Genomic DNA, 55,737 nt, shown 5'->3' with positions numbered 1-55,737 from the left:
GTAAGCCGGGTTCTGTCCACCGGCAAAGCCGGATGGGCGACCATTCTTCTAGGACGATGCTTGCACATCGCCTCAAGCAACCAACCCGGACGGCGGGTGGGAACACACCCCGACACCCGAAGGCGCCATGCCGTCCCTATTCGGTCTTGCTCCCGGTGGGGTTTGCCATGCCGTTTCCGTTACCGGACCCGCGGTGCGCTTTTACCGCACCCTTTCACCCTGACCTGGCCGAAGCCGTGGCCGTCTGCTCTCTGTGGCACTGTCCCTGGGGTCACCCCCGCCGGGCGTTACCCGGCACCGTCGTTCCGTGGAGCCCGGACTTTCCTCGCCCCCGGTTTCCCGAGGCCGCGGCCGCCCGGCCCTCTGACTGGGGGTGCGTGTAGCGGGAATGGGCGGGAGGGCAAGGGGTTTGTGGGTGGCGGCGGGGCGTGGCCTTCGACTTCGCTCAGGCTGAACGTCCCTTTGGATTGATGCCTAACTCCGTTCAGGCTGAGCGAAGTCGAAGCCCAAGGGACTCAATCATCCCCCTGCGGCCTGGGGAGTAGCAGCGCGAGCAGGATCATCCGGCACTCCGCATCGATCTCGCCGTCGATCAACTCGGGGCGGAAGCGCCGCTGGAAGGCCATGATCGCCGCCATCCGGTCGGTCACGTCATAGCCGAACCGCTCCAGCGCCAGGCAGAAGCCCGCCTCGGTCCACATCGGGTCCATCAGGTTCTTGGTCGGGCGCGGCAGCGCCAGCCGCCGCCGGGCCAGCGCGCCCCAGGGGAACAGCTCGCCGGGATCGCGCTTGCGGGCGGGCGCGATATCCGAATGACCGACGATGTTGCCGCGCGTGATGCCGTGGCGGCGCTGGATGTCGGCGACCAGTTCCATCACCGCCGCGATCTGTTCGTCGGGAAAGGGCCGATAGCCCCAGTCATGGCCGGGATTGACGATCTCGATCCCGATGCTCGCCGAATTGACGTCCTCGATCGCGCGCCAGTGCGAACGCCCTGCATGCCAGGCGCGCTTGTCCTCGTCGACCATGCGCATCACCGTGCCGTCCTCGGCCACCAGATAATGGCACGACACCTTGGCCTCCGGATCGCGCAGCCGGGCGATCGCCGATTCCGCGTCCTGCATCCCGGTATAGTGCAACACGATCATCGTTACGGGCAGTTGACGCACGTCGAAATTGGGTGACGGCGTATCGACGATCGTCATGCAACCTCCTGGAACAACCCCGCTGGGCCGCCCCTGTTAGCGGCATCGGAGCATCAAGGATATGACTTCATAGGCTCCTTATGGGATCGTCGGGATCGCATTTCTCGTAAACGCCGCGCCCGGCCGGATTGAGCTGGAACAGGTCGGTCTGGCCGATCACCGTCTCGCCCGCGCCCAGGATCAGTCCGCCCGAGGGCCGCATCGCGGCGGCCAGCGTCTGGAAGGCCCGCCGCTTGGGGTCGGGCGAGAAATACAGCATGACGTTGCGGCACAACACCAGATCGAAGGCGCCGCCCGGCGGCGGGTCGAGCACCAGGTTCATGTGGCGAAAGGCGATGTGGCGCAGCAGGTCGGGCCGCGCGGCGAACTCATTGTTGGGGCGCCCTTCGAACCAGCGGACGAGATGCCGGATCGGCAGCCCGCGCTGCACCTCGAACTGGGTGTAGCAGCCGCTGCGCGCCCGGGCGAGCGCCGCCTCGCAGACATCGGTGGCGACGATCTCGGGCATCGCCGTCCCGCTCACCTGCTGACGCTCGGCAAAGATCATCGCCAGCGACAGGGGCTCCTGCCCGGTTGAACATCCCGCGCTCCAGATCCGCGCGCGGCGGCCGCTGCGCTCCACCTCGGCGACGATCTCGACGATCTGGTCGAAGACATGCTGGTCGCGGAAGAAGGACGTCTCGCAATTGATCAGCGCATCGACCACCCGGCCCGCCAGATGCGGGTCGCGCCCGTCGAGCAGCGCAAGGACCAGCTGGTCCAGCGTCTCCAGCCGCCGTTCGCGCATCAGCGGCAGCAACACGGTGTCCACGCGGGTCGAACGGTGGCTGACGATCTGCTGCCCGGTGCGCGCCTCGAGCAGCGCGGCCAGGACGGTCAGCGCCTGGCGGGAGGCGGGCTCGGCAGCGGGGTTGGAGCGGATCGGCATCGCGCGGGGGCTATGGGGCACGGACGCCATCATGGCTGCGCGGCCTTGGCCGCGCCCGCGGCCAGCATCGCGCCGATCGCCTCGGGCGGCAGGACCTGATCGGCCAGGTGGCGGCGGACGACCGCGCCGGGCATGCCCCAGACGACCGAACTGGCCTGATCCTGTGCGATGATCCTTCCCCCCGCCGCCTTCAACATCCGCGCGCCCTCCATCCCGTCACGCCCCATGCCCGTCAGCACGATGCCCCAGGCCCGGTTGCCCCACAGCTCCGCCATCGAGGCGAACATCGGGTCGACCGAGGGCAGGCAGCCGCTGCTCGCCCGGTCATGCTTGAGCCGGATCGACGCGCCGCCGTCGGGCAGCCCGACAAAGGTGACATGCGCATCGCCCGGCGCGATCAGGATCCGGCCCGGCCGCAACCGCATCCGATCCTCGGCAATGTCGCAGGGCCGCCGCGCCACCGCCGCCAGCTGCGCGGCGAAATAGGACATGAAGGACGCGGGCAGGTGCTGGGTGACGACGATCGGCACCGACATGCTGGCGGGCACCCGTTCTAAGAGCTTGGCCAGCGCGTGAATGCCCCCGGTCGACGCCCCGATCCCGATCATCTCGGGCAGCGCCGCACCCCGTGCCGATGCCGGGGCGATCGGCGCGGCGGCGGCGGGCGGCGACGATGCGTCGCCCTCCCCCACCCCGGCTCCGCCCCCGGTCCCGGCCAGCGCATCGAGCTTGTGCCGCAGGATCTCGCCGAACTCGGCCAGCCTCTGGGGCAGTGGCTTGACCAGCGTGTCGGCCGCGCCGTGCGCCAGCGCCTGCACCGTCGCCGCGCCGCCCTTGGGCGTGGAGGCCGAGACGATAATGATCCGCGCGCCGCGCCCCGCCGCCAGCATGCGCGGCAGGGCGGAGATGCCGTCCTGTCCGGGCATCTCGACATCCAGCAGGATGATGTCGACACGGTTCTGGGCCAGAAAGCCGAGCGCGCCTTCGACATGTGTCGACTGCCCCGCGAGCACGAAGCGGTCATGCCCGGCGATCTGCCCGGCGATCAGCGCGCGCGCGACCGCCGAATCGTCGACGATCAGGATGCGGCTGGCCGGTCGCGGCGCGATATCGGGTTGGAGGAAAGACGCCATGGCGCTGCGCATGGGCGGCCGGTCGGCGGGGCTCAGATGACGCCGACCAGCTGGAGCTTGCTCTCCAGCGTGTCGCGGTCGAACGGCTTCATGATATATTCGTCCGCCCCGGCATCGATCGCCGCGCGGATATGCGCCATGCCGTTTTCGGTGGTGCAGAACACGATGCGCGGCCGCCGGTCCAGATTGGCCTCGCGCAGCGCGCGCAGGAAATCCATCCCGCTCATCACCGGCATGTTCCAGTCGAGCAGGACCACATCGGGCACCGATTCCAGACAGGCGTCCAGCGCCTCGCGCCCGTCGCCCGCCTCGCGCACCTGAAGGTCCAGCGTCTCCAATATATGTCGGGCGACCTTGCGGATCACCTTGGAGTCATCGACGACGAGACAGGTTTTCATGGGGCACGCCTTGTTACAGCAAAGACCCCAGCGGGATCCCGAAGGCCATCTAACCCTGCGAAAGTAAGAGCCGGGTTAATGGCTCAGGCGGCCGCCGCCGCGGGCGGCGGGACCAGCCGGGCCAGGTCGAGCACCAGCAGCGGCTCGCCATCGCGCACCACCATGCCGCCCGCCGCGCGCGACCAGCGCCCCTCGCGCGGCGGCGCATGCGGCATCGGGCGGGTCTCGAACGTCTCGATATCGTCCAGCGCATCGACCAGCATGGCGTAATAGTGGCCGTCCTGCCGGGTGATGACGGCGCGGCGGATATGGTCGGCGGTCGGCTCCAGCCCCAGCGCCAGTCGGGTGTCGACCACGGTGATGACGCGGCTGCGCAGCGCGGTCAGCCCGCGCACCGACGGCTCGGCACGCGGCACCGCCACGACCTCGCCGATATCGACCACCGAATCGACCTGGTCGGCGTCGAACACCACGCCTTGGTCGGCGATGCGGGCGATCAGGAACAGCGGCATCAGCGGCCTCCCCGGCGCGCATGGCTGGCCAGCGCCGCGATCAGCGCGGGGCGGTCATAGCGATAGACGCTGTGGGCATCGGACGCCGCATCGCGCTCGCGGCGCAGTCGCACCACCGGCGCGCCCGAGGCATCCTCGGGCAAGGGCTCGTCCTCCATCATCAGGCGGACCGCGGGAACCTCGTCGTCCGCCGCCTGCACCGCGCAGCGATAGCCATTGGCCTCCAGCACCGGGCGCAGGAAACGGTCCATCCAGGCCGCCCCCGCGCCGTCGAGCAGGCAAAGCAGCGGGCCATGGTCGCCCATCCCGCTCGCCGTGCCGCCGAACAGCGCCAGCGGGTCGAGGATCTCGATCGGCTCGCCCTGCCACACCGCGACGCCCAGCACCGTGCCGTCCCCGGGCGACGGGGCGATATCGGCGGGCAGCTGGATGATCTCCAGCGCGGCGGCGATCGCATAGGCGCATTCGGCCTCGCCATCGGTCAGGCGCAGCACCTCGATCTCGCCCCCGACGGTCGCGCGGTCGAGCGCCCGGGCATCGACATGGTGCAGCGGCATCGTCGTCTCGCCCACCACCAGCCGGAAGCGACCGCCCGAATGGTGGACCGCCGCCGCCTCGGCCTTTTCGACCCGATCGATCGCGCCCAGCGGCATCGCGCGGCGGCAGCCATCCAGATCGTCGAACAACAGCGCCGGGATCGCCGCTGCGTCGGCATCGTCCTCGCTCGCCGCGATGACCTCGCGGTGGAAACGGAGCCCGGCCGCCTGCGCCAGCCCGCCGCCGTCGAGCAGCAGCATCGGCAGGCCGCTGTCGGGCAGCGTCTGTCCGGCGTAAAGGCCGCTGCCCATCACCGCCGGGGCGGCGGGCTTGACCACCACCTCCTCGGTATCCAGCACATCGTCCACCCCCAGCGCATAGTCGCCGTCGCGGGTCGATATGATGACCAGCGTCATGGGCTCGGCGGGGCCGACGCCCAGGAAACGGCCCAGCGGCAGCATCGGCAGGCGCCGTCCGCGCACCGTCGCGACCTCGACCGCGCCGACCGGATCGATGCGGACCTGATCGCCGCGAATCTTGACGATCTCCTCGATCGACTGGCGCGCGATGGCGAAACGCTGGTCGCCGACTGCGACGACGATGGTCGACATGATCGACAGGGTCAGCGGCACCTGGATGGTGATCGCCAGCCCCCGGCCCGGCCGGTTGTCCAGCGCGACGCGGCCGCCGACATGTTCGATATTGGCGCGGACCACGTCCATGCCGACCCCGCGCCCCGACATGGTCGACACCGTGTCGCGGCTGGACAGGCCCGGCTCGAAGACCAGCTTCTGCTTGTCGGCGGCGGTCATCGCGGCCACCTCGCCCGCGCTTCGGACGCCGCTCGCCACCGCCTTGGCGGCGATACGGGCGACGTCGATCCCGGCGCCGTCATCCTCGATCTCGATCAGGATCTGGTTGCCCGACTGGCGCGCGGCGACGCAAATCTGCCCGGTCTCCGGCTTGCCCAGCCGGCGACGCTCGGCCGGGGTTTCGATGCCATGGTCGATCGCGTTGCGGATGATGTGGACCAGCGGGTCGCGCATCATCTCGATCATCTCGCGGTCGAGGTCGACATCCGACCCCTCGATGCGTAGCGACACCGCCTTGCCCAGTTCGGCGGCGGTGTCGCGGACCATGCGGGGCAGGGCGGAGAACAGCCCGTCGACCTTCTGCATCCGCGTCCGCGTCACCGTGTCGCGCATGTCGGCGACGGTCAGCGACAGCCGGTCGAGCGCCGCCTCGACCCGCGGGTCGAGCACGGAGTCGCGAAGCCGCCGCGCGAGTTCGTTGCGCGCCAGCACCATGTCGGACATGCCGCTCATCATCCGGTCGAGCAGGTCGACGTTCAGGCGGATGCTGCGCGGTGCGGCGCGGCTCGGCACCGCCACCTTGGCGACGGGGGCGACGGACGCGGTTTCCGTCCGGGTCAGCGCGGCGATCAGCGTGTCGTCGTCCGAATCGTCCAGCCCGGTCCCCGTCGCGATCGCCTCGACCACCGCGCCGATCCGGTCGACGATCCCCAGCACCGCATCGACCAGCGCGGTATCGGGCGTCCGGCTGCCGTCGCGCGCCGCCGCCAGCACGTCCTCGGCGGCATGGCTCAGCCGTGCGAGGCGCGGCAGGTCCAGAAAGCCGCAGCTTCCCTTGACGGTATGGACGAAGCGGAAGATCGCATCGAGCCGCGCCCGGTCGGCGGGCGCCGCTTCCCAGGCCACGATCTCGCCGGACAGCGCCTCCAGCGTCTCGCGCGTCTCGGCGATGAATTCCTGCAGCAGATCGTCCATAAATCCCCGAGGGCGCGTCCTTTCCGCTCCCTCTTGCCGCCACAAGATTAAAAGGGCGTTTACCCCGCGCGGATGGCCGCCCCCAGGATCATCGTGCTGGGCGCGGGCTCATGGACCAGCGTCATGCCACCATGTTCGTGGGTCAGCGTATGGACCAGGAACGCGGGCGCGGTGCGCGAGCCCAGCGGCTCGGTCCCCTGCCCCTCCATCAGCGTGCGGCCGATTTCGGGGTCGAGCAGGATGCGCGGCCCCTCGATCCGGATCGCGATCTCGATCGCCTCGCGCCCCGCCTCGGCCCCGATGTCGATCGTGCCGCCGCGCGCCAGCGCCTCGGCCGCGATCAGCGTCAGGTTCATCAGGATGCGCACCGCAGGCTTGGGCAGGCTGGGCTGTTCCACCAGCCAGCCGAGCGTCGTGCGGCGATTGTCGACCAGCAGCCCTTCGATCGCCGCCTTCGCCTCGCCCATGTCGACCCGCTCGGCAAAGCCGCCGCCCGCGCCGAAGGCCAGGCGGAAGAATTTCAGCTTGTTGGCCGAGGCGCGCGCGCTGTCGGCCAGCAATTCCATGCAGCGTTCGCGCATGGCGGGGTCGGTCTCGTCGGCCAGCAGCTCCAGCCCGTTATTGAGCGCCCCCACCGGGGACAGGAGATCGTGGCACAGTCGCGAACACAACAGGCTCGCGAAATCCACCGGGCTGACGGTCATGAAAAATCCCTCGACAAACTGGCCCTTTGTGACGTGGGCATTCGCTATGCGCAAGCAAGTGCAAGCGGATCGAAGCGGCCATGGCGTTCACCCGCCGCGACCGCGCGCCAGGCGGTGACCTGTCCGCCTCCCGCGATCAGCCAGATGCTGCCGTCGGGCGCGGCATCGGCGGCGTCGCGCGGCGACGGTTCGGCCAGCCCGGTCGGGTGCGAGTGATAATGGCCGATCACCGCCGCCCCGCCGCCCCGCGCCGCGCGGTGCGCCGCGATCAGCGCGGCCGGATCGATCTCGAACCGGTGCCAGGGCTCGGCCGCGACATTGGCGCAAGGCACGACCCCGTCGATGCGATCCCCCTGTCCCAGCAGCAGCCCGCAAACCTCCCGATCGGGCGAAGCGGCGGCGGTTTTCAACAGGAAGTCCAGCGTATCGCTTGAAATCGTTACGGTCATGCCCAATTTACTAAGCCATGGACCGGGGGGTTTCCATCATCGATGCGCGGATCGCGCCCACAGCGGATGGCTGGCGGTTGGACCGTGCGCTGGCCGATGCGGTGCCGACTTTGTCGCGCGAACGGCTGAAGGTGCTGATCGCCAGCGGCGCGGTGACACGCGACGGCGTGATGGCACGCGACCCCGCCAAGCGGGCGGCGGCGGGCGATCAGTTCCGGGTCGCGGTCCCCGCCCCCACCCCGGCGCATAACGAGGCGCAGGATATCCCACTCGTCATCGCATACGAGGACGAGCATCTGATCGTCATCGACAAGCCCGCCGGGCTGGTCGTGCATCCGGCGGCGGGCAATCTGGACGGGACACTGGTCAACGCGCTGCTCCATCATTGCGGCGGGTCGCTGTCGGGGATTGGGGGCGTGGCGCGGCCCGGCATCGTCCACCGGATCGACAAGGACACGTCGGGCCTGATGGTTGCCGCCAAGACCGACCGCACGCATGAGGGGCTGGCCAAGCAGTTCGCGGCGCATTCGATCGACCGCCGCTACCGCGCGATCACCGGGGGCATTCCGCGACCCGCCGACGGCAGCGTGGACGCGCCCCTCGCGCGCAGCCCGCAGAACCGCAAGAAGGTGGCGATCGTGCCGGGCGGCAAGCGCGCCGTGACTCATTACCGCACCATCGAAAAGCTCAACAACGCCGCGCTGGTCGAATGCCGCCTGGAGACGGGGCGGACGCATCAGGTCCGCGTGCATATGCAGTCGCTCGGCCACGCCTTGCTGGGCGACCCGGTTTATGGTAGAACAAAGGGTGCTCAAAAAGCCCTGCTCGATGAACTCGATTTCCGGCGCCAAGCCCTGCACGCGGCGCATCTGGGTTTCATTCATCCCATAAGCGGCCACGCTTTGGCGTTTGAGAGCCCGATGCCGCCGGACATGCAGGAACTGTTCAGTCGGCTTCACGTATAGCAGAAGACCGCCTCGCGCCCGACGACGGGGCGAAACGGAATGACGCTCCAGAAAGGGAGATAAGGATCATGGCAAAAGGCAGCAACGTCCCGGCGACGATTCCTGCGCTCGGCGGGGAGCAGTCGCTCAACCGCTATCTGGCCGAGATCAAGAAATTCCCGATCCTTGCCCCGGAGCAGGAATATATGCTCGCCAAGCGCTTTCAGGAGCATGGCGACCCCGAGGCGGCGGCGCAGCTCGTCACCTCGCACCTGCGTCTCGTGGCCAAGATCGCAATGGGCTATCGCGGCTATGGCCTGCCGACCTCCGAGCTGATCTCGGAGGGCAATATCGGTCTGATGCAGGGCGTGAAGAAATTCGAGCCCGATCGCGGCTTCCGCCTCGCCACCTATGCGATGTGGTGGATCCGCGCCTCGATCCAGGAATATATCCTGCGTTCGTGGAGCCTCGTGAAGATGGGCACCACCGCGGCACAGAAGAAGCTGTTCTTCAACCTGCGCCGGATGAAGTCGAAGCTCGACGCGTTCGAGGATGGCGACCTGCGGCCCGAAGACGTGACCAAGATCGCCACCGATCTGGGCGTCAACGAGGACGAGGTCATCAGCATGAACCGCCGCATGGCGATGGGGGGCGACACCTCGCTCAACGTCTCGATGCGCGAGGATGGCGAGGGCCAGTGGCAGGACTGGCTGGCCGACGACGCGCCGCTCCAGGACTCGGTCGTCGCCGAGCAGCAGGAGGCGGATGTCCGCCACGACATGCTGGTCAGCGCGATGGACGACCTGAACGACCGCGAGAAGCACATCCTGACCGAGCGTCGCCTGACCGACGATCCCAAGACGCTCGAGGAACTGAGCCAGGTTTACGGCGTCAGTCGCGAGCGCGTCCGCCAGATCGAGGTGCGCGCCTTCGAGAAGCTGCAAAAGGCGATGATGCGCATCGCCGGTGAGAAGCGGCTGCTGGCGGCGGCCTGACCATGACCGGCCGCACCGTCGTCATCGGCGGCGGCGCGGCCGGGATCGCGGCGGCCAGGACGCTGCACGATGCGGGGCGCGAGGTTCTGCTGATCGAGGCGGCGGACCGGCTGGGCGGGCGGGCGCAGAGCGTGCGACTGCCGACCGGCCATGTGGTCGATCATGGCTGTGGCTGGCTCCATTCCGCCAGGCGCAATCCCTGGACCGCCATCGCCGAGCAGGCGGGCTTCACCATCGATCGCCGCTCGCCCAACTGGCAGGTCCAGTGGAACGAGCTGGGCTTTCCCGCTGACCAGAAGCGCGCCTCGAACGAGGCCTATGTCCGGTTCGAGGATGCGGCGATGGCCGCGCTCGACGGGCCGGATCGTCCGCTGTCCGACTTCGTGAGCGATGACGATCCCTGGCGACCGATGATCGACGCGATCTCGGGCTATGCCAATGGCGCCACGCTGGCCGAGGTGTCGCTGCACGACTGGGCGGCCTATGAGAATGCCGCGACCGACGACAATTGGGCGGTGGTCGAGGGCTATGGCACGGTCGTCGTGCACCATGCGGGGAATGTGCCGGTGCGGACCGGCGTGACGGCCACGCGCATCGACCATCGCGGCAAGACCATCCGCATCGAGACCTCCGCCGGTACGATCGAGGCGGATCATGTTATCGTCGCCGTCCCCACCACGGTGCTGGCGGAAGGCAAGTTGACCTTCGACCCGCCCCTCCCCGCCAAGCAGGAGGCCGCCGCCGCGCTGCCGCTCGGGATCGCCGACAAGGTCTTCCTGTCGGTCGAAGGCCCCCTGCCCTGGCCCGCCCATGCGCATCTGACCGGCAATCCGTATAGCGCCTGCACCGCCAGCCACCGGCTATCCCCCTTTGGCTGGCCGATCGTCGAGAGCTTCTTCGGTGGCCCCTGCGCCGAGGCGCTGGAGGACGACGGCGCGGCGGCGGCCTTCGCGATCGACGAACTGGTGGCCCTGTTGGGCAGCGACTGGCGGCGGCGCTTCACGCCGTTGGACGCGACACGCTGGCGACGCGTGCCGCTGATCGGCGGCAGCTACAGCCATGCCAGGGTCGGTCATGCCGATGCGCGGGGCAGACTGGCCGAGCCGGTCGATGGTCGCCTCTTTTTCGCGGGCGAAGCCTGTTCGCGTGAGGATTTCTCGACCGCGCATGGGGCCTATGAAACGGGCGTGGCAGCCGCACAGGGCGTCCTTTCGGTCGGGCCCTAGGCATTTTCGTCCGCTTCCCCCATCATACCAACCGGGCATTGGCGAGACGGGGGCAGGATGCGGACGATAGGGTTGATCGGCGGCATGAGCTGGGAAAGCTCGGCCGAATATTATCGCATCATCAATCAAGGGGTTCGCGATCGGCTCGGCCCGACCGCCTCGGCCTCCTGCCTGCTCTGGTCGTTCAATTTCGCCGAGATCGAGGCGCTTCAGCACAAGGGCGATTGGGACGGCCTTACCGCCCGGATGACCGAGGCCGCGCGGACGCTGGAGGCAGGCGGCGCCGAACTGCTGCTGATCTGCACCAACACCATGCACCGCACGGCACCGGCCATCGAGGCGGCGGTGACGATCCCGCTCGTGCATATCGCCGACCCCACGGCGGAGCGGATCAAGGCCGCAGGGCTGCGGACCGTCGGGTTGCTCGGCACCGCCTTCACGATGGAGCAGGATTTCTACAAGGGGCGGCTGGCGGAGCGTCACGGGCTCGACGTCGTCATTCCCGAGGCCGCCGACCGCGCCGAGGTTCACCGCATCATCTATGAGGAGCTGGTCGCGGGTCGCATCCTCGATACGTCCCGCGACCGCTATCGCGCGGTCATCCGCCGTCTGGTCGAGGCCGGAGCCGAGGCCGTCATCCTGGGCTGTACCGAGATCATGCTCCTGATAGGCGCGCAGGACAGCCCCGTGCCGGTGTTCGACACGACCGCGCTGCATGCACAAGCCGCCGTCGAACGGACGCTGGCCGACTGAGCCCCGGCCATGAAAAAGGCCCCGGCTTTCGCCGAGGCCCTTTTCGGTCAGCGATCCGACGCAATCACCGGATCGGCGAGTTCGGATCCAGCCGCATGTCGAGATAGCGATCCACCGACCCCATCAGCTCGGGCATTTCATGCTCGAAGAAATGGTTCGCCTTGGGGATGGTGTCGTGATGGATGGTGATGTGCTTCTGCGTGCGCAGCTTGTCGACCAGCTTCTGGGTCGCCGCCGGGGTCGCGACCTCGTCGGCCTCGCCCTGGATGATGATGCCCGAGGAGGGGCACGGCGCCAGGAAGGTGAAGTCGTACATGTTGGCGGGCGGCGCGACCGAGATGAAGCCGCGAATCTCCGGGCGGCGCATCAGCAGCTGCATCCCAATCCACGCGCCGAAGCTGACACCCGCAATCCAGGTGGTCGAGGCTTCGGGGTGGAAGCTCTGCACCCAGTCGAGCGCCGAGGCCGCGTCGGACAGCTCGCCGATGCCGTTGTCGAACGTGCCCTGACTCTTGCCCACGCCGCGGAAGTTGAAGCGCAGGGTTGCGAAGCCGCGCCGCTGGAAGGTCTTGTACAGTTCCTGCACGATCCGGTTGTTCATCGTGCCGCCCGCATTGGGATGCGGGTGCAGGATCATGGCGACGGGCGCGCGCGGACGCGGAGCGGGAGCGAAACGGCCTTCGAGGCGGCCTTCTGGGCCGGGGAAAATGACTTCGGGCATCAAAACTCGCCGATCTGGATCGCGCTGGTGGAGCGCCGGGAACGTTGCGCTATATAGGCGGAAAGGCCCTTTTCGCAATTGTTCGATCATTCCAGCTAGGGAACGAACCCTGTCCCGTCTTTACCTCGATCATGCCGCCACCACCCCGATGACCGATGCCGCGCGGGCGGCGCTGGCACAGGGATGCGCGGCCTGGGCCAACCCCTCCTCCCCCCATGCGGAGGGGCGCGCGGCAAAAAGGCTGCTGGAGGATGCCCGCTCGGCCATCGCGCGGGCGCTGGGCTGGTCGCATGAGATCCTGTTCACCAGCGGGGCCAGCGAGTCGCTGTCGATCGCGCTGACCCGGTCGATGGCGGAGCGGCGCTTCGTCGGCGCGATCGACCATGACGCGGTGCTGCGCGCCGCCCCGGATGCCGTGGTGATGCCGGTCGGGCCGGACGGCGTGCTGCGCCTGCCTGACCTCAGCGGTCCGCGCGCGGTCGTGACGGTGCAATGGGCCAATAGCGAGACCGGCGTGAGACAGCCGATCGCCGAACTGGCCGAGGCGATCCACGCCGCCGGGCACATCCTGCTGGTCGACGCCGCGCAGATGCCGGCGGGCGCGGACCGCGCGGTGATCGACCATGCCGACCTCGTCGCGCTGTCGGCGCACAAGCGCGGCGGGCCGCCCGGCATCGGCGCGCTGCTGGTTCGCAACCTGGCGGTGCTGGCCCCGACCGGCGGGCAGGAGCGCGGCTATCGCCCCGGCACCGAGAATATGCCCGGCGTGCTGGGCTATGCGGCGGCGCTCGCGGAGCCGGAGCCCGATCATACCGCACTTCGCGCCTATTGCGACGATGCGATCCGGCGCTCGGGCGGGATCGTGGTCGCCGATGCCAGCCACCGCCACCCGGCCATCGCCAGCTATCACATGCCGGGCAAGCCGTCGGCCGCGCAGCTGATCCAGTTCGACCTCGCGCATATTTCGGTTTCGGCGGGGAGCGCCTGCGCCAGCGGCAGCCTGAAGCCCAGCCACGTCCTGTCCGCGCTCGGCTGGAGCGAGGAGGCGGGGCGCGAGGTGGTGCGGGTCAGCTTCGGCCGCTCCACGACGCGCGAGCATGTCGACCGCTTCGTCACCGCCTGGCGCGCCATCGCGCGGGGGACGCGCGTCGCATGATCTATCTCGACTATCAGGCGACGACCCCGCTCGCGCCCGAGGCGCTGAAGGCGATGCTCCCCTGGCTGGAGCAGGGCCATGCCAATCCCCATTCCCCCCACCGCGCCGGGCGACAGGCGCGCGCCGCCGTCGAGGTCGCACGCGATCAGGTGGCGGCGCTGCTGCCCCCGGGCGGGCGGGTGGTGTTCACCAGCGGCGCGACCGAGGCGCTGAACTGGGCGATCAAGGGCGCGAGCGGCGGCATCGTCACGACGGCGATCGAACATGCCGCCGTGCTCGACACCGCCCACGCGACGGGGCGCGACCTGACCATCCTGCCGGTCGATGACGAGGGGCTGGTCACGCCCGCGTCCGTCGCATCGGGCGTCGCATCGGGCGTCGCGCCGGGCACCGGACTGGTCGCCGCGATGCTGGTCAACAACGAGATCGGCACCGTCCAGCCCATCGCCGCGCTGGCCGAGGAGGCGCGTCGCGTCGGTGCCTGGATGCTGTGCGATGCGGTGCAGGGCTATGGCCGGATCGCCATTCCCGACGGCGTCGATCTGGTCGCGCTGTCGGCGCACAAGATCCATGGGCCCAAGGGTATCGGCGCGCTGTGGATCAGGGACGGCATCACCCTGCCCCCACTGCTCCATGGCGGCGATCAGGAGGGCGGCCGCTCGGGCACGCTCAGCCCCGCTTTGTGCGCCGGGTTCGGCGTGGCGGCGAAGCTGATGGCGGCGCGTGCCGAAGAGGACATGGCGCATGTCGAGCGGCTCTGGGCGGTGGCGATCGCGCAGTTGGGGCCGGACTGGACGATCAACGGGTCGACCGAGCGGCGCTATCGCGGCAATCTGAACGTCCGGCGCGAAGGGCTGGATGTCGCGCGATTGATGTCCGACTGCCGCGACATCGCCTTTTCGGCGGGAAGCGCCTGCGCCAGCGGATCGGGGCGGACCAGCCATGTGCTCCGCGCGCTGGGCCTGGGCGATGCGCAGGCCAGATCCTCGATCCGGCTGGGTTTCGGACGCTATACCACCGAGGCGGACCTGACGGCCGCCATCGCCCGGCTCGACGCCGCCTCCAGGGCGCAGCGGCCATGATCGGCCTGACCTTTATCGACCGCCGGGGGGATGCGGTTTCGATCCAGGCCATGCCCGGCGAGACGCTGCTGCGGGCCGGGCAACGCGCGGGCCAGCCGATGGAGGGCACCTGCGGCGGACAGATGGCGTGCGCGACCTGCCATGTCCTGATCGATACGGCCTATCTCGACCGGATCGCGCCCCCCTTGGCGGAGGAAGAGGATATGCTCGACCTGGTGCCCGATGCGACCCGGTCCAGCCGCCTGGCCTGTCAGATCCTGCTGACCCCAGAACTCGACGGACTGACCGCGCGGCTTCCCTGAACGCGCGATAACCAACTGGTTCAGCACGCAATCATCGCCGATTCGGCAATATCCTCCCATGCTCGCCGAAGGGCGGGCCTACCGGGAGTAAAGCGTTATGAAACTTCTTGCTGTCTTGGGCGCCGGCCTGATCGCCGTTTCGGGTATCGCCGCCGCCGCGCCTGCCGCCGCCGCACCGCATGGGCCGCACGACCGCTGGGGTCCGGGACCGGGGCGTGGACCGGGCTGGGACCGTGGGCCGGGCTGGCATGATCGCGGCCCCGGCTGGAACCGGGGTCCGGGCTGGGACCGTGGACCCGGCTGGCATCGCGGCAACAGCTGGGATCGGGGTCCGGGCTGGCGCGGTTACGGACGCCCGCGCGTCGTGTGCCGCTGGGTCCGCACCTGGGATGGGCCGCAGCGTCAGTGCTTTCGCCGCTGACCCTCTGACATGACGAACGGGGCCGGTGGGATAAGGGCTTGATCCCCCGGCTTCGTTTCGCCATATGCGCGGCGGGAGTCGGGCGGACGTAGTCATCGCCAACCCGGTCAGGTCCTGACGGAAGCAGCCGCAACGATTTCGCTGCGGGTCGTCCCGGCTCCCACCTTTCCAGCATTTCGGAAACGCGCGACACAGCGTCGCCCCAGCGCAGGCTGGGGCCTTTTCGCGTTGGCGCGATGCACTCGCCAGAGGCCCCAGCCTGCGCTGGGGCGACGGTTGCGTATGTGTCTTAACACACGATTTGACCTGACGCGGCGCGCCCGAGCGCCTATGTTGGTCGGCGATGCTTTCCCCTATCCCGACCACCCAGACCCGGCATGGCTGATTCGTTCGACCTGGGCGAACCGCCCCAGCCCGCCAAAGCGGAGGCGTATCGCGTCCTCGCGCGCAAATACCGGCCGCAGACCTTCGACGCGCTGATCGGGCAGGACGCGATGGTCCAGACGCTGGGCAATGCGATCAAGCGCGACCGGCTGGCCCATGCGTTCCTGATGACCGGCGTGCGCGGGGTGGGCAAGACGTCCACCGCGCGGCTGATCGCCAAGGCGCTGAACTGCGTCGGTCCCGACGGCAGTGGCGGCCCGACGATTTCCCCGTGCGGCGTGTGCGAACCGTGCCGCGCCATCGCGGAAGGCCGCCATATCGACGTGATCGAGATGGACGCCGCCAGCCATACCGGCGTGGACGACGTGCGCGAGATCATCGAGGCGTCGCGCTATGCCGCCGTCTCGGCGCGCTTCAAGATCTACATCGTCGACGAAGTCCACATGCTCTCCAAGAACGCCTTCAACGCGCTGTTGAAGACGCTGGAAGAGCCGCCCGCGCATGTGAAGTTCCTGTTCGCCACCACCGAGGTGAACAAGGTTCCGATCACCGTCCTGTCGCGCTGCCAGCGATTCGACCTGCGGCGGATCACGGCGGACAAGCTGGCGGCGCATTTCGCCGACATCTGCGTAAAGGAGGGCGTCACCGCCGAGGAGGAGGCGCTGATGCTCGTCGCGCGCGCGGCAGAAGGCTCGGCGCGCGACGGCCTGTCGATCCTCGACCAGGCGATCGCCCATGCCGATCTGGAGGGCGGCGGCGTCACCGCGGCGGCGGTCCGCGAGATGCTGGGCCTGTCGGATCGCGGCGCGGTGCGCGACCTGCTGGGGCTGGTGCTGAACGGCGACGGCGCGGGGGCGCTCGCCTCGCTGCGGCGGCAATATGACTATGGCGTCGACCCGCAATCGGTGCTGCGTTCGCTGCTGGAGACGGTGCACGGCATCACCCTGACCAAGGTCGGCACGCCGCATGACGCCGCGCAGCCGCTGGAGGAGCGCGCCGCGCGCGAGGAATGGGCGGGGTCGCTCAGCTTCCCCGCGCTGCACCGACTGTGGCAGTTGTTCCTGAAGGGCCATGACGAGGTCGCCCGCGCCGCCCTGCCCATCGAGGCGGCGGAGATGGCGCTGCTGCGCGCGATCCATGCCTCGACGCTCCCCGATCCGGGCGAGCTGGCGCGGCAGATTCGCGATGGCGGCGTTTCCGCGCCCAGCGCTCCGGCGGCGGTGCCACAGGCCGCGCCCACACCCGCGCCCGCCGCCATGGCCCCGCCCCCTCCCCCCGCCGAACCCGAGCCGCCCAAGCTGCCCGACAGCTTTGTCGCGATGATCGACCGGCTGGACGATATGGGGCAGCTGGCGCTTGCCGCGCGGTTGCGCCACGGGGCGCGTCTGGTGCGTTATACGCCGCCGGAGATGGTGTTCAGCGGATCGCGACCGATCGCGGCGGATACGCTGAGCGAGCTGATCGCGGCGCTGAAGACGGCGACGGGCCAGGTCTGGCGCGTCACGCTGGAGGATGTGCCCGGTGAGCCGACGCTGCACGAGCAGCAGGTCGCCGCCGAGGAAGCGATCAAGACCGCCGCGTGGGAGTCGGACATGGTCCGCGCCGCCCGCGAGGCTTTCCCCGAGGCCGAGTTGATGGAATGGCCCGGCAAACGCAGTGTGAACGGAGCATGATGTGAAGAATCTCGACGAAATCCTGGCCATGGCCCAGAACGTCCAGAACGAACTGGAAAAGGCGCAGGCCAATCTCGACAATATCGAGGTCGAAGGCGTCTCGGGCGGCGGGCTGGTGAAGGTCAAGGCGTCGGCCAAGGGCCGGATCATCGGCATCACCATCGACGACTCGCTGATGCAGCCGTCGGAAAAGGGCATGCTGGAGGATCTGCTCGCCGCCGCGATCAACGACGCGCGGACCAAGGCGGATGCCGCTTCGGGCAGCGAAATGTCCAAGATGACCAGCGGCCTGTCGCTGCCGCCGGGCTTCAAGCTGCCCTTCTGATCCGCTTCCAGTCGTTTCGGGAACGGTATGGCGGTCATGGCGTTGCCCCCTCCATAATCAAGAGGAGGGAATGTCATGGCCGATGAACGTGTTACCGAAACCTATGGCACCCAGCAGCCGCATACCACGGTGATCGAGCGGCGCAGCGGCGGCGGTGGCGGCATGGCGATCGCCATCGTGCTGCTGATCGCGGTGCTGGTCGGCGGCTTCTATCTGTTCAGCCGGGGCGGCGCGGAAAACCGCCGGGACGCGGCCGTCACCTCGGCCGCCAAGAGCGTCGGCGATACCGCCAAGAAGGCGGGCGACGCGATTTCGGGCGACGCCAAGTAAAGCGATCCGCGACCGGCCGGGCCTATCGACGCCCGGTCGGTTGCGACGATGGCGGGTCGATCTCCGCATCCGGGTCGATCAATCGGGTCAGCACCTTGCGGCCGAGGGTCAGCGGATCGCGGCCACCGCCATAGCCCGCCTGCCCCGCCTCGCCGGTCGTGCAGCGTCTTTGTCCGGCATGGATGCCGCAGGGGCCCGTACCACCCAGGACATTCGCACCGCTCAACCCCGCGCCCCCTTCGTCCGCCGCGCCGGACGGTCCGCGCGCGGACGGCGGTATCCGATAGCGTTCGGCCGCATCGCGGCGACCGCATACCACGATTTCGTCTTGGGTCCGGGGACATTCGGATCGCGGCGTGATGCGGGGCAACGGCAGAGCCGAGGGCACGGCCTGGAGCAGCATCAGTCCGATTACGGCAGGCATCGCATGGGCTTCCCGTGGAATCCCCGCGATCGTCGTGGAGGATCGTGGCTTTTGCGAGGCGGATGTTGCCGGAGCGTGGTCCCGTGGGGCGACCGCCCTCCCCCATCCCCTCCCGCCTGCGGGAGGGGATGGGGGAGGGCACGGTGTCTCACCGAGCCCCCACCCCGTTACCGGATACAGGCATCCAGCCCCTGCCGCCGCACCACGCCCACATAGCGCGCGATGACGTTGCCGTGCCTGCGCACGAACCCGGTCGGCGCCACCGCCGCGCGCTTCTTGGGAAGGGGCAGGACCGCCGCGATCCGGGCCGCCTCGGTCGGCGACAGATGCGAGGCGTCATGGCCGAAATAGCGCATCGCCCCGGCATTGGCTCCGTACGTCCCGATCCCGGTCTCGGCGATGTTGAGATAGACCTCCATGATCCGCCGCTTGCCCCACAGCGTTTCGATCAGGAAGGTGAACCAGGCCTCGAACGCCTTGCGGACATAGCCGCCATTCTGAAACAGGAAGGCGTTCTTGGCGGTCTGCTGGCTGATCGTCGAGCCGCCGCGGATCCGCCCGCCCTTGGCGTTGCGATAGGCGGCGCTGGCCATCGCCTTGAAATCGAATCCGTTATGCGAGCAGAAACGGGCATCCTCGCCCGCGATCGCCGCGCGCGCCATGTCGGGGTCCATCTCCGACAAGGGCATCCAGTCCTTGGTCACGCCATGCCCGCCGATCACATCGCCCAGCATGGTGAAGGTGATGGGCGGCGGCACGAAGCGATAGATGCCGACCCAGACGACACTGACGATCACAAAGGCGAGCGCGGCCTTCAGGGCCCAGCGAGCGATGCGGAACATGAGGGGGCTTTAGCGGGGTTTGAGCGGCAGGTCACTTGCAACCGAACCCCGTTCCCCGGCGAAGGCCGGGGCCCAGTTCCTTCACGATCGAAGGTGCGCAGGCGGTGCGTGGGAGGCATATTCAGGGCGGGGTGCTTTTTGCCTCCCACGCGACGCCTTTGCGCGCCTCCAGCCCTTGAGAAACTGGGCCCCGGCCTTCGCCGGGGAACAGGTGTCACATCGTCCAGATCAGGACATTGCCGACCAGCACCACCGCCATCACCAGCATCAGTGCGCCCTTGCGCCGATCCCCGCGCCGGATCGTCGCCACCCCGCCGGCCACACAGGCAAAGGCCGCCAGCATCGCGATCCCCGGCGCGGCCTGGGCGATGGCCTCCGTCATCCGGCCAGCACGCGGGCATAGGCGGCACGGTCGACATTGCCGCCCGACAGGATGACCAGCATCCCATCCTCCGCCGCCACCTTGCCCGCCAGCAAGGCCGCCAGCGCCGCCGCGCCGCCCGGCTCGATCACCAGCCGCAGCCGTTCGGCGGCGAAGCGCTGCGCCGCCGCCACCTCCACCTCGGACACCGCGACGCCCTCCGCCCCGCGCCGCGCCAGCACCTCGAAGGTCAGCGGCGACACGCGCGTCGTCTGGAGCGAGTCGCAGGCGGTCGGCGGGGGATTGTCGCCCACCGGCTCGATCCATCCGGCCTCCAGCGAGCGGCGCATATCGTCCCAGCCCTCGGGCTCGACCACCGTCACCCGCGCTTCGGGCAGCGCCAGCGTCAGCCCCGCCGCCAGCCCACCGCCGCCGCAGGGCGTCACGACATGCGCGGGCGTGGGCAGGCCCAGCGCGGCCATCTGCGCCGCCGCCTCGACGCCCGCAGAGCCCTGCCCCTCGATCACCCAGGGATCGTCAAAGCTCGGCACCAGCGTCGCGCCGCGCGCCTCGGCCAGTCGCCGGGCGATCTTCTCGCGGCTTTCGGTCGCGCGATCATAATCGACGATCTCCGCCCCCAGCGCGAGAGTCCCCTCGCGCTTCGACGCGGGCGCATCGGCGGGCATCACGATGGTCGCGGCGATCCCCAGCCGCCGCGCGGCCCAGGCGATTCCCTGCGCATGATTGCCCGAGGAGAAGGCGACGACCCCGCGTGCCCTGGAATCGGCGTCCAACGCGGTTAACCGATGCCATGCGCCGCGCAGCTTGAACGCGCCGATCGGCTGCAAGGATTCGGCCTTGAAGGCCACCGCTTTCCCGTTGATATTAAGCGAGAATAGTGGCGATGGCGGCAACACCCGCGCGATCTTTTCGGCGGCGTCGCGGACCCCGGCTTTTGTCGGCTGTCTTAGGATTGTCACTTTTTATCTCCGCCTCGCTTTCTACCGCTTTACATTAGAAAAAGTGGACCCTATTTCGCGCCTCCGCTGCCCCATGGGACTTCCAACCGCAAGGCAGCTTTTTGTCACCGTATGCCGTCAGGCAATTGGAGGTCCCTTGAGTTGCACCAGAATCATCGCGCGCTGGGGCTAGCTGCCCACTCGACCGCCGTCCCCTCCAACCTGGAGCGCGGCATCGACATCGCCAAGCGTCGCCCGGCTGATCCGGTCACGCTGCTTCGCCCGCACGCCGCTGCGCGCGCCGCCCGATTCTTCGTCGAGAAGTTTCCGGGTCGGCCGATGTATGCGGTGAAGGCGAATCCGTCGCCGGATCTGATCCAGATCCTGTGGGACAATGGCGTCACCCATTTCGACACCGCCTCGATCGCGGAAGTGCGGATGGTGAAGTCGGTCGTTCCCCAGGGCGTCTGCTGCTTCATGCATCCGGTGAAGTCGGAAGAGGCGATCGCCGAGGCCTATTTCACGCACGGCGTCCGCACCTATTCGCTCGACAGCCTGGAAGAGCTGGAGAAGATCGTCCGCGCCACCAACGGCGCGACCGACCTGACCCTGTGCGTCCGCATGCGCGTGTCGTCCGAATATGCGAAGCTCAGCCTGGGATCGAAGTTCGGCGTCAGCCTGGAAGAGTCGAAGGACCTGCTGATCGCGACCCGCCAGGTCGCCGATGCGCTGGGTATCTGCTTCCATGTCGGCAGCCAGACCATGACCCCCGACGCCTATTCGGCGGCGATGGAGCGGGTGCGTGCGGCGATCGTCGCGGCGGCGGTCACGGTCGACGTGATCGATGTCGGTGGCGGCTTCCCCTCGGCCTATCCGGGCATGACCCCGCCGCCGCTGGAGCGTTTCTTCGAGACGATCCACCGCGCGTTCGAGAGCCTGCCGGTGTCCTATTCGGCCGAACTCTGGGCCGAGCCGGGCCGCGCGCTGTGCGCCGAATATTCGTCCGTCGTGGTGCGCGTCGAGCGTCGCCGCGGCAATGAGCTGTACATCAACGACGGCGCTTACGGCGCGCTCTTCGATGCGGCGCATATCGGGTGGAAGTACCCCGTCCAGCTGCTGCGCGAGCCCGATTCCGACGCGCGGGACATGGACTTCAGCTTCTGGGGCCCGACCTGCGACGATCTCGACTATATGCAGGGTCCGTTCCCGCTGCCCGCGGACACGAATACCGGCGATTATTTCGAGATCGGGATGCTCGGTGCGTACGGCCAGGCGATGCGGACCCAGTTCAACGGCTTTTCCTGTCACGAGTTCGTCGTGACCGACGACGAGCCGATGTTCTCGGTCTATCGCGACGAGGCCGAGCAGGCCCTCCCCGCGAACGTCGTCAAGCTGTAACCCGGCGACTTTAGCACCTCCTTTATCCCCTTCCGCTTCGGCGGGAGGGGAATGGGGTGGCATTGCGGTGTCCGCCGCGATAAGGCCCCTTCGCATACCGGACTCGCCGCTCGTGCGGGTTCGGGCCAGCCGGGTTACCGCGTCCCCAATAACGACGACGGCTTCTCGATGATGATGGAACCATCATGACCGACACGATCAACGACAACCGTAAGGCCGAGCTGCTCTCCAGCGTGGTCGAGCATATCGACATCACCAAGTTCGACGCGCGCCCGATCATCGATTCGATGGGCAAGATGAGCTTCACCAGCCGCGACCTGGCGCGCGCGACCGGCATCTACAACCAGATGCTGGCCGACAAGGACTGCTCGATCTTCCTCGTCATCGCGGGTTCGACCTCGGCCGGCGGCTGCATGGACCTCTATGCCGAGCTGCTGCGCTCGAACATGATCGACGGCGTGGTCGCGACCGGCGCGTCGATCGTCGACATGGATTTCTTCGAGGGCCTGGGCCACAAGCATTACCAGGCGCTGGAGGTGCCGGACGACAACACGCTGCGTTCGCTCTACATCGACCGCATCTACGACACCTATATCGACGAAGAGCAGCTTCAGGACTGCGACCACACGATCGGCAAGATCGCGGACTCGCTGGAGCCCAAGGCCTATTCGAGCCGCGCCTTCATCCGCGAGATGGGCAAGTATCTGGCCGAGCACGGCAAGAAGGACAACAGCCTCGTCAAGCTCGCCTATGAGCATGACGTGCCGATCTTCTGCCCGGCCTTTGTCGACTCGTCGGCGGGCTTCGGTCTGGTCAAGCACCAGGTCGAGCGCGCCAAGGAAGGCAAGCCGTACATGGTGCTCGACGCGATCGCCGATTTCCGCGAACTGACCGACATCAAGATCAAGGCAGGCACCACCGGCCTGCTGATGATCGGCGGCGGCGTGCCGAAGAATTTCATCCAGGACACGGTTGTCTGTGCCGAGATCCTGGGCCATGAAGACGTCGAGATGCACAAATACGCCGTGCAGATCACGGTGGCCGATGTTCGTGACGGTGCCTGCTCGTCCTCGACGCTCAAGGAAGCAGCGAGCTGGGGCAAGGTCGATACCGCGCTCGAGCAGATGGTGTTCGCGGAAGCGGGTTCGGTGATGCCGCTGCTCGCTTCGGACGCCTATCATCGCGGCCACTGGCGTGAGCGCGCGAAGCGTCGTTGGGGGGCTATTTTCGACTGATGTTGGACTTCTTGGAACGTGAGCAGCTTGCCTATCTGATCATCGGCGTGATCCTGCTCGCGGCGATAGCATTCGCGATCCCCTATTCCCGTCGTCGCAAGCGCGAAAAGCTGCGGCGTCGGGGGATCAAGAAGTACGGACATTGAGAAAGAGGGCGGAACCGCAGGGTTCCGCCCTTTTTTCTTGCCCGGCACGCGCCCTCCCGGCAGGTTTGCCCCGATAACGCCGTGCGGCGCGGATGGAGAGGATAGGATGATCGACCGACGCTCTGTGATCGGAGCCATGGCGAGCGTGCCGCTGGCCGCCCGCGCCGCCGCGCAGGCCGCACCGGCCTCCGCCACGGGCATGACGCCCTGGCCGCCCGCCGAGCATTTCCCCCTCTGGCCCGGCCGTCCGCCCGGCGCGCGCGTGACTTTGCCCAGCCCCCGCCCTTCGATGAACGGTCCGGCGGGGCAGCAGCAATTGTGGCTGCGCGGCATCGCCACCCCGATCGTCGCGGTCTTCCGGCCCGAGCGGCCCGACGGTCGCGCCGTGCTGACCATTCCCGGCGGCGGCTATGGCTTCGTGTCGGTCCAGAATGAAGGGATCGACGTCGCGCGGACGCTCAACCCGCATGGCATCACCGTCTTCGCACTCGCCTATCGCCTGCCCTCCGAAGGCTGGGACCATCAGGCCGACGTCCCGCTCCAGGATGCGCAGCGCGCCATGCGGCTGATCCGTGCCAATGCGGCGCGATACGGCATCGACCCGGCTCGGCTGGGTATCGTGGGCTTCTCGGCGGGCGGGCATCTCGCGGGTTCGCTGACCGTCGGTTATGACGACCGGGTCTATGCGCCGGTCCATGCCGCCGACCGCCAATCGGCGCGTCCGCGCTTTTCGGGGCTGGTCTATCCGGTCGCCAGCCTGTCGACGCCGACCACCCATGCCGGGTCGCGCGACAATCTGCTGGGCCCCCATCCCGATCCCGCCACCAAGGCGCGCTATGACAGCCCGCGCCGGATCGATGCGACCACGCCGCCGCTGTTCCTGGTCCATGCGGTCGATGACGGGCTGGTCCCGCTCGACCAGTCGCTCGACCTGCTGACCTGCGCCCGCGCCGCCAAGGTGCCGGTCGAGGCGCATTTCTTCGAAAAGGGCGGGCACGGCTTCGGCGCGCTGGGCGCTCCCGAAGGCGCCCCGGCGCGGCTGTGGCCGGATCTGTTCGACCGCTGGATCAACCAGACGCTGGGGGCGTGATGCCCAAACCTCCGTTCGCCCAGTGCGAACGGATGGGGGATAGCCCCTCAGAACAGCCTTTGCAGGCTCCGCTCCAGCATCATCATCTGCCACAGCGTCCGGCCATGGTCGGCCCGCCCCGCCCGGTGGTCGGCGGCCATGCGCCCCAGTTCGGCCAGTTGGAACCAGCCCGTCTCGCGCAGCAGCCCCGATTGCGCCAACCGCGCCGCCTCGTCGGCCAGGGCACCGCGAAACCACGCGCTGATCGGCGTGACGAAGCCCATCTTCGGCCGGTAGAGGATGTCGCGCGGTAGATAGGGCTCCAGCGCCTTCTTCATCAGCCATTTGCCCTGCCCGCCGCGCACCCGCATCGCGGCGGGCAGGCGGGCGGCATATTCCACCAGGCGATGGTCGAGCAGCGGCTCGCGCGCCTCCAGTCCCACCGCCATCGAGGTGCGGTCGGTCTTGGTCAGGATATCGCCGGGCAGCCAGATCTTCAGATCGGCATATTGCGCGCGGTCGATGGCGTCGCGGGCGGGCGCGTCGCGCATCGCCGCGACATAGCGATCCTCGGCCCGGTGGCCGCCCAGCGCCGCCTTCGCCTCCGCCGAAAACAGTCGCGCGCGCCATTCCGGGCTGGTGACGCCCACCGCCCGCGCATAGGCCTCCGCCCCGTCCATCCCCAGCGCCAGCAGCGTCGTCCTGGCGCGCAGCGGGCGTGGGGCCCAATCGGCCTTGGGATAGAAACGCCCGAGCGTCCCGAACAGCCCGCGGCGCAGGTCCGCCGGGAACAGGCCGCGGACCCGCTCCTCGCCCGCATGGAAGACATGGCGGCGATAGCCCGCCATCGCCTCGTCCGCGCCGTCGCCGGACAGCGCGACGGTGACATGCTCGCGCGCCAGCTGGCACAGCCGATAGGTGGCGAGCGCCGAGGCATCGGCAAAGGGCTCGTCGAAATGCGCGACCAGCGTGTCGATCAGCGTGAAGTCGTCGGCGCGCACCACCCGCTCGACATGGTCAGTGGCGAAACGCCGGGCCACGGTGCGGGCATAGCCGCGCTCGTCATGCCCCGCCTCCTCGAAACCGATGGTGCAGGTGCGCACCGCGCGCGGGGACGCCTCCGCCATGAGCCCGACGACGCCCGAGCTGTCGACGCCGCCTGACAGGAACGCACCGAGCGGCACGTCCGCGACCATCCGGCTGGTCACCCCGGCCCGCATCCGCGCAAGCAGTTCCTCGCCCATCCGCGCGGCCGATCCGGTTTCCCGGTCGGAGAAATCGACGTCCCACCATTGCCGGGGCGACGGTATCCCCCGCCCCCGCTCGATCAGCAGGAAATGCCCGGCGGGCAGCTTGTGGACGCCGCCCATGATGCTGGCATCGTCGGGGACATAGCCCAGCGCCAGATAATCCTCGACCGCGCGGATATCGGGCCGCCGCCGGAACAGCGGATGCGCCAGCACCCCCTTCATCTCCGAGGCGAAGGCGACCGCGCCATCGGGCAGCTCGGCCCAGTGGAGTGGCTTCACCCCCAGGCGGTCGCGCGCCAGGAACAGCGCCCCCGCCCTGGCGTCATGCACCGCAAAGGCGAACATGCCGACCAGCCGGTCGAGCATCGACGGTCCCCAATGCCGCCAGCCGTGCAACAGCACCTCGGTATCGCCATCGGTGCGGAACACCGCGCCGCCCGCGCGCAACTCCTCGCGCAATTCGCGGTAATTATAGATTTCGCCGTTGAAGCAGACCGCGACCTCGCCATCGACCATCGGCTGGGGCGAGCCCTCGACATCGATGATCGACAGCCGCGCATGGGCGAAGCCAACACCGGGCGCGGTCCACAGCCCCTGCCCGTCCGGCCCGCGATGCGCCTGGGCGCCGATCATCGCGCGCAGCCGGGCGGGATCGACGGGCTTGGGCGTGGCGGGATGGAACAGACCGGCGATACCGCACATGGGATCAGCGCCGCCCGGTCAGTCGGTCGGCGAAGCGATCGATCGGCCCCAGCGCCTGGACGAACGCCGCGATCGCCTGGCGGTCATCCCCCTCGCTCGACACATGGACGGCGACTGCCACCTGGCGCCGGCCGAGCAGTCTGGCCTTCATCGTCTCGATCTTCACCCGTCGCATGTCCGGGGTCAGCGTATCGCCGATCCGGTACCAGCTCGCAACGACGCGCTGCATCGTCCGGCGATCGGGCGTCGTCTCGATCAGCCGGGTCGCATCGCCGCCCGCGACAGGCGCCAGATCGGCGACGCGGATCCAGGGATCGGCTTCGTGCAGGATGCCCGTCCCGAACGCGCCCAGCTTGCCGCCCTCGCGCTGCTGCGGGAAGATGCCGACCGCCAGATCGACCTGATGCCCCTGTCCGTCGGCATAGGTGCGCAGCAGCACCTGCGCGCCGGGATAATAGGGCCGCCATTCGCTGATCTGCGACGCGGGGGTCCAGCCGGGCACGTCGGGCAGCGCCATATGCGCGGGCAGCGTGGCGACGCGCGACCCGGCAAAGCCGCTCCAGCTGGGGTAGAGCGCGGTGATCGTCACCGCCAGGATCGCGGCGAGCAGCGGGTCGATGCGGCGGCGCGGAATGGCGGAGAGGCGCGCGGGGTCGAAGGCGGGATCGTCCGGCGACCGGTCGAAGAACTGCCACCCGATCGCCAGCACCGCCGCCATGACGAAGGCGAAGAACACCCAGCCGAAGATGATGTGATCGACGCCCCCCGCCACCTCGATCGAGGTCAGGTCGGCGGCGAAGATCGTTCCCCAGGCGCGGATGCCGTTGGCGAGCACCGGCACGATCACCGACACGATCAGGAACACCGCGCGCCGCCAGGGCGAACGGAAGCAGAGATTGGCGACCAGCGCCGCAAAGGCGATCATCGCCAGGACGAATTTGGACCCCGAACACGCCTCCGCCACCTCGAACCAGTAGCGCCCGGCATGGATCAGCACCCCGTCCGCGCTGGCGGGGATGCCGCTCCAGTCGAGCAGCGGCATGACGATCGCCACGGTGATCTGCTGAAGCGGCTTTTCCAGTTCCGCACCGAACGGCACCAGGAACCAGGCATAGGCCAGCGGGAACAACAGCCCGCGCGCGACCATCGGCCCCAGCAGCGTGACGACCAGCGCCTCCAGCGTCGCGACCAGCCCCAATTGCCGCACCAGCGCGACCGTGGCGGACTCGCCGAGCAGCCAGAGGAACCCGCCCGCCGCGACGAGCAGCAATCCCGGCCACCAGGCGACCGGGGTGAGTTGCTTCAGCTCCGGCCGCCGCTGCCAGATCAGCCAGCCGACGACCGGGCCGATGAACAGGCAATGGCCATAGGTCGTGCTGGTCCACCAGATCTCGACCAGATGCGCGACGTCGCGGCGCAGGAGGAACAGGACGAACAAAGCCGCCACGCCGAGCAGCGCCAGATGATAGCCCCAGCGTCCCGGCTTCACGACACCATATCCTTCATCAGCCGGTCGAGCGGCGCCAGCCGCGCGCCCCAGCCGTAACGCTCCATCACCCGCGCGCGCGCGGCGGGGTTGGTGGCGGGGCCGTTCAGCGCGGCTAGGACGCGGGCCGCGAAATCCCGGTCGTCTGCCGCCACCGCGATGGTGCCGCCATGATCGATCCCCTCGGCGGCGGCGCGCGACGCGACGACGGGGCGGGCCATCGCCATCGCCTCCAGCACCTTGTTCTGGATGCCCCGCGCCAGGATCAGCGGCGCGATGCAGACCGCCGCCCCCGCCAGCCATGGCCGCGTATCGGGCACTTCGCCGGTGACGATCACCGCCTCGCCCGCCAGCCGTCGCACCGACGCGGCGGGCGCGCGGCCGACAATGGCGAAGCGCGCATCCGGCCGGACGGCGCGGATGCACGGCAGGATGGTCTGGGCGAAATGGATCACCGCATCGATATTGGGGCGATAGTCCATCTGCCCGGTGAAGACGATCAGCGGGCCGTCCCGCACCACCGGCGCCACCGCGCCGGGCGCATGGACGGTCGCGTCGATACCATTCTCGATGGCCAGGACATGGCCCTCCCCGCCCTGGCTGCGGAACAAGGCGGCTTCGGCCTCGCTGACGAACAGGGTCGCATCGGCATCGCGGGCGACGCGGCGCTCAAAGGCCGAGAGCCGCCGCGCCTCGCGGGCCAGCATCCAGGCTCTGGGGCCGGTCGCGCCATCCGCCATCGCGGCGAACTTGGCCGAGTCGACGTCCACCATGTCCATCACGGTCGGCCCTTGCCCGCGATACTGCGCCATCTGGCCCGAAAAGACATAGGTCGCGGCCACCCCGCCCTGCCGCACCCCGGCCACCGCCCGCGCCATGGCGGGATGGGCAAAGGCGGTCAGCGAGACCGGGCGGCCGGTCGCCAGCGCCTCGACGGCGGCGCGCGGCATCCCCTTGGTGCGGGGGATCAGGTGGCAACTCGCCAGCAGGTCGCGGAATGCGGGCGGCGGATCGCGCTCGGCCTCGCTTTCGGCAAAGGCGCAGAGATGGATGCGCCAGTCGCGCGCCAGATGCCGCAGGATGTGGAAGCTGCGGATCTTGTCGCCGCGATCGGGGGGAAAGGGCACGCGGTGCGCGAGGAACAAGAGGTCCCTCACCCCAGCCCCCGTGCGATCATGGGCCCCGCGATCCGCGCCGCCCAGACCGGCATCCGTTTCCAGATGGCGATCATCGCGGCATATTTGGGGTTGAGCGGATTGATCGCGCGCGGCCCATGGATGCTGCGGCTGGCATAGACCAGCGGCCGCCCCTCGAACCCCCAATTCTTCTTGAACGCCGCCGCGCCGGTCCCGACCTTCGACCGGCCGAAATCGAAGCGGTGGCAACCGCGCGTTCGCGCGTGCCGCATCAGCGCGAAATACATCAGGTCGTTGGCGCGCAGGCCCCGCGCCGCCTGCGTGCCCCCGCCCCAATAGGGATAGACGGTGCCGCCATGATACAGGCTGAGCACGCTCGCCACCGCGCGGCCACGATGGCGCACGGTCAGCACGTCCGCGTCCAGCCGCGCCGCCGCCTCGCGGAACAGCCGCGCCGGAAACACCGGAGTGCCCAGATTGCGGACCGATTCGGCATAGACGCGGTAATGCTCGGCCAGCATCGCCGCATCGGCGCCGGTCTGGACGGTCAGCTCGTTGGCCAGCGCCTTGCGTACCTCGGCCCGCTGCTTGCGCGGGATGGCCTTCAACTCGGCCTCGTCATCGGCGGCGATCGGGCGGACGAAACCCAGATAGCTGTCGGCGTCGGGCGTCCAGCCATCCGGCACCGGCCCTCCGCGCAATTCGACCGACTCGATGCCCCGATCGCGGGCGAGCGTCCAGGCCGCCTCCGCCAGCAGGTCCACGCCCTCGCCCAGCACACCGCCATCGACGCCGAAGCCCGTCGACACCATCGCCGCGCCGAACAAGGGCGAGCGAATCTCGCTAAGCGGCAACAGGCCGACCAGATCGCCGCTGCGCTCCGCAACCAGGCAATGCGCCTTCTGGCCACAGCCCGCCGCCCCCGCCAGCAGCCAGCCGGTGCGATGAAAGGGCGTGCCACCGGCGGCATCCACGAACGCATCGATCCGCGCACGCTCCGTTTCGCGCGCCAGATCGGCGACGCGCAGGATCGGCACCGTCGCGCTCATGCCAGTTGTGCCGCTTCCCTGGCCGCCACCTGATCGACCCGGCCCCAGTCATGCCGCCCGAGCAGCGCGCGCAGCTTGCCCTCCATCGCGCCCAGCCGCGAATAATGGCGGATGCGCGAGCGAAGCGGGGCGGCGGTGACGCGCGGCTGGCCGGGATCGATCTCCCAGGGGTGGAAATAGAACATCGCGCCGTGCCGGTCGCGCTCGACCTGCCCGATCGCGATGTCGGTCAGCTTGGCGGGCAGCATCCGGAAGAAGCCGCCGCCGGTCGCCAGCCGCCGCTGGCCGAACTGCGCCACCGTCACCGGCAGCTCGATCAGATCGGCATCGGCCAGCGGCCGCCAGGCATAGCGCGGCGAGGTCGCCCAGCCATAATGGTCGTGCCGCAGCGGCGCGACGCTGGAGGAATAACGATAGCCCGCCTCGGCCAGCACGGGATGCGCCCAGGGGGTGCGGGTGTCGATCGAGAAGCTGGGCGCGCGATAGCCGGTCACCGCCTGCCCACCCGCATCCTCGATCGCCGAGCGCGCGCGGAGCAGATCGGCGCGGAACTGGTCGGCGGTCATGGTGAAGACGCGCTGATGGTCCCAGCCATGGCTGGCCATCTCGTGCCCGGCGGCGACGATGCGGCGGATCAGGCCGGGATGGCGATGCGCGACCCAGCCCAGCGTGAAGAAGGTCGCGCGCGTCCCCGTCTCGGCGAACAGCGACAGGACCGCGTCGGTATTGGCCTCGACCCGGCTGTCCAGCCGGTCCCAGTCGGCCTTGTCGATCGTCCGTTCGAAGGCGCCGACCTGGAACCACTCCTCGACATCGACCGACATGCCATGGAGCGGCCGGGCCGCGACGGGCTCAGGCGGCATGGCCCCAGGCGCCCGTGCGGATCGTCGGGCTTTCTTCGCGGCGGGGCTCGCCACGCGCGTCGGCATCGCTCCAGTCGACCATCAGCGTCAGCACGCGGCGCAGCGCCGCCTCCTGCTGCTCCAGCCGCGCCTCCAGCCGCGCGATCCGTTCCTCCAGCGCCGCGACCGGCGACGGATCGGCGGCGGCGGCCGGGGCAGGCTTGGCGGACTGGGGTTCCGGCGCGGGCCTGGGCTCGGGGATCGGGCGCAGCGATACCGGCTCGGGCGCGGGCGGCGGGGCGACGATGCGCGGGCTGCCGCCCTGCCCCGTCTGGCTGTCGGGCATGATCCGGGTGCGGACGATCGGATCGGCCATCGCGGCGGGCGCGGACGCCTGCGCGCCGTTCAGCGTTGCGGCGCCCAGCGTCCCCAGCCCGAAGACCGATCGGTCGAAGGCGGGTGCGGCGGCCTGTGGCGGTGCGATCGGGGCGGGTTCGGGTTGTATCTCGGCGTCGCGCGAGGCCGCGAACCGATCGCCCCCCATATCGGCGGCCATGTCGGCGGCGACGCTCTTGACGGTTTCCTCGCCGATCAGCTCGACACCCTCGACCGCGGACTGCAACAGCACGCGGCCCGCCAGCACGTTCAGACGGCGCGGCACGCCGCCCGACACCTCGTACAGCGCGTCGAACGCGTCGGCGGCGAAATCGGGGCGGCCGGTCCATCCCGCCACCGCCAGCCGGTGCGCGATATAATCGGGAACCTCGTCGGCCTCCATCGGGTCGAGATGGTGGATGGCGATGACCCGCTGGCGCAGCTGCTCGATGGCGGCCGAGCCGAGCAGGCGCTCGCGAAATTCGGGCTGTCCGACCAGCAGGATCTGGAGCAGCGCATGCCCCCCCGCCTGAAAATTGGACAGCATGCGCAGTTCCTCGAGCGAGGCGAGCGGCAGCGCCTGCGCCTCGTCGACGATCAGCAGGATGCGACGCCCCTCGCGCGCGACGCCGTTCAGCGCGCGCTCGATCGCGGCCAGCAGTCCCGCCTTGGACAGGCCCAGGCTGTCGACGCCCAGCTGTCCGGCGACGGTGCGGAGCAGGTCGTTCGGCTCGATCGCGGTCGACACGATATGGATGACGCGCAGGCGGCGCGGGTCGAGCGTCTCGACAAGATGGCCGACCAGCGTGGTCTTGCCCGCGCCGACATCGCCGGTGATGACGATGAAGCCCTCGCCCTGCGCCAGGCCATAGCCGAGATAGGCCATCGCCTTGCCGTGAGTCGCCGTCTCGAACCAGAAACGCGGGTCCGGCGTCAGCTGAAACGGGCGCTCGCCCAGACCAAAATGCGTCTCGTACATCATCGTGCCTTTCGGCCGGTCAGAACTGGTATCGTGCCGCGATCAGGGCCTGCGCCGACAGCGCGCTGGACAGGTCCCCGACCGTGAAGTGATACAATCCCACCGACGCGGTTGTTCCGAGCCGACCGAAGTTGCGGTAATAGCTGGCGGTCGATCCCAGCGACACCACGTCCTCGGCCCCCGCCAACTTACTGGCATAATAGTTAACGAAGCCGTTAACGTTAAGCCCCGAATTCGGGCCGAGCGCATGGCCGAAGAAAATCTGCGCGTACCAGCTTTCGTCCTCGGTGCCATAGACGACGATGCCCGGCGCGTTCTGCGGCGCGAAGAGGCGGCGATTGGTATAGCCCAGCCCCAGACCCAGGGTCGAGCGGCCGCGCGTCATCGACACCATCGCATCCAGTCCGCGCGCGCGGTAGAGCGAGGTCTGCACCGATTGCAGCGCATCGTTCAGGCACCCGCCCGGCGTCGTGCCGCTGGTCGAGAACACGCATCCGTTGAACTGCTGCCCAAAGGCATCGCGCGTCTCGACGAAATTGGTCGGCAGGTTGGACAGGCCATCGCGCAACTGCCGCCCGAAGGTCTGGATGCCGTCATAGACTGCGACCTGCATGACGACGTTGCGCGACGCCTGATAGCGCGCGACGCCGGTCACGCTGAGCGAGCCGTAACGCTCGCCGACATGCCCCTCCACCGAGGTACGGCGATCGGGGCGCCAGATCACGCCCGCATCATAATAGACGCCGTCGGTGCGGTAGGCGATGCGGCGCGGGCCGATGGGCGCGGTGACGAAGCGGCCCCGGCTGTCGACCAGCGGGCGTCCGGCGGCGTCGACCGCCGCGTCGCGCTGGCTACTCTCGATCCGCTCATAGCCGACCCCGGCGGTCAGCGCGACATAGGGAGAAATGGGTTTCAGCACGTCGCCGCGCACGAACCAGCCCTCGTAACGCTGCGCCAGCTGCCCGGCATCGTCGCGCTCATAGGAGGCGTTGAGCGACAGCCCGACCGGCAGGACCGCGCCGGGGCGGACATTGGCGCTGACCGTCGCCAGCTGGTTCCAGCTGTCGCTGAAATAGTCGAGGCGCGGCTGGCCCGGCGCGATGCCGCCAAAGCCCGGCGTGTCGACGCGGGTATAGCCCAGCCGGTAATTGGCGCCGATCTGCACCGGCCCTGCGTGGGTGGTCAGGACCGGACCGATATAGGCCGAATAGAGCTGCGAGATATTGCCGGTATCGCCGACCAGCACGCCCGGCGCGGCGCCGCGAATGTCCGAGCGCGTCCGCGTGGCGAGCGCGCCGCCGTCCAGGGTCAGGTCGCGCGTCAGCCGATAGGCGCCGCGCGCCAGCCCGCTATGGATGTCATTGTCGGCATAGCGATCGTTCCAGCTGAACCGATGTTCGTAGCGATAGCTGAGCTGCGCCTGCGCGCGCGGGGTGCTCACCTGCGCATTCACGCCCGCCGCCAGGCTGGTGAAGGTCACCACATCGCCGCCGTTCAGATCGGCGCTCAGCAGCTGCCCGACCTCGATATAGGGGGCGATGCGGACACGCGATGCGGTGCCGCCCGCGGGCGCGGGCGCGACGCCGGGGGCTGCGCTGCCCGGCGCGGACGTGGAGGGGGGCGTGGCCATGCCCTGCCCCTGCGCCGCCAGCGCCGACGGCCAGGCCGCCAGAGCCAGCGCCGAAGCGATCAGGACCGGCCGCGCCGCCGTCACCGGGCGTCGTCCTTGCCATATCCGCCATAATAGCCGAACCGGCGGCTGCCCGGCACGAAGGCGACACTGTTGAGCACCAGCTGGATATGCTCGCACGCGTCGAGCAGCGCGATCGCGCCCGCGACCTCGCTCTCGGGCGTGCGGTCGGCGCGGACGACCATCATCACCTGCCCCGCCAGCATCGCCAGCACCGAGGCGGACGAGGCGGCCAGCGCGGGCGGCGAGTCGAAGATGACCAGGCGGCGCGGATTGGCCGACAACAGCCGCTGCAACACCGTCCGGGTCCGCGCCGAGGCGAGCAATTCGGTGTCGCTGGCGCTGCGCGTGCCGCAGGGCAGCACGGACAGATGCGGGACGTCGGTCCGGATCACCAGATCCTCGACATCGATCGCGCCATCGTCGAGCGCGTCGAGCAGCCCCGGCCCCTCGGCCAGCCCCAGCCGGTCGAGCACGTCGGGCTTCGCGACATCGGCATCGACCAGCAGCACCTCGGTATCGCGCTCGGCGGCCAGCGACAGCGCCAGATTGACCGCGCAGAAGGTCTTGCCGTCCTGCGGCCGCGCCGAACAGATCAGGACGGTGCGCGCCTTGTCGGCATCGCCCGTCTCGACCAGGCGGCGGCTGGTGATGATCAGCTGGCGCTTGACCAGCCGGAACTCCTCGGCCAGCGGCCCGACCGGCGCGCCGGGGACGATCATGCCGTTCTCGGCCAGCATCGCGCGGTCGACCATCGCGACATCGCTGAAGCCGGGATTATATTCGCTCGCCAGGAATTCCTCGTCGCCCGGCTGCGCCAGGAACTCGGCCGGAATGCCGCTCAGGCTGGCGGGAAATTCGGGATCGGGCGCGCTGTCGGGCGCGACCATGGCGGGCGGCGTCCGGTCCGCCTCGTGCGGCGCGACAGGCGTGGCGTCTTCGCCCTGCTCGCCCTCGGGCATGACGGGCGCGCGGACAAAGGACTGGAAGTCATAGACATTCGCCGCGCGTTCGAGGAGCGAAGGCTCCCGCCGGGGCCGGTTCGGTTTCAAGGGCTTGGTCATGCCGCCATACCCCGCTGCAATAGCTCGATCGCGACCACCATCCCATAGGCCGCGCCCAGCGCCGCCGTCCCGCCGAGGAACAATTTCATCCGCTTGGCCCGCACCTCGGCCTGCGCGCGCGTGACGACCTCGCCGATCGCGCCGATCACCGGCAGGCCCATCGCGCGTTGCAGCGAATGCGGCGTGGTGAAGGTCTGGCGCAGCTTGGACAGGGCAAAGGCGGTCCCGATCCCCAGTCCCAGCGCGGCCAGGAACACGCCGGTCAGCAGCAACAGGCGATTGGGCGCGGTCGGCGTGCGCGGATAGGTGGGCGGGTCGATCACCGAGAAACGCATCGAGTCGGTCTGGTTCTGCGCCTGCCCGCGCAGCGCGACCTGCTCGCGCTGGCGCAGCAACTGGTCGTAACTGTCCTTCAGCACCTGATAGTCGCGGTCGATCGCCCCCTGCTGCGCCGCCGCCTCGGGATCGGTCGACAGGCTGGCGTTCAGCCGGTCGAGGTCGTTCTGCAACTGGCTCTTGCGCATCTTCAGGCTGGCGAGTTGCGCCTGCTTCTCGGCGGCCATCGACTGGAGCGACATGTAGAGCGGATTGGGCTGCCCGCCCGCCCCGCCGCCCGGCGGCTCGGCCCGCGCGGCGGCCTGCGCGACCGCCAGCTGGTTCTTCAGCGCGATCACGTCCGGATGGCTGTCGGTATAGCCGCGCGCCCTGGCATCGGCGAGCTGGCCCTGAAGCGTCGCCAGCCGCGCGCGTGCAGGGCCGGCGACCCCGCCGCCCTCGCCCACCGTGCGTGGCGTGCCCGCCAGCTGCCCCTGCACCGCCGCGACGCTCGACTGGGCGGCGGCCATGTCGCTGTCCACCTGCGCCATTTGCGAGCGCGCCAGCCCGATCCGGTCGGCGACCGATCCGCTGCCCGGCAGGCCGCCCAGAAACTGGTTCTGATACTGGGCGCGCTTGGCCTCGGCGATCTGGAGCTGTTTCTGGCGGTCGTCCAGCTGCTTGTCGAGAAAGGCCAGGCTCTGGTTCGTGTTGTTGCGATCGCCGACCAGATTGGATTCGACGAAGATGTCGATCAGCTTCTGCGCCACCTGCTGCGCCAGCTTGGGGCTGGACTGGGTGACGGTCAGCTGGAAGATCGTGTCCTGCTGGTTCTCGATCTTGATCGACTGGGCCAGCGCCGAGACCCGCGCGGCGACGTCGGCGTCGCTCGACACGGTGCTGGCCAGGTCGGTGCCGCGCACCACCTTTTGCAGGTTGATCGCCGAGATCAGCGTCTGGCGCACCTGATCGACCGAATCCATCTGGCTGGCCTGGGTCGAGGCGATGCCGTCGGGCAGGATCTGCGCATTCTGCACCGCGATGCGCGCGCGCGATTCATACCGGCTGGGGATTTGCGAGACGAACAGCCAGCCCGCGATGCACACCGCCCATGCGACGCCCAGCGCCAGCCAGCGCCGGGTCCAGATCGCATGGATCGCTATGCGGATTTCGTCCTGAATGCTCGACATGCGAAAGGCCGACCTTAGAACATCGACTCGGGGATGATGATGACGTCGCCGGGCTCCAGCCGGACATTCGCCTTCGAATCGCCCTTGCGAAGCAGGTCGTTGATCTGAAGCGCATATTCGCGCTGCTTGCCGGTCTCGCGGTCGGTGCGCACCAGCTTGGCCTTGTTACCGGCCGCATATTGGTTCAGCCCGCCCACCGCGATCATCGCATCGAGCAGCGTCATGTTGGCGCGGTAGGGGATGGCGGCGGGCTTTTCGGTCGCGCCGACGATCCGCACCTGCTGGCTATAGGTGCCGGAGAAATTCTCGACGATCACCGACACGATCGGGTTGGAGACATATTCCGACAGCGCCTTCTTCATGTCGTCGGCCAGCATCGCGGGCGTCTTGCCGACGGCGGGCATGTCGTTGACCAGCGGCGTGGTGATACGGCCGTCGGGACGAACCTGGACCTTGGTCGACAGGTCGGGATTGCGCCAGACGAAGATGTTGAGCTGGTCGAGCGGGCCGATGACATATTCCTCGCCCGGCTGCTCCTTGCGCGCGACATAGCCCGCCGAGGGCAATTCGGGGTCCGGCCGCCCGGTCGAACAGGCGGTCAGCGTCGAGGCCGCCAGGCCTGCGAGCAAGAGGGGACGGGCGAACGATGCCATCGAAGGAGTCTCCTGAACCCTATTATTCCGGCCGGAACAAAGGGCAAATTGCGCAGCGTCGCTATGCCATGAAGAGGTGAACAGAGCGTTAGTCGCTGTGATCCCTCGGCAATAGCTCGGCCGCAGGACCATGTCCCAAAAAGGCACATGGACTGGCGGTGGCGCCATAGGCCCCGGCCAGGAAGACGGCGACGACATCCCCGACATCGCCGCGCGGCAGGGCGATCCGATCACCCAGCCGGTCGAGCGGGGTGCAGAGCGGCCCGACCACCGACACCGTCTCGGTCGCCTCGCCGCCCATCGCATGCGCCAGCGCCAGCGGATAGTTGCGCCGGACGACGGTGCCGAAATTGCCGCTGGCCGCGAGCTGGTGGTTGAGGCCGCCATCGAGGATCAGGAAGGTCTCGCCCCCGCTCTCCTTGCGATCGACCACGCGCGCCAGATAGACCCCGGCCTCCGCCACCAGCCAGCGCCCCAGCTCGATCGCGAACCGGCTGTCGCGCAGGATAGCGGGGCGCGCCGCCACCGCCGTCTCCAGCGCGGCCCCCACCCGCTCGATGTCGAGCGCGGTATCGCCCGCGAAATAGGGCACGCCGAAGCCGCCGCCCAGATTGACCAGCGGCGGCGCCTGCCCCGCCTCCTCCGCCAGCCGCGCGGCGAGCGCGATGGTGGCCGCCTGGGTATCGATGATCGCCTGCGGATCGAGCGCCTGGCTGCCCGCATAGATATGGAAGCCGCGCCAGTCCGCACCCGCCGCGACCAGATGGCGGACCAGCGCGGGCACCCGCACCGCGTCGATCCCGAAAGGCGACGGCCGCCCGCCCATCTTCATCCCCGAGCCGCGCAGCTCGACATCCGGATTGACCCGCACCGCCAGACGGGGCCGCACGCCCAGCCGTTCGGCGATGGCGAGCGCGCGGGTCGCCTCGCCTTCGGATTCCAGATTGATCGTCACCCCGACGGTCAGCGCGGCGGACAGCTCGGCATCGCGCTTGCCCGGCCCGGCAAAGCTGACCGGACGCCCCAGCCGCTCGACCTTCGCCAATTCGCCCGCCGAGGCGACGTCGAAGCCGTCGACCAGCTCCGCCATCGCGGCGAGCAGCGGCGGGAACGGATTGGCCTTGATCGCATAATGAAGGTCGATCGCGGGAAAGGCGGCCCGGAACCGCGCGACCCGTGCCGCGACGATGGCGGGGTCATAGACGAACACCGGGCCGTCCCGCTCCGCCAGCCAGTCCGGCGCGGGGCGCCCGGCGATCGTCAGCATCCCCCGCTGGCCCGCATATTCGGGGGGGATCGGCCCCATCGGCTTCATGACGTCATATCCTTGTCGGCGATCGTGCGACGCAGGGCGGCGCGGTCCAGCTTGCCATTGGCGTTGCGGGGCAGTTCCTCGCGCCATTCGATGCGCGCGGGCTGCATAAAATTGGGCAGGTCGCGCTTCAGGCGCGCGCGCAGCGCGGGTTCGTTCGCGGGATCGCCCGCCAGGACCAGCACGATCGCCTGTCCCTGCGCCTCGTCCGCGACGCCGATCGCCACCGCCTCGCGCGCCTCGCCACCCGCCAGCGCGGCTTCCTCGACCTCCTGCGGGCTGATCCGGTTGCCCGCGACCTTGATCATCTCGTCATCGCGCCCGACGAAGCGGAGCAGGCCGTCCGCCCCCTCCACGACCGTATCCCCCGACCAGACCGCGCGGGGCCAGCCCGGCGCGGAGCGGAAACGCTGCGCGGTCCGCTCCGCATCGCGCCAATAGCCCTGCGCGACCAGCGGCCCGGCATGGACCAGCTCGCCCGGCTCGCCCGGCGCGGCGCGGGTTCCGTCGGGACGCAGCACCATCACTTCGGCAAAGGGAATCGCGCGCCCGATCGCATCGGGATTCGCGTCGATCAGCGCCGGGTCGAGATAGGTGGAGCGGAACGCTTCGGTCAGGCCGTACATGGCGTAGAGGTTTGCCTGGGGAAACCGCTCGCGCAATCCCCGAACCAGTCGCGGGGTCAGCGCGCCGCCCGAATTGGTCAGCCGCCGGATCGGCGCGACCGCCTCCTCGGGCCAGTCGATCCCCAGCAGTTGCGTCCAGAGCGGCGGCACCCCCGCCAGCACCGTCGCGCCGTGCCGCGCCACCGCCTTCACCACATCGCGCGGGGTCAGATAGTCGAGCGGCGCCACCGCCCCTCCGGCCGCCCAGGTCGAAAGGAGCTGGTTCTGCCCATAGTCGAAACTGAACGGCAGGACGCCGAGCACCCGGTCCTGCGGGGTCAGCCGCAGATAGTCGGCGACGGCGATCGCCCCGAACCACAGATTGGCGTGGCTCAGCATCACCCCCTTGGGCCGCCCCGTCGAGCCGGAGGTATAGAGGATCGCGGCCAGCGCCTCCGGATCGGCGGAGGACCGGGGCAGCACATCGCCCTCCCCCGCCTCGGTCGCGACCAGGACGCCGGGGGGTATGTCGCCTTCCTCCAGCGTGGCGGCGCGCGGGGCGTGGGTCAGCAGCATCGCGGCCCCGCTATCCGCCAGGATATGCGCGACCTGCGCCCGCTTGAGCAGCGGATTGACCGGCACATGGACCAGCCCCGCACGCGGCGCGGCGAGCGGCATCAGCGCGGCGACGCGCGTCTTGGGCAACCATGTCGCGACCCGCGCGCCGGGAGCGAAACCCTGTGCCGCCAGCCATCCCGCCAGCCGCGCGACCGTCGCCTCCACCTCGGCGAAGGTCAAGGCGGCGTCGCGTTCCAGCAGGGCGGGCGCGTCGGGCGCCCCGCGCAGGACATGGTCGATGGGCAGGGCGACGGGTTCGGGAGGCATGCGTGTCATCTACAGCCGGGGGTGGTGGAAAGTCGAGCCGAGCGGGTGTGGAGCCTTGTGGCGGACGGTTGGCGATATGGCGGCCCTCCCCCTGCCCCCGAGAGGGCTTTTGAATCGAGCGCTCCCGCCCTTTTTCTCCCCTCCCGCAAGCGGGAGGGGTTGGGGGAGGGCCTGGGACTCCCGCCCCCCGCCCAAATCGCCAAAGCCCCCAAAACCCAAAGCCGTTGCCCAACGCGCCCTCCCGGACTAACGCTGGGGGCGATACCAACAACAGGGCGACAGGGATTGGGACTCCAGGCGAACGGGGATGTGGACGCGACGGTGCGCGGCGTGCTGGCCGATGTGCTGGGGCTGTCGCATGAGCGCGTGGCCGGTTTCACCGCCGAGACGCCGCTGTTCGGCGCGCTGCCCGAACTGGACTCGATGGCGGTGGCGGGCGTGCTGACCGAGCTGGAGGATCGCCTGGGCATCCTGATCGAGGATGACGAGGTGGACGGCGAAATGCTGGAGACCTTCGGCCAGCTGGTCGCCTTCGCCAGCGCCAAGGCGCCCGCTTGATCGACTATTATGACTGGCCCGGCGGGCGCGAGGCGATATTGCGCTTCGGCCCCGCGCAAGGGCCGGTCGTGCTGGTCGCGCTCCCTTTCTGGGAAGAGGCGAACCGGACGCGGGCGCTGGCGGTGGCGATGCTGCGGCGGCTGGCCGATCACGGCATCGGCGGCGCGCTGCCCGACTGGCCGGGGACAGGCGAGAGCCTGATCGACACCGAACAGGCCAGCATCATGCAATGGCGCGACGCGCATCAGGCCGCCGCCGAGGCGCTGGGCAACCGGCGCTGTTACGGCGTGTCGATCCGGGCGGGGACGCTGATCGACGGCTTTGCGCTGTTGTCGGGGCGCTGGCACCTGGCGCCGATGACCGGCGAGGCGGTGCTGCGCGACGTGATCCGCCTGCGCGCCGCGGCGGGGCTGCGCGGCGACGAGCATGGCCTGTTCGGCGCGGAGTCCCCGGTACGGATCGCGGGCAACCGGGTCTCGCCGCACTTCCTGGCCGGGCTGGCGGGGGCCGAGCCCTATGACCAGCCCGGCGTGCCCCGCCGTGTCGTGCGCCTCGGCCATGACCGCGCCCCCGCCGACCGCACCATCGACGCGGTGCCCCCCTGGCGCCGCGCCGAGCCGCAGGAAGACCCCGAACTCGCCGCGACGCTGGCCGAGGATATCGCGCACTGGATCGCATCATGCGAAGGCTGATCTCCTTCCCCTGCGAGGCTGCGATGCTGGTCGGCACGCTGGACGAGGGCGCCCTCGACACCGGCCTGCTGATCGTGTCGGGCGGCAACGAGCCGCGCATGGGCGCGCATCGCGGCCAGGCGATGCTGGCGGCGCGGATCGCGGCAAAGGGCTATCCGGTGTTCCGCTTCGACCGGCGCGGGGTCGGCGACAGCGAGGGGGTCAATCGCGGCTGGGAGTCGAGCGGCCCCGACATCGCCGCCGCCGTCCACGCCTTTGCCGAGGCGAGCGGGTGCGCGCGGATCATCGGCTTCGGCAATTGCGACGCCGCCGCCGCGCTCGCGCTCCACGGGCGCGAGGCCGGGTTGGACGCGGTGCTGCTGTCCAACCCCTGGCTGTCGGACGAACCCGACGCGCTGCCCCCCGCCGCCGCGATCCGCCGCCATTATGCCCGCAAGCTGATGGACCCGCGCGAATGGCTGCGTGCGGCGCGAGGGGCGGTGGATTTCGACCGGCTGCGCCAGGGGCTGAGCAAGATCGCCGCGCCCCCCGCCCCGCTCGACGCGACCGCCGCGCCGCTGCTCGACGCGATCGGCCACTGGGGGGACAGCGCCGCGATCATCCTGGCGCGCGGCGATGCGACCGGGGTGGCGTTCCGCGCGGCGGCGCGCGGCCATGGCTTTCCGATGACCAGCATCGCGACGGACTCGCACAGCTATGCCGACGCGCTGGACGCACTGGAGCGCGAGATCCTGGCCCGGCTGGCCGAGGCGGCGGCATCGGATGGACCGAGCGCTTTGCACGACGGTATAACGGAACTCAAAAATACCGATTAACACGTTTTAGGATAATGGTTTTTTCCGGAACGCCTCTCCGCCCCGTCTATTGGATCGGACAAGGAGAGACGGTCCATGAACGAACGCCCCACCCCACCCCAGCCCGAACAACAGCAGGACATGCCCGGCGAGACGGAGGCGATGACCCCCCGTCCCGATCATGGCGAACACAGCTATGTCGGCCATGGCAAGCTGACCGACAAGAAAGCAATCATCACCGGCGCGGACAGCGGCATCGGCCGCGCGGTCGCCATCGCCTTTGCCCGCGAGGGCGCCGATGTGGTCATCTCCTATCTGTCGGAGGATGAGGACGCGGCCGAGACCCAGCGGCTGGTCGAGCAGGCTGGCCGCAAGGCGCTGCTGATCCCCGGCGATGTCAGCGATCCCGCCCATTGCCGCACCATCGTCGAGCGCGCGGTCCAGACCTTCGGCCGGGTCGACATCCTGGTCAACAACGCCGCGCACCAGGCCAGCTTCCAGGCGGTCGAGGACATCAGCGACGAGGAATGGGAGGTGACCTTCGCCACCAACATCCATGCGATGTTCTATCTGGTGAAGGCCGCCTTGCCGCACATGGGCGAGGGCGCGTCGATCATCAACACGACTTCGATCAACGCGGACAAGCCCAACCAGCAACTGCTCGCCTATGCGACGACCAAGGGCGCGATCCACAATTTCACCGCCGGGCTGGCCCAGATGCTCGCCGAGCGCAACATCCGCGTGAATGCGGTGGCGCCGGGGCCGGTCTGGACCCCGCTGATCCCCTCCACCATGCCGCCCGAGGCGGTGAAGAGCTTCGGCCAGCAGACCCCGATGGGCCGCGCCGCGCAGCCCGCCGAACTGGCCCCGCCCTATGTCCTGCTGGCGAGCGGCGAGGCCAGCTACATCAGCGGCGCGACCATCCCCGTCACCGGCGGCACCCCCTTCCTCTGATCCCGAAACGAAGGAGCGATGATCCATGGCTACCCTCCCCAATGACGTCGTCGCGGCGGTCTTCGTCGCCGGACTGAAGAACGCCCATGCCGTCGAGCATCAGGCGCTGGCGCTGATCGACCGGCAGCTCGACCACCTGTCCAACTATCCCGACGTCGCCGACCGGCTGCGGATGCACCGGGGCGAAACCGAGCAACAGATCGTCCGGCTGGAAGACATACTCGACGGGTTCAACGAGAGCCGTTCGGTGCTGAAGGACGCCGCGCTGTCCTTCTCGGGCAACATGGCGGCGCTGGGCCACACCTTCGCGCCCGACGAAATCCTGAAGAACAGCTTCGCCAACTTCGCCTTCGAGAATTTCGAGGCGGCCAGCTACAAATCGCTGCTGACCATCGCCGATGCCGGTGGCTTCGGCAGCGCCGCGCCGCTGCTCACCCAGTCGCTGAACGAGGAACTCGCGATGGCGGCCTGGGTCGACGACAACAATGCCGCGTTGACCCGCCGCTATCTCGAACGCCGCGCCGCAGGCGACACCGCCAGCCACTGATCCGACACCCCCGAACCAAGCGAGGCCGACCATGTATTATCACGACAAGCGCCTGCAATATCCCGTCCGGGTCGACAGTCCCGATCCCCTCTTCGCCCGGATGCTGCAACAGGCGATCGGCGGCGTGGAGGGTGAGATCCGCGTCTGCATGCAATATTTCTTCCAGGCCTGGGGCAATCGCGCGCCCAGCCCGAAATATCGCGACATGCTGCTGAACACCGCGACCGAGGAGATCGGCCATATCGAGATGCTGGCGACGGCGGTCGCGCTCAATCTCGACAAGGCGCCCGCCTCGCTTCAGGAGGAAGGTGCGGCGGACAGCATCGTCGGCGCGGTGATGGGCGGCGAGAATCCCCGTCACGCGATCGAGGGCACGCTCCACAAGCATATCCTGTCGACCGGCCTGGCGGCGCATCCGTCGGATTCGGACGGGGTGCCGTTCGACATGAGCCATATCTATGCCAGCGGGAACATCGCCGCCGACATGTATTGCAATGTCGCGGCGGAAAGCACCGGCCGCGTGCTGGCGACCCGCCTCTATCACGCCGCGCACGACCAGGGGATGAAGGACATGCTCCATTTCCTGATCGCCCGCGACACCATGCATCAGGAACAATGGCTGGCGGTGATCGAAGAACTGGGCGGCAAGGATGCGCTCCCCATTCCGAATTCCTTCCCGCAGGCGAAGGAAAATCAGGAGCATAATTACGACTTCTTCGTCACTTCGGTCGACGGCACCTATCCCGAGGGGCGCTGGACGCAGGGGCCGAGCCTGGACGGGCGCGCCGAATTCTCGGTCTTCCGCAACGAACCCATGGGCGAGGAGCCGGTCCTCGGCCCCGCCCGGCCGGACAGCTGCGCCCAGGCCGAGCAGATGGCGGAAAAGCCGGTCGCGTAGGACCGCTTCCCCTCCTTCCCGCTTCGGGAAGGAGGGACCGACGCCCAAGCCGCCCCGGTCCATACCGCCCGGGGCGGTGTCGCGTCGGGCATCCGGGCGGCTATCCCTCGGGAAATCCACCACTTGCCTCGCATTCGCCTCTCCGCCAGTCTGGCGCGATGATCCTTCCGCTTCTGCTCGCCGCCGCCGCGTCCGCCGCGGCCACCCCCTCGCCCGCCCGATTGAAGGCCGATGTCGAAACGCTGGTCGGCTTCGGCACGCGCCACACCCTGTCGACCACCACCGACCCCAAGCGCGGGATCGGTGCCGCGCGCGACTGGGCCGCGCGACAGTTCGAGGCGATCGGGCAAGGCTGTGACGGCTGCATCACCGTCGAACGGATCAACCGCCGCTTCACCGGCCCGCGCGCGCCGAACGGCGTGATGGTCGAGGATGTGCTGGGCATCCAGCGCGGGCGCGACCCGAACCGCGTGGTCATCGTCGGCGCACATATCGACAGCCGCGTCACCGACGTCATGGACGCGACCTCCGACGCGCCGGGGGCCAATGACGACGCCTCGGGCGTGGCGCTGGTGCTGGAGGCGGCGCGCATCCTGTCGAAGCAGCATTATGACGCGACCATCGTCTATGCGGTCTTTTCAGGCGAGGAACAGGGGCTGTGGGGTGCCACCCTGCTCGCCGATACCGCCAAACAGCGGAACTGGCGCGTCTCGGCGATGCTGAACAACGACATCGTCGGCAACACCATCGGCCAGGGCGGCGTGCGCGAGGCGCGCTGGGTCCGCGTCTTCTCCGAGGGGATTCGCGCGTCCGAAGACCTGCCCCAGCAGATCCAGCGGCGCGGCAATGGCGGCGAGGATGACGGCCCCAGCCGCGCGCTCGCCAAGGCGATCGACGGCGTGGCGGACAAGCTGGGCGGACTCGATGTGTTCCTCGACCGGCGGCCCGACCGGTTCGGGCGCGGCGGCGACCATGAGCCGTTCCTGAAGCTCGGCTATCCCGCCGTCCGCTTCTCGGTCGCCAACGAGGATTGGGACGCGCAGCACCAGGATCTGCGCAAGGAAGGCAATGTCGCGTTCGGCGACACCATCGACAAGATGGACTTTCCCTATCTGGCCAAGGTGACGGCGATCAACATCGCCACGCTGGCCCGGCTGGCCGCCGCGCCGCCCGCGCCCGACAAGGTGACGATCAGCGGGGCGCTGTCGCGCGATACGCAGGTGGAATGGGCCCCGGTGCCGGGCGCGGTCCGCTATCGCGTCCACTGGCGGCGCAACGACACGGGCCAGTGGAGCCAGTCGCGCGACGTGACCGAGACGAAGGCCGTGCTGACCCAGACCCCGGTCGACGATCACTTCGTCGGCGTGTCGGCGGTGGCGGCGGACGGATCGGAAAGCCTGGTCACCTTCGGCGGGCGCTGACGCCGCCGCATCCCGGTCCATCAGTTGGGATGCCGCCCCGTGGGAGTAGACGGAGCGGCATCCCGATCATCGACCCGGCGTCTCTCGGGTCGATAATCCCCCCCTGGGGGAAGGCTTCAGCGACGGACCAGCTTGCTCCGTATCCGCGCCCGGCGCGGTGCCTGGCGCACGAACTCGGTCGTGGTGGTCGTCGTTGTCGTGGTAACAGGCGCCCCCTGTACCACAATCGTTGTCACTGTGGGAGCGGGATAATAATAGCCGCTATCATAATAAGCTGGCTGGCCTTCGGCGAGCGTGCCGACGGTCGTCGTGGTGGTCACGGTGGTCCCGTCCCGCGTCACGATGCGCCGTCCCATGGCCGGCGGCGGCGGGGGCGGCGGGGGCGGATAGTCGCCCGGATAGCCATAATCCGGCGCGCCGTAATCGTCATGGCCCGGCGGCATCCGCCGCCGCCGATCCTCCGCCCGGTCGATGGCATAGCCCGCCACCGCGCCGACGCCCGCGCCGATCAGCGTCCCGCCCAGCCGGTCGCCGCGCCCCGCCACCAGATTGCCCGCGACACCCCCGGCGACCGCGCCGATCGCCGCGCCGCCCAGCCCGTCGTCGCGCCGGACCGGCGGGGGCGGCGGATAGCCACCGGCATGGCCCGCCCGCCCCGCTCCGTCCCAATCCACGTCATAGACGCTGTCATAGACCGCCCCGCGCGGATCGATCAAGACCGCGTCGTCATAATAGCGCGTCCAGCGATAACCGACCGGCGGCTGCGGCAGGCGATAGACCGCCCAATCGGACACGCCGAAACGCGGGCTGTTCCAATAGCCCGGCACGACCATCCCGCGCACCGGGCGACGATAGGCGGGCCAGCCGCCCGGCGCATTGGCCCCGCCCCACCAGCGTCCGCCGACCTTGCTGCCCCAGCGATCCGGGCGGCCCGACGGCACGCCGACCGTGCTGGTCGAGACGATCGGGGCCGCCACCGGCCCGGACGCGGCGTCGAGGCCAGGACGCGGATAGCTGGCCCCGGCCCGGCCGGGCCCCTGCGCCGCGACCGGCGCGCCGAGCGCCAGGGCCAGCGTAAGGGCGATCAGAGGCGAGGTGGTGCGCATGGCGTAAAATTCCCCTGTATCAATGCGAAGGACGTCCCCTAAACGCCTTTGCCGAAACACGCTTTGATACCAGCGCGCCACCATCGCCGATAGCGCCGCCCCGCGTCCCGAATCGGATCAGCCGGGTCAGTCGGCCGCCGCCGCCAGTCGCGGCGCGAGCAGCGTCACCAGCGCCTCGCACCCCGCCTGATCCTCGGCATCGAAACGGCTGGGCTCGGGGCTGTCGAGATCGAGGACACCGATCACTCGGCCGTCATGCAGGACCGGGACGACCAGTTCCGACCGGCTGGCCGCGTCGCAGGCGATATGGCCCGGAAAGGCATGGACATCGTCCACCCGCTGTGTCTCGCGGGTCGCGACCGCGGCACCGCACACGCCCTTGCCCACCGGGATGCGGATGCACGCCGCCTTGCCCTGAAACGGGCCGAGCACCAGCTCGCCACCCACCATGCGGTAGAAACCGGCCCAGTTGAGATCGGGCAGATATTGCCAGATCAGCGCCGAGGCATTGGCCATGTTGGCGACCGCATCCGCCTCTCCGGCGGTCAGCGCGTCGAGCGCGGCATGGAGGTCGCGGTAAAGCTCCGCCTTGGATCCGGCGGCGATATCGAATTGGTACATATCCCGAATGTAGGCGGGCGCGGGACGCACGTCATCCCCCGCCGACCAGCTTGCGCCGGGCATTTTATTGTCCTACAAATCGCGCGACAAGATAAGGAGAGGCCGTGCCCACCGTGCCATCAGACGTGACGCCCGCCTATATCGCGATCGACTGGGGCACCACCAACCGCCGCCTCTATATCCTGGCCGATGACGGCACGATGCTGGACACGGTGCGCGACGATCGCGGCGTGTTGTCGATGCAGCCGGATGCCTATCCCGATGAGATCGCCGCGATCCGTACGCGGTTCGGCAAGCTGCCGATCGTCGCGGCGGGGATGGTCGGGTCGACGCGCGGCTGGCGCGAGGCGGCCTATGTCCCCGCCCCGGCGGATCTGGCGATGCTGGCCGGTGCGGCGACCCGCATCGCCGATCAGGACGTCACCATCGTCCCCGGCATCTCGCTGCTGACCGCGACCCGCGCCGATGTGATGCGGGGCGAGGAGGTGCAGGTGCTGGGCGCGATCGCCGCCGGGCTCGCCCCCGCCGACGCGCTGTTCGCGCAGCCGGGGACGCACAACAAATGGGTGCACACCACAGGCGGCCGGATCACCGACTTCGCCACCACCATGACCGGCGAGCTGTTCGCGCTGGTCAAGGGGCATGGCATATTGGCAGGGATGCTCGATGGGCCCGTGGCGGACGGCCCCGCCTTTCGCGACGGCCTGGCGCGCGGCTTCGGCGCATGCGACCTGACGGCGGCGCTGTTCGGGGTGCGCGCCTCGGTCCTGCTCGGCCGGATCGCGGCCGAGGACGCGGCTGCCTATGCCAGCGGACTGCTGATCGGCTGCGACATCGGCGCGGTGCCGGACATGGCGGGGCGCACCGTCCACCTGTTGTCCAGCGGCCTGCTCGCCGACCTCTACACCATCGGGATCGCGGCGCGGGGCGGCACCGTCGTCGCGCTCGACAGCCATGCCGGTTTCCTCGCCGGACTTCACGCCATTCGGGAGCATTTGTCATGACCGACCCCGCCGCACGGTTCGCCGCCGCCTTTGCCGCCTGCCCGCTCGTCGCGATCCTGCGCGGCCTGACCCCCGACGAGGCGATCCCCGTCGCCGACGCGCTGGTGGAGGCGGGCTTCACGCTGATCGAGGTGCCGCTGAATTCGCCCCAGCCCTATGACAGCATCGCCGCCATCGCGGCGCATGTCGGAGACAAGGCGATCGTGGGCGCGGGCACCGTGCTGACCACCGAGCAGGTCGACCGGGTGAAGGCGGCGGGCGGCACGCTGATCGTCTCGCCCAACACCGACACCCAGGTCATCGCGCACAGCGTGGCGGAAGGGCTGATCTCGCTGCCCGGCTATTTCACCCCGTCCGAGGCCTTTGCCGCCCTGAAGGCCGGTGCGCACGGGCTGAAGCTGTTTCCCGCCGAGGGCGCTTCGCCCACCTTCCTGAAGGCACAGCGCGCCGTCCTGCCGCGCGAGGTCGCGGTGCTGGCGGTCGGCGGGATCACGCCCGACAACATGGCCGAATGGCGCGCGCATGGCGCGGACGGCTTCGGCCTGGGCTCCAACCTCTATCGCGCGGGCAAGCCGGCGGCGGATGTCGCCGTGTCGGCGCGCGCTTATGTCGAAAAGGCACGCTGATACCGATGACCGACACGATCCGCCTCGCGCTGGTCGGCATGGGCAAGATCGCCCATGACCAGCATGTCCCCGCCATTGCGGGCAATCCGGCCTTCGAACTGGTCGCCACCGTCAGCCGCTCGCCCAACGGGGTCGATGGCGTGCCGCATTTCCATGACATCGCGGAACTCGCGCAAAGCGACGTGACGGTCGATGCGGTGGCGCTGTGCACCCCGCCGCAGGTCCGCCACGCCATCGCCGCCGCCGCGCTGGAGAATAACTGGCACGTCTTCCTCGAAAAGCCGCCGGGCGCGACGCTGGCCGAGGTGGCGGTGCTGGAGGAGCTGGCGGCCAAGGCGGGCGTGACGCTGTTCGCCAGCTGGCATTCCCGCTACGCGCTGGGGGTCGAGCCCGCGCGCGAATGGCTGTCCGCCCGCAAGGTCACGTCGGCGGCGATCACCTGGCGCGAGGATGTGCGGCAATGGCATCCGGGCCAGGCCTGGATCTGGGAAGCGGGCGGCTTCGGCGTGTTCGATCCGGGTATCAACGCGCTGTCGATCGCGACGCACATCATGCCCCAGCCCTTCTTCATCGAACGCGCGACGCTGGACTTCCCCGCCAATCGCGACGCGCCGATCGCCGCCGACGTGGCGTTTCGCACGACCGACGGCACGCCGGTCACGCTCGACCTGGACTGGCGGCAGGAGGGGCATCAAAGCTGGGACATCGTCGTCGAGACGACCGACGGCACGCTCAGGCTCGCCGAGGGCGGCGCGGTGCTGACCCTGCCCGACGGTTCGACCCCGCATCGCGAAGAGGGGCTGCACGGCGAATATCCGGGGCTCTATGCCCGCTTCGCCGAACTGGTGAAGGGCGGCCGCTCGGACGTCGACATCGCCCCGCTGCGCCACGTCGCCGACGCCTTCATGCGCGGCAAGCGGCGCGAGGTTGAGGATTTCGTGGAGTAAACCGAACCTCGGTTCAGCCTGAGCCGAGGGGACGGGATAAAGGAAAGGCCGGTCGTCCGCAGGGACGACCGGCCTTTTCCGTTCGAGGATCGGCGGAGTGCCGGGGCACTCCGCCGGGGGCGTGGATCAGAAGTTGATCGTCGTCCCGATCGCGATGTTGCGGCCCAGCGTGTCGTAACGCTGCGGGATGGTGTTGGTCCGCGCCAGGCTGATATTGTACGAATCCGGCACGATCGGCGCGGACTTGTCGAACAGGTTGTTCGCGATCAGGCGCAGCGAGAACTGCTTGGCGATCGCGAAGTTGAGCGCCAGGTCGAAATAATTCTGCGGCGCGACGCGGTAATAGTTGGTCAGCACACGATCCGGCGTGCCGCCGATCGCCGAGTCACCCGAATTGTTGGCGTTGGTCAGCGAACCGACATAGCGCCAGTTGAGCGATGCGCTGAACTTCTTGTCGACCGTGGTGTAGGTCGTGCGCAGGCCATGGCTCCACTTCGGGATCAGCTGGCCGCAACCATTGCCGTAATAGCCCGCACAGTTGCGCTCGGGCTGGAGCGGCGAGTCCTGGCCACCGGCGGCGGTGGTCAGCGAGCCGTTGAAGCCGAAGTCCAGGCGGCCGATCGATTCCAGCGTCAGCGCATATTGCGCCTGGAAGTCCCAGCCCTGCGCGATCGAGGTGTAATAGTTGGTCGTGCCCTGGCGGATATAGCCGCCGTTGAACAGCTGACCGGTGGTCGCGTTGCGGACGATGCCCTGGCAGAAGAACTGATCGCCGCCCGAACGCAGACAGCCATCGGTGTAATAGCTGTAGTCGTTATAGCCGAGCGAGTTGTCGATCTTGATGCGATAGCGATCGACCGAGAAGACCAGCCCCTTGATGAAGCGCGGCTTCACGACCAGGCCATAGGTCTGGGTATAGGCGGTTTCCGGATCGGCGGTGAAGCCGCCCGAACGCACCGCGCAGGCGCTGCTGCCGTTGGGCGTGGTGCCGTTGCTGCACAACAGGTCGCGGCTGCCGTACAGCGCGTCCGACAGGCCGGTGGCGCGGCAGACCTCACGCGATGCGATCGGCGCGCCATAGGTGACGCCATTGGCGCCGGTGGTCACGGTCGGGGCGCAGAAGTCGGTGAAGGTGCCCGATCCGCCGCCCACGAACTCGACATTGCTCGCTTGGCGGATCTCGACCACGGTCGGCGCGCGCTGCGCCTTGTTGAACGAGGCGCGGAAGGTCAGGTCGCTGACCGGGGCATAGACGCCCTCGATCTTCCAGGTGTTGAACGCCTTGGGATTGCTGCTGTACTTCGAGACGCGGTAGCCGCCATTGACCTGCACCAGCTCGGCAAAGGGCTTGTGCTCGATCAGCGGGGCCTGGACCTCGATATTGGCCTCGACCACATCCTGGCTGAGGTTCGTGTCGGTGCCGCCCAGCGCGGCGCGATAGGCGCTGTCGGCGCGCGACGTCAGCGTGTCCTTGCGATATTCGGTGCCCAGCGCGATCGCCAGACCCTGTTCGGCGAAGGGCGAGGTGATGCCGTACTTGCCGAGGTCGCCGGTGACATTGGCCTGGACGTCGTACAGCGTGCCCGTGGTTTCCGACGTGCCGGTGCCGAACAGATAGTTGATCAGCGCCGGGTTGTTGTTGCCCGCGCTGAAGATGTCGAAGGGCACGCAGCCCGCCGCCCCGCTGGCGCAGACCGGGTTGGCCGCCGTGCCGCCGACATTCACCGCATTCTGCAGCGTGCCGGGAACGCGGAAGCTGGGCGTATAGTCCTGATGGTTGCGGGCATAGACGCCGCCGACATCATAGGTCCAGGCATCGCCCACCTTGCCGCGGACGCCGCCGGTCAGGCGGACGCCGGTGTTGATGAAGGTGTCGGGCCGGTCGTTATTCTCGCCCAGGCGATAGGCGAGCGTGACGGGCACGCTGGTCACGCCGGTGGCGCATCCGATCGCGGTCGCCTGCGTCCCCGACAGATAGGGGTTGTTGCAGTTGACGTTGACGGTGCCGCTCGCGATCGTCGGATAGTTGGTGTACGACTTGTCGCGGAACCAGATGCCCGAGGCATAGAGCTCGGCTTCCGGCGCCAGGTCCAGCGTGGCGAAGCCGCCCGCATTCACGCGCTCCGAGGGGCGCTGATAGGCATAGCCGCTGAAATAGTTGGACGCATTGCCCTGCCCCGCGCCGAACGGCACGAAGGTGCGCGTTCCGTCCGGATTGTTGACATATTGCGCGCCCGCATTCGGGCCCGACTGGGGCGTGATGAGGCCGCTGGTCGAGCTGCTGGGCGTCAGGCCGCACGACAGCGGGCCGTTGAGCTGCAACTGGGTGAGATAGCAGCCCGCGTTCGAGCGCGAGGTCAGCGCGATCTCGTTGGTCTGGCGATAGTTGACGAAGCCGCTGACGTGCAGCTTGTCGTCGAACAGCTTGGTGCCCGCCGTCAGCGTCAGGTCGGCGCGGCCGCCGTCATTGGTCAGGCCCCGTGCGCTGCCGAAACCGGCGGCGCGCGCCAGCGGCGACACGATCGTGTCCTTGTTGTAATGGTTGAAGAAATTATAGTTGGCGTCGAGCTGAACGCCCTCGAAATCCTTGCGCAGGACGAAGTTGACGACGCCCGCGACCGCGTCCGAGCCATAGACCGACGAGGCGCCGCCGGTCAGCACGTCGACGCGCTGCAACAGCGAGGTCGGGATGATGCCGACGTCCTGGCCGTTCTGGGTGCCCAGCCGCTTGCCGTCGATCAGGACCAGCGTGCGCTCGAAGCCCAGGGTGCGCAGCTTGATGCGCTGGCGACCGTCGGAGTCGTTATAGGTCTGCTGGCTGTCGGGCGCGACCTGCGGCAGACGGTTGAGCACGTCCTCGACATTGACCGCGGCCTGGGCCTGGATGTCCTGGCGCGTGACCGAGGTGATCGGCGCGGCGGAGGCGAGGTTGGGACGGGTGATGCGCGTGCCGGTCACGACGACGTCGCCGCCGCCCGGGCTGGCCTGCGGGGTGCCGGTGATCGCGGCCGAGCGGGTGGCGGCGGCATTCGCGCTCAGATCGCCCGGATTCTGGTCGGCGCCGGTCTGCGGCGCGTCCGCCTGGGCACCGGAGGTTCCGGTCTGCTGCGCGATGGCGGGCGCGGCGAGCATCATCGACGCGGCCGAGAGGGCCAACCATGATGCGGACTGCTGGATTCTCATACGTCTCCCCTAAGGCCCAAGGCTGATTTTGTCGGGCGCGGGAGAAAGACAAACATTTTGAGGAATTTGGTCAATACCTAAACCATACCTTTATACCCCCAAGGATGGCATTGGCCTGGAACTGTAACCGGAAAGACACAATTATTAACGATTTGAAACCTTTGCATGACGGCGGCGCCATATTCCCCGGCGGCTCCGGACGGCCGCACGCCGCCGACTCGCCGAGCGGGTGATCGCGACGGTCACGCCGGGGCGGGCAATTGGTGTTATATCGGTTTGCAGGCTTGCGGCTCCGCGCGGGGCCGCGCACAATCGGGCGACGAAACGCCCGGCGATCGCGGGCGGGGGGAGCACGCGTGATGAAAGAAGGTCGACGGGGTTTTCTGGGTGGGATCGCCACGCTGGCGGGGATCGGTACGGGACTGGCCGCCGCGCCCGCCCGCGCCTTTGCGCAGGCCGCCGGGCCGCGCGCGACGATCGTGTCGACCTGGGATTTCGGCGCACCGGCCAATGACGCGGCCTTTGCCGCCGGGCGGGCGGGCGGATCGCTGATCGACATGGTCGAGGCGGGGGTGAAAGTGCCCGAGGCCGATCCGAACAACCATTCGGTTGGCTATGGCGGCTATCCGGACCGTGACGGCCATGTCACGCTCGATGCGGTCATCATGGACGATGCGGGCGGCGTCGGCGCGGTCGCCGCGCTGGAGGATACGGTCCACGCCATCTCGGTCGCGCGCGCGGTGATGGAGCATACGCCGCACACCTTCCTGGTCGGCGAGGGCGCGACGCGCTTCGCGCGCGACCGGGGCTTCCCGCGCACCAACCTGCTGACGCCCGAGGCGGAGAAGGCGTGGCACGAATGGCTGAAGACGCAAAACTACAAGCCCGTCGCCAATAGCGAGACCGGCACTTACGGCGCGGGCCGCCCCGGCACGCCGGGCGGCGCGCTGGACCATGACACGATCGGGATGCTGGCGCGCGATGCGAGCGGACGGATGGCGGGCGCCTGCACGACCTCTGGCATGGCGTTCAAGATGCGCGGGCGCGTGGGCGATTCGCCGCAGGTCGGCTCGGGCCTCTATGTCGAGCGCGGGATCGGCGGCGCGACCTCCACGGGTCTGGGCGAGGAAGTCACCCGCACCGTCGGCACCGCGCGCGTCGTCGCCTCGATGCGCCATGGGCTGAGCCCGCAGGCGGCCTGCGAGGAAGCCGCCCGGCATATCGCCGCCCTGCGCGGCGATGCGATCAAGGGGGTGCAGGTCGGCTTCCTGGCGATGGACACGGCGGGACGGATCGGCGCCTTCTGCCTGTTGCCGGGCTTTACCTATGCGGTGACGGACGCCGCCGGAAAGACGCGGGTGGAAAAGGCCCCGTCGCTGTTCAAGGCATAACCCACCTCCCCTGTCAGGGGAGGTGGCGCGCGCAGCGCGACGGAGGGGTGTCCCACTATCGAGACGGCGACACCCCTCCCCTTACGGGGGAGCAATTCAGCCTTGCTCGCCCCCATCGGCGATCAGCGCGTTCAGGTCGCGCAGCGCCTTGACCAGCCCCAGCCCGCGCGGGCCCGCGATATAGCGCGGCGCCCATTCCGGCTGGAACTTCTCCTTATAGGCGCGAAGGCCGCGAAAGCCGTAGAAACGCTCGCCATGCCGGAACACCAGCGAGGCCAGCTTGGCCCAGGTCGGGGCCATCCGCCGCCCGCCGACCCCGGATAGCGGCGCCAGGCCCAGCGCGAAGCGGCCATAGCCCTGCGCCTGGCCCCACAGCATCAGCTCGACGAACAGATAGTCCATCACCCCGCCCGGTGCGTCCTCGACATGGCGCATCAGGTCGACCGACAGCTCACGGCGATCCCCCGCCTTCCACAGATTGGCGAAGGCGACGATCCGCCCCTCCACCCGCACCAGCGCGCAATCGGTCATCGCCAGATAGGCGGGGTCGAAGCGGCCCAGGCTGAACCCCTTCTCGCCATGCCCCTTGGCCATCAGCCAGTCGTCGGACACCGCGCGCAGTTCGGGCAGGATCGCCGGCACCTCGGCGGCGGGCAGGATCGTGAAGCTGGCATTCTCGCGCGTGCGGAAGCGGTTCAGCGTCTGGCGAAGCCCGCGCATCCGCCCGCCCTCCAGGGCAAAGCCGCCCAGGTCGATCAGCGCCTCCTCGCCATATTTGATGATCTGGAGGCCCATCTCGATCGCGATCTCCAGCGCGTCGGGGGTGATCTGATAGAGCATCAGCCGGCCTTGCGCGGCGTCGGCCATCGTCCGCAGCTGCCACAGCAGGTCGGCCCAGGCGGCGCGCGGCCCGACCGGATCGCCCATCGCGATCCAGCTGGTCCCACGCACCTGATACATCACGAAGGCGTCGTCCTCGGGCGAGAACAGGAAGCGCTTGTCGCCGAGCAGCGCGAGGGCGGCGTCGGTCCGCTCGGCCTGCCCGACGACCGCCAGCACCCGG

55 protein-coding genes and 2 other RNA genes (2 of these 57 only partly in view) are annotated in these 55,737 nt (G+C 69.0%); 27 read left to right on the top strand and 30 right to left on the bottom strand.

Annotated elements, in window-relative coordinates:
* The 9 genes from rnpB to QE360_RS11390 all read right to left on the bottom strand — a co-directional run.
* Window positions 1–367, bottom strand: an RNA gene (rnpB, locus tag QE360_RS11430) — RNase P RNA component class A; it reaches 15 nt to the left of the window's first position.
* Between the two features lie 148 nt (window positions 368–515).
* Complete coding sequence (locus QE360_RS11425; protein WP_309701649.1) at window positions 516–1,205, bottom strand: N-acetylmuramoyl-L-alanine amidase; 690 nt, start codon at window positions 1,203–1,205, stop codon at window positions 516–518.
* Between the two features lie 67 nt (window positions 1,206–1,272).
* Window positions 1,273–2,154 (bottom strand): protein-glutamate O-methyltransferase CheR, encoded by an 882-nt coding sequence (locus QE360_RS11420; RefSeq protein WP_309701647.1) that lies wholly within the window; start codon window positions 2,152–2,154, stop codon window positions 1,273–1,275.
* Window positions 2,155–2,162: 8 nt separating this feature from the next.
* Window positions 2,163–3,266 (bottom strand): chemotaxis protein CheB, encoded by a 1,104-nt coding sequence (locus tag QE360_RS11415; protein WP_309701645.1) that lies wholly within the window; start codon window positions 3,264–3,266, stop codon window positions 2,163–2,165.
* A gap of 32 nt (window positions 3,267–3,298) precedes the next feature.
* Window positions 3,299–3,664 carry a response regulator gene (locus QE360_RS11410; RefSeq protein ID WP_307099978.1) on the bottom strand — a complete coding sequence of 122 codons (366 nt, stop codon included), beginning with the start codon at window positions 3,662–3,664 and terminating at the stop codon, window positions 3,299–3,301.
* Between the two features lie 83 nt (window positions 3,665–3,747).
* Window positions 3,748–4,176 (bottom strand): chemotaxis protein CheW, encoded by a 429-nt coding sequence (locus QE360_RS11405; protein ID WP_309696583.1) that lies wholly within the window; start codon window positions 4,174–4,176, stop codon window positions 3,748–3,750.
* Window positions 4,176–6,500, bottom strand: coding sequence for a chemotaxis protein CheA (locus QE360_RS11400; RefSeq protein ID WP_309701642.1), 2,325 nt, complete (start codon window positions 6,498–6,500; stop codon window positions 4,176–4,178). Before QE360_RS11400 ends, QE360_RS11405 begins: the two co-directional genes overlap by 1 nt.
* A gap of 59 nt (window positions 6,501–6,559) precedes the next feature.
* Window positions 6,560–7,204: a histidine phosphotransferase family protein gene (locus QE360_RS11395; protein ID WP_309701640.1), complete on the bottom strand. Its 645-nt coding sequence runs from the start codon at window positions 7,202–7,204 to the stop codon at window positions 6,560–6,562.
* Window positions 7,205–7,248: 44 nt separating this feature from the next.
* Window positions 7,249–7,653, bottom strand: coding sequence for a M67 family metallopeptidase (locus tag QE360_RS11390; RefSeq protein WP_309701638.1), 405 nt, complete (start codon window positions 7,651–7,653; stop codon window positions 7,249–7,251).
* Between the two features lie 17 nt (window positions 7,654–7,670).
* Here QE360_RS11390 and QE360_RS11385 point away from each other — a divergent pair, with 17 nt between their 5' ends.
* The 4 genes from QE360_RS11385 (at window position 7,671) to QE360_RS11370 (ending at window position 11,571) form a co-directional block, all read left to right on the top strand.
* On the top strand, window positions 7,671–8,618 hold the full coding sequence (locus QE360_RS11385) for an RluA family pseudouridine synthase (protein WP_309701636.1): 948 nt from the start codon (window positions 7,671–7,673) through the stop codon (window positions 8,616–8,618).
* Window positions 8,619–8,686: 68 nt separating this feature from the next.
* Entirely contained in the window at window positions 8,687–9,592 is a 906-nt protein-coding gene (rpoH, locus tag QE360_RS11380; protein ID WP_007404166.1) for an RNA polymerase sigma factor RpoH, read from the top strand.
* 2 nt (window positions 9,593–9,594) lie between these two features.
* Complete coding sequence (locus QE360_RS11375; RefSeq protein ID WP_309701634.1) at window positions 9,595–10,818, top strand: NAD(P)/FAD-dependent oxidoreductase; 1,224 nt, start codon at window positions 9,595–9,597, stop codon at window positions 10,816–10,818.
* A 57-nt stretch (window positions 10,819–10,875) separates the two neighbouring features.
* Window positions 10,876–11,571 (top strand): aspartate/glutamate racemase family protein, encoded by a 696-nt coding sequence (locus QE360_RS11370; RefSeq protein ID WP_309701633.1) that lies wholly within the window; start codon window positions 10,876–10,878, stop codon window positions 11,569–11,571.
* A 64-nt stretch (window positions 11,572–11,635) separates the two neighbouring features.
* Here QE360_RS11370 and QE360_RS11365 read toward each other — a convergent pair whose 3' ends face one another.
* Window positions 11,636–12,292 carry an alpha/beta hydrolase gene (locus QE360_RS11365; protein WP_007404127.1) on the bottom strand — a complete coding sequence of 219 codons (657 nt, stop codon included), beginning with the start codon at window positions 12,290–12,292 and terminating at the stop codon, window positions 11,636–11,638.
* A 109-nt stretch (window positions 12,293–12,401) separates the two neighbouring features.
* Between QE360_RS11365 and QE360_RS11360 the strand changes: the two genes are divergently transcribed.
* The 8 genes from QE360_RS11360 to QE360_RS11325 all read left to right on the top strand — a co-directional run bounded on the left by QE360_RS11360 (window position 12,402) and on the right by QE360_RS11325 (window position 17,965).
* Window positions 12,402–13,448, top strand: a complete 1,047-nt coding sequence (locus QE360_RS11360; RefSeq protein WP_309704143.1) for an aminotransferase class V-fold PLP-dependent enzyme — start codon at window positions 12,402–12,404, stop codon at window positions 13,446–13,448.
* The gene (locus QE360_RS11355) at window positions 13,445–14,530 is read left to right on the top strand and encodes a cysteine desulfurase family protein (protein WP_309701631.1); all 1,086 of its coding nucleotides are present in this window, start codon (window positions 13,445–13,447) and stop codon (window positions 14,528–14,530) included. The genes QE360_RS11360 and QE360_RS11355 overlap by 4 nt, the downstream gene beginning before the upstream one ends.
* Window positions 14,527–14,832 carry a 2Fe-2S iron-sulfur cluster-binding protein gene (locus QE360_RS11350; protein WP_309701629.1) on the top strand — a complete coding sequence of 102 codons (306 nt, stop codon included), beginning with the start codon at window positions 14,527–14,529 and terminating at the stop codon, window positions 14,830–14,832. The genes QE360_RS11355 and QE360_RS11350 overlap by 4 nt, the downstream gene beginning before the upstream one ends.
* Window positions 14,833–14,929: 97 nt before the next feature.
* Window positions 14,930–15,253, top strand: a complete 324-nt coding sequence (locus QE360_RS11345) for a hypothetical protein (RefSeq protein ID WP_307099996.1) — start codon at window positions 14,930–14,932, stop codon at window positions 15,251–15,253.
* A gap of 70 nt (window positions 15,254–15,323) precedes the next feature.
* Window positions 15,324–15,421: signal recognition particle sRNA small type (gene ffs, locus QE360_RS11340), an RNA gene on the top strand.
* Between the two features lie 209 nt (window positions 15,422–15,630).
* Window positions 15,631–17,310, top strand: coding sequence for a DNA polymerase III subunit gamma/tau (locus QE360_RS11335; protein WP_309701626.1), 1,680 nt, complete (start codon window positions 15,631–15,633; stop codon window positions 17,308–17,310).
* Between the two features lies 1 nt (window position 17,311).
* The gene (locus QE360_RS11330) at window positions 17,312–17,635 is read left to right on the top strand and encodes a YbaB/EbfC family nucleoid-associated protein (protein WP_309701624.1); all 324 of its coding nucleotides are present in this window, start codon (window positions 17,312–17,314) and stop codon (window positions 17,633–17,635) included.
* A 75-nt stretch (window positions 17,636–17,710) separates the two neighbouring features.
* On the top strand, window positions 17,711–17,965 hold the full coding sequence (locus tag QE360_RS11325) for a hypothetical protein (RefSeq protein ID WP_219020342.1): 255 nt from the start codon (window positions 17,711–17,713) through the stop codon (window positions 17,963–17,965).
* Window positions 17,966–17,987: 22 nt separating this feature from the next.
* Here the strand turns inward: QE360_RS11325 and QE360_RS11320 are convergent, their stop codons facing one another.
* The 4 genes from QE360_RS11320 to QE360_RS11305 all read right to left on the bottom strand — a co-directional run bounded on the left by QE360_RS11320 (window position 17,988) and on the right by QE360_RS11305 (window position 20,518).
* Window positions 17,988–18,389, bottom strand: coding sequence for a hypothetical protein (locus QE360_RS11320; RefSeq protein WP_309701622.1), 402 nt, complete (start codon window positions 18,387–18,389; stop codon window positions 17,988–17,990).
* A gap of 167 nt (window positions 18,390–18,556) precedes the next feature.
* Window positions 18,557–19,231: a monofunctional biosynthetic peptidoglycan transglycosylase gene (gene mtgA, locus QE360_RS11315; protein ID WP_307100004.1), complete on the bottom strand. Its 675-nt coding sequence runs from the start codon at window positions 19,229–19,231 to the stop codon at window positions 18,557–18,559.
* Window positions 19,232–19,445: 214 nt separating this feature from the next.
* A complete protein-coding gene (locus QE360_RS11310; protein WP_309701619.1) occupies window positions 19,446–19,613 on the bottom strand; it encodes a hypothetical protein in 168 nt (55 codons plus the stop codon).
* Window positions 19,610–20,518, bottom strand: coding sequence for a pyridoxal-phosphate dependent enzyme (locus QE360_RS11305; RefSeq protein WP_309704141.1), 909 nt, complete (start codon window positions 20,516–20,518; stop codon window positions 19,610–19,612). The genes QE360_RS11310 and QE360_RS11305 overlap by 4 nt, the downstream gene beginning before the upstream one ends.
* A 195-nt stretch (window positions 20,519–20,713) precedes the next feature.
* Here QE360_RS11305 and QE360_RS11300 point away from each other — a divergent pair, with 195 nt between their 5' ends.
* From QE360_RS11300 to QE360_RS11285, 4 genes are all read left to right on the top strand, one after another.
* Window positions 20,714–21,949, top strand: a complete 1,236-nt coding sequence (locus tag QE360_RS11300) for a type III PLP-dependent enzyme (RefSeq protein ID WP_309701617.1) — start codon at window positions 20,714–20,716, stop codon at window positions 21,947–21,949.
* Window positions 21,950–22,134: 185 nt separating this feature from the next.
* Entirely contained in the window at window positions 22,135–23,184 is a 1,050-nt protein-coding gene (locus tag QE360_RS11295) for a 1,9-bis(guanidino)-5-aza-nonane synthase (protein WP_309701615.1), read from the top strand.
* Window positions 23,184–23,330: a hypothetical protein gene (locus QE360_RS11290; protein ID WP_309696624.1), complete on the top strand. Its 147-nt coding sequence runs from the start codon at window positions 23,184–23,186 to the stop codon at window positions 23,328–23,330. The genes QE360_RS11295 and QE360_RS11290 overlap by 1 nt, the downstream gene beginning before the upstream one ends.
* Window positions 23,331–23,436: 106 nt before the next feature.
* Window positions 23,437–24,420 carry an alpha/beta hydrolase gene (locus tag QE360_RS11285; RefSeq protein WP_309701613.1) on the top strand — a complete coding sequence of 328 codons (984 nt, stop codon included), beginning with the start codon at window positions 23,437–23,439 and terminating at the stop codon, window positions 24,418–24,420.
* 47 nt (window positions 24,421–24,467) lie between these two features.
* On the opposite strand, the gene QE360_RS11280 is transcribed toward QE360_RS11285, so the two are convergent.
* The 12 genes from QE360_RS11280 to QE360_RS11225 form a co-directional block, all read right to left on the bottom strand.
* Window positions 24,468–26,351 carry an XrtA/PEP-CTERM system amidotransferase gene (locus QE360_RS11280; protein WP_309701612.1) on the bottom strand — a complete coding sequence of 628 codons (1,884 nt, stop codon included), beginning with the start codon at window positions 26,349–26,351 and terminating at the stop codon, window positions 24,468–24,470.
* Window positions 26,352–26,355: 4 nt separating this feature from the next.
* Window positions 26,356–27,840 carry an exosortase A gene (gene xrtA / locus QE360_RS11275; RefSeq protein WP_309701610.1) on the bottom strand — a complete coding sequence of 495 codons (1,485 nt, stop codon included), beginning with the start codon at window positions 27,838–27,840 and terminating at the stop codon, window positions 26,356–26,358.
* Window positions 27,837–28,994 carry a TIGR03087 family PEP-CTERM/XrtA system glycosyltransferase gene (locus QE360_RS11270; protein WP_309701608.1) on the bottom strand — a complete coding sequence of 386 codons (1,158 nt, stop codon included), beginning with the start codon at window positions 28,992–28,994 and terminating at the stop codon, window positions 27,837–27,839. Before QE360_RS11270 ends, xrtA begins: the two co-directional genes overlap by 4 nt.
* Window positions 28,991–30,022 carry a FemAB family XrtA/PEP-CTERM system-associated protein gene (locus QE360_RS11265; RefSeq protein ID WP_309701606.1) on the bottom strand — a complete coding sequence of 344 codons (1,032 nt, stop codon included), beginning with the start codon at window positions 30,020–30,022 and terminating at the stop codon, window positions 28,991–28,993. The genes QE360_RS11270 and QE360_RS11265 overlap by 4 nt, the downstream gene beginning before the upstream one ends.
* Window positions 30,019–30,885 (bottom strand): XrtA system polysaccharide deacetylase, encoded by an 867-nt coding sequence (locus QE360_RS11260; protein ID WP_309701604.1) that lies wholly within the window; start codon window positions 30,883–30,885, stop codon window positions 30,019–30,021. The genes QE360_RS11265 and QE360_RS11260 overlap by 4 nt, the downstream gene beginning before the upstream one ends.
* Window positions 30,875–32,218, bottom strand: coding sequence for an AAA family ATPase (locus QE360_RS11255; protein ID WP_309704140.1), 1,344 nt, complete (start codon window positions 32,216–32,218; stop codon window positions 30,875–30,877). The genes QE360_RS11260 and QE360_RS11255 overlap by 11 nt, the downstream gene beginning before the upstream one ends.
* Before the next feature lie 19 nt (window positions 32,219–32,237).
* Window positions 32,238–33,932: a hypothetical protein gene (locus QE360_RS11250; RefSeq protein WP_309701602.1), complete on the bottom strand. Its 1,695-nt coding sequence runs from the start codon at window positions 33,930–33,932 to the stop codon at window positions 32,238–32,240.
* On the bottom strand, window positions 33,929–34,972 hold the full coding sequence (locus QE360_RS11245) for an AAA family ATPase (RefSeq protein WP_309701599.1): 1,044 nt from the start codon (window positions 34,970–34,972) through the stop codon (window positions 33,929–33,931). The genes QE360_RS11250 and QE360_RS11245 overlap by 4 nt, the downstream gene beginning before the upstream one ends.
* The gene (locus QE360_RS11240) at window positions 34,969–36,477 is read right to left on the bottom strand and encodes an XrtA system polysaccharide chain length determinant (protein WP_309696643.1); all 1,509 of its coding nucleotides are present in this window, start codon (window positions 36,475–36,477) and stop codon (window positions 34,969–34,971) included. The genes QE360_RS11245 and QE360_RS11240 overlap by 4 nt, the downstream gene beginning before the upstream one ends.
* A gap of 14 nt (window positions 36,478–36,491) precedes the next feature.
* On the bottom strand, window positions 36,492–37,130 hold the full coding sequence (locus QE360_RS11235) for an XrtA/PEP-CTERM system exopolysaccharide export protein (RefSeq protein ID WP_307100038.1): 639 nt from the start codon (window positions 37,128–37,130) through the stop codon (window positions 36,492–36,494).
* 88 nt (window positions 37,131–37,218) lie between these two features.
* Entirely contained in the window at window positions 37,219–38,445 is a 1,227-nt protein-coding gene (locus QE360_RS11230; RefSeq protein WP_309701597.1) for a pyridoxal-dependent decarboxylase, exosortase A system-associated, read from the bottom strand.
* Entirely contained in the window at window positions 38,442–39,941 is a 1,500-nt protein-coding gene (locus QE360_RS11225) for an AMP-binding protein (RefSeq protein ID WP_405052584.1), read from the bottom strand. Before QE360_RS11225 ends, QE360_RS11230 begins: the two co-directional genes overlap by 4 nt.
* Window positions 39,942–40,241: 300 nt before the next feature.
* Between QE360_RS11225 and QE360_RS11220 the strand changes: the two genes are divergently transcribed.
* From QE360_RS11220 to QE360_RS11190, 7 genes are all read left to right on the top strand, one after another.
* Entirely contained in the window at window positions 40,242–40,490 is a 249-nt protein-coding gene (locus QE360_RS11220; RefSeq protein WP_387428730.1) for an acyl carrier protein, read from the top strand.
* The gene (locus QE360_RS11215) at window positions 40,487–41,182 is read left to right on the top strand and encodes a hypothetical protein (protein ID WP_309701593.1); all 696 of its coding nucleotides are present in this window, start codon (window positions 40,487–40,489) and stop codon (window positions 41,180–41,182) included. Before QE360_RS11220 ends, QE360_RS11215 begins: the two co-directional genes overlap by 4 nt.
* Window positions 41,170–41,997: a serine aminopeptidase domain-containing protein gene (locus tag QE360_RS11210; protein ID WP_309701591.1), complete on the top strand. Its 828-nt coding sequence runs from the start codon at window positions 41,170–41,172 to the stop codon at window positions 41,995–41,997. The genes QE360_RS11215 and QE360_RS11210 overlap by 13 nt, the downstream gene beginning before the upstream one ends.
* A 75-nt stretch (window positions 41,998–42,072) precedes the next feature.
* Entirely contained in the window at window positions 42,073–42,930 is an 858-nt protein-coding gene (locus QE360_RS11205; protein WP_307100048.1) for an SDR family oxidoreductase, read from the top strand.
* A gap of 25 nt (window positions 42,931–42,955) precedes the next feature.
* Window positions 42,956–43,477, top strand: coding sequence for a ferritin-like domain-containing protein (locus QE360_RS11200; protein WP_309701587.1), 522 nt, complete (start codon window positions 42,956–42,958; stop codon window positions 43,475–43,477).
* A 31-nt stretch (window positions 43,478–43,508) separates the two neighbouring features.
* Window positions 43,509–44,375, top strand: coding sequence for a manganese catalase family protein (locus QE360_RS11195; RefSeq protein ID WP_307100053.1), 867 nt, complete (start codon window positions 43,509–43,511; stop codon window positions 44,373–44,375).
* Between the two features lie 158 nt (window positions 44,376–44,533).
* Window positions 44,534–45,796 (top strand): M20/M25/M40 family metallo-hydrolase, encoded by a 1,263-nt coding sequence (locus QE360_RS11190; protein ID WP_309701583.1) that lies wholly within the window; start codon window positions 44,534–44,536, stop codon window positions 45,794–45,796.
* Window positions 45,797–45,912: 116 nt separating this feature from the next.
* Here QE360_RS11190 and QE360_RS11185 read toward each other — a convergent pair whose 3' ends face one another.
* On the bottom strand, window positions 45,913–46,902 hold the full coding sequence (locus tag QE360_RS11185; protein WP_309701579.1) for an RcnB family protein: 990 nt from the start codon (window positions 46,900–46,902) through the stop codon (window positions 45,913–45,915).
* 126 nt (window positions 46,903–47,028) lie between these two features.
* On the bottom strand, window positions 47,029–47,523 hold the full coding sequence (locus QE360_RS11180; protein ID WP_309696658.1) for a GAF domain-containing protein: 495 nt from the start codon (window positions 47,521–47,523) through the stop codon (window positions 47,029–47,031).
* A 104-nt stretch (window positions 47,524–47,627) separates the two neighbouring features.
* On the opposite strand from QE360_RS11180, the gene QE360_RS11175 reads away from it, so the two are divergent.
* From QE360_RS11175 to QE360_RS11165, 3 genes are read left to right on the top strand one after another with little or no spacing between them, the layout of a single operon-like run.
* Entirely contained in the window at window positions 47,628–48,527 is a 900-nt protein-coding gene (locus QE360_RS11175) for a 2-dehydro-3-deoxygalactonokinase (RefSeq protein ID WP_309701577.1), read from the top strand.
* Window positions 48,524–49,153 carry a 2-dehydro-3-deoxy-6-phosphogalactonate aldolase gene (locus tag QE360_RS11170; protein WP_309696662.1) on the top strand — a complete coding sequence of 210 codons (630 nt, stop codon included), beginning with the start codon at window positions 48,524–48,526 and terminating at the stop codon, window positions 49,151–49,153. The genes QE360_RS11175 and QE360_RS11170 overlap by 4 nt, the downstream gene beginning before the upstream one ends.
* 5 nt (window positions 49,154–49,158) lie before the next feature.
* Window positions 49,159–50,100 (top strand): Gfo/Idh/MocA family protein, encoded by a 942-nt coding sequence (locus QE360_RS11165; protein WP_307100062.1) that lies wholly within the window; start codon window positions 49,159–49,161, stop codon window positions 50,098–50,100.
* 126 nt (window positions 50,101–50,226) lie between these two features.
* Here the strand turns inward: QE360_RS11165 and QE360_RS11160 are convergent, their stop codons facing one another.
* Complete coding sequence (locus QE360_RS11160) at window positions 50,227–53,283, bottom strand: TonB-dependent receptor domain-containing protein (RefSeq protein ID WP_309701573.1); 3,057 nt, start codon at window positions 53,281–53,283, stop codon at window positions 50,227–50,229.
* Between the two features lie 359 nt (window positions 53,284–53,642).
* Here QE360_RS11160 and QE360_RS11155 point away from each other — a divergent pair, with 359 nt between their 5' ends.
* Window positions 53,643–54,674, top strand: a complete 1,032-nt coding sequence (locus QE360_RS11155; protein WP_309701571.1) for a N(4)-(beta-N-acetylglucosaminyl)-L-asparaginase — start codon at window positions 53,643–53,645, stop codon at window positions 54,672–54,674.
* A gap of 96 nt (window positions 54,675–54,770) precedes the next feature.
* Here the strand turns inward: QE360_RS11155 and mprF are convergent, their stop codons facing one another.
* A protein-coding gene (mprF, locus tag QE360_RS11150; protein WP_309701569.1) for a bifunctional lysylphosphatidylglycerol flippase/synthetase MprF crosses the window boundary here: on the bottom strand, window positions 54,771–55,737 show its 3' portion. The gene runs 1,595 nt beyond the window's last position; only the last 967 of its 2,562 coding nucleotides appear in the window; the start codon falls outside the window, past its right edge; the stop codon is at window positions 54,771–54,773.

The organism is Sphingomonas sp. SORGH_AS_0789 (assembly GCF_031453055.1).
Lineage (GTDB): Bacteria > Pseudomonadota > Alphaproteobacteria > Sphingomonadales > Sphingomonadaceae > Sphingomonas.
This window is presented reverse-complemented; position numbering and strand designations above follow the sequence as displayed.

Bases quoted from the DNA above. Each gene is read 5' to 3' on its own strand.
- QE360_RS11425 (WP_309701649.1), bottom strand. From the start codon at position 1,205: ATGACGATCGTCGATACGCCGTCACCCAATTTCGACGTGCGTCAACTG.
- QE360_RS11415 (WP_309701645.1), bottom strand. From the start codon at position 3,266: ATGGCGTCTTTCCTCCAACCCGATATCGCGCCGCGACCGGCCAGCCGC.
- QE360_RS11410 (WP_307099978.1), bottom strand. From the start codon at position 3,664: ATGAAAACCTGTCTCGTCGTCGATGACTCCAAGGTGATCCGCAAGGTC.
- QE360_RS11405 (WP_309696583.1), bottom strand. From the start codon at position 4,176: ATGCCGCTGTTCCTGATCGCCCGCATCGCCGACCAAGGCGTGGTGTTC.
- QE360_RS11400 (WP_309701642.1), bottom strand. From the start codon at position 6,500: ATGGACGATCTGCTGCAGGAATTCATCGCCGAGACGCGCGAGACGCTG.
- QE360_RS11395 (WP_309701640.1), bottom strand. From the start codon at position 7,204: ATGACCGTCAGCCCGGTGGATTTCGCGAGCCTGTTGTGTTCGCGACTG.
- QE360_RS11390 (WP_309701638.1), bottom strand. From the start codon at position 7,653: ATGACCGTAACGATTTCAAGCGATACGCTGGACTTCCTGTTGAAAACC.
- QE360_RS11385 (WP_309701636.1), top strand. From the start codon at position 7,671: ATGGACCGGGGGGTTTCCATCATCGATGCGCGGATCGCGCCCACAGCG.
- rpoH (WP_007404166.1), top strand. From the start codon at position 8,687: ATGGCAAAAGGCAGCAACGTCCCGGCGACGATTCCTGCGCTCGGCGGG.
- QE360_RS11375 (WP_309701634.1), top strand. From the start codon at position 9,595: ATGACCGGCCGCACCGTCGTCATCGGCGGCGGCGCGGCCGGGATCGCG.
- QE360_RS11370 (WP_309701633.1), top strand. From the start codon at position 10,876: ATGCGGACGATAGGGTTGATCGGCGGCATGAGCTGGGAAAGCTCGGCC.
- QE360_RS11365 (WP_007404127.1), bottom strand. From the start codon at position 12,292: ATGCCCGAAGTCATTTTCCCCGGCCCAGAAGGCCGCCTCGAAGGCCGT.
- QE360_RS11355 (WP_309701631.1), top strand. From the start codon at position 13,445: ATGATCTATCTCGACTATCAGGCGACGACCCCGCTCGCGCCCGAGGCG.
- QE360_RS11350 (WP_309701629.1), top strand. From the start codon at position 14,527: ATGATCGGCCTGACCTTTATCGACCGCCGGGGGGATGCGGTTTCGATC.
- QE360_RS11345 (WP_307099996.1), top strand. From the start codon at position 14,930: ATGAAACTTCTTGCTGTCTTGGGCGCCGGCCTGATCGCCGTTTCGGGT.
- QE360_RS11335 (WP_309701626.1), top strand. From the start codon at position 15,631: ATGGCTGATTCGTTCGACCTGGGCGAACCGCCCCAGCCCGCCAAAGCG.
- QE360_RS11325 (WP_219020342.1), top strand. From the start codon at position 17,711: ATGGCCGATGAACGTGTTACCGAAACCTATGGCACCCAGCAGCCGCAT.
- QE360_RS11320 (WP_309701622.1), bottom strand. From the start codon at position 18,389: ATGCCTGCCGTAATCGGACTGATGCTGCTCCAGGCCGTGCCCTCGGCT.
- mtgA (WP_307100004.1), bottom strand. From the start codon at position 19,231: ATGTTCCGCATCGCTCGCTGGGCCCTGAAGGCCGCGCTCGCCTTTGTG.
- QE360_RS11310 (WP_309701619.1), bottom strand. From the start codon at position 19,613: ATGACGGAGGCCATCGCCCAGGCCGCGCCGGGGATCGCGATGCTGGCG.
- QE360_RS11295 (WP_309701615.1), top strand. From the start codon at position 22,135: ATGACCGACACGATCAACGACAACCGTAAGGCCGAGCTGCTCTCCAGC.
- QE360_RS11290 (WP_309696624.1), top strand. From the start codon at position 23,184: ATGTTGGACTTCTTGGAACGTGAGCAGCTTGCCTATCTGATCATCGGC.
- QE360_RS11285 (WP_309701613.1), top strand. From the start codon at position 23,437: ATGATCGACCGACGCTCTGTGATCGGAGCCATGGCGAGCGTGCCGCTG.
- QE360_RS11280 (WP_309701612.1), bottom strand. From the start codon at position 26,351: ATGTGCGGTATCGCCGGTCTGTTCCATCCCGCCACGCCCAAGCCCGTC.
- QE360_RS11265 (WP_309701606.1), bottom strand. From the start codon at position 30,022: ATGAGCGCGACGGTGCCGATCCTGCGCGTCGCCGATCTGGCGCGCGAA.
- QE360_RS11260 (WP_309701604.1), bottom strand. From the start codon at position 30,885: ATGCCGCCTGAGCCCGTCGCGGCCCGGCCGCTCCATGGCATGTCGGTC.
- QE360_RS11255 (WP_309704140.1), bottom strand. From the start codon at position 32,218: ATGTACGAGACGCATTTTGGTCTGGGCGAGCGCCCGTTTCAGCTGACG.
- QE360_RS11245 (WP_309701599.1), bottom strand. From the start codon at position 34,972: ATGACCAAGCCCTTGAAACCGAACCGGCCCCGGCGGGAGCCTTCGCTC.
- QE360_RS11240 (WP_309696643.1), bottom strand. From the start codon at position 36,477: ATGTCGAGCATTCAGGACGAAATCCGCATAGCGATCCATGCGATCTGG.
- QE360_RS11235 (WP_307100038.1), bottom strand. From the start codon at position 37,130: ATGGCATCGTTCGCCCGTCCCCTCTTGCTCGCAGGCCTGGCGGCCTCG.
- QE360_RS11230 (WP_309701597.1), bottom strand. From the start codon at position 38,445: ATGAAGCCGATGGGGCCGATCCCCCCCGAATATGCGGGCCAGCGGGGG.
- QE360_RS11225 (WP_405052584.1), bottom strand. From the start codon at position 39,941: ATGACACGCATGCCTCCCGAACCCGTCGCCCTGCCCATCGACCATGTC.
- QE360_RS11210 (WP_309701591.1), top strand. From the start codon at position 41,170: ATGCGAAGGCTGATCTCCTTCCCCTGCGAGGCTGCGATGCTGGTCGGC.
- QE360_RS11205 (WP_307100048.1), top strand. From the start codon at position 42,073: ATGAACGAACGCCCCACCCCACCCCAGCCCGAACAACAGCAGGACATG.
- QE360_RS11200 (WP_309701587.1), top strand. From the start codon at position 42,956: ATGGCTACCCTCCCCAATGACGTCGTCGCGGCGGTCTTCGTCGCCGGA.
- QE360_RS11195 (WP_307100053.1), top strand. From the start codon at position 43,509: ATGTATTATCACGACAAGCGCCTGCAATATCCCGTCCGGGTCGACAGT.
- QE360_RS11190 (WP_309701583.1), top strand. From the start codon at position 44,534: ATGATCCTTCCGCTTCTGCTCGCCGCCGCCGCGTCCGCCGCGGCCACC.
- QE360_RS11185 (WP_309701579.1), bottom strand. From the start codon at position 46,902: ATGCGCACCACCTCGCCTCTGATCGCCCTTACGCTGGCCCTGGCGCTC.
- QE360_RS11180 (WP_309696658.1), bottom strand. From the start codon at position 47,523: ATGTACCAATTCGATATCGCCGCCGGATCCAAGGCGGAGCTTTACCGC.
- QE360_RS11170 (WP_309696662.1), top strand. From the start codon at position 48,524: ATGACCGACCCCGCCGCACGGTTCGCCGCCGCCTTTGCCGCCTGCCCG.
- QE360_RS11165 (WP_307100062.1), top strand. From the start codon at position 49,159: ATGACCGACACGATCCGCCTCGCGCTGGTCGGCATGGGCAAGATCGCC.
- QE360_RS11160 (WP_309701573.1), bottom strand. From the start codon at position 53,283: ATGAGAATCCAGCAGTCCGCATCATGGTTGGCCCTCTCGGCCGCGTCG.
- QE360_RS11155 (WP_309701571.1), top strand. From the start codon at position 53,643: ATGAAAGAAGGTCGACGGGGTTTTCTGGGTGGGATCGCCACGCTGGCG.